Source organism: Streptomyces sp. NPDC027962 (assembly GCF_055566095.1).
Genome location: NZ_JBVHTA010000020.1, coordinates 57,014 through 113,183, shown reverse-complemented (window position 1 = coordinate 113,183; position 56,170 = coordinate 57,014). Strand labels below are relative to the sequence as shown.

Annotated in this window: 51 protein-coding genes, 1 tRNA gene and 1 pseudogene (2 of these 53 cut by a window edge); 35 read left to right on the top strand and 18 right to left on the bottom strand. The window is 70.7% G+C overall.

Annotated elements, in window-relative coordinates; translation table 11 throughout:
• Nucleotides 1–1,309: the 3' portion of an MFS transporter gene (locus ACZ4SA_RS20265; protein WP_468276278.1), read on the top strand. It extends 245 nt beyond the left edge of the window; only the last 1,309 of its 1,554 coding nucleotides appear in the window; the start codon falls outside the window, past its left edge; it ends in the stop codon at nt 1,307–1,309.
• A gap of 120 nt (nt 1,310–1,429) precedes the next feature.
• On the opposite strand, the gene ACZ4SA_RS20260 is transcribed toward ACZ4SA_RS20265, so the two are convergent.
• The gene (locus ACZ4SA_RS20260) at nt 1,430–2,209 is read right to left on the bottom strand and encodes a DUF6227 family protein (protein ID WP_468276276.1); all 780 of its coding nucleotides are present in this window, start codon (nt 2,207–2,209) and stop codon (nt 1,430–1,432) included.
• Between the two features lie 145 nt (nt 2,210–2,354).
• Nucleotides 2,355–3,407 carry a P1 family peptidase gene (locus ACZ4SA_RS20255; protein ID WP_468276353.1) on the bottom strand — a complete coding sequence of 351 codons (1,053 nt, stop codon included), beginning with the start codon at nt 3,405–3,407 and terminating at the stop codon, nt 2,355–2,357.
• A 189-nt stretch (nt 3,408–3,596) separates the two neighbouring features.
• On the opposite strand from ACZ4SA_RS20255, the gene ACZ4SA_RS20250 reads away from it, so the two are divergent.
• Nucleotides 3,597–3,800, top strand: a complete 204-nt coding sequence (locus tag ACZ4SA_RS20250) for a hypothetical protein (protein ID WP_468276274.1) — start codon at nt 3,597–3,599, stop codon at nt 3,798–3,800.
• A 49-nt stretch (nt 3,801–3,849) separates the two neighbouring features.
• Here the strand turns inward: ACZ4SA_RS20250 and ACZ4SA_RS20245 are convergent, their stop codons facing one another.
• From ACZ4SA_RS20245 to ACZ4SA_RS20220, 6 genes are all read right to left on the bottom strand, one after another.
• Nucleotides 3,850–4,365, bottom strand: a complete 516-nt coding sequence (locus tag ACZ4SA_RS20245; RefSeq protein WP_468276272.1) for a large conductance mechanosensitive channel protein MscL — start codon at nt 4,363–4,365, stop codon at nt 3,850–3,852.
• A gap of 123 nt (nt 4,366–4,488) precedes the next feature.
• A complete protein-coding gene (locus ACZ4SA_RS20240) occupies nt 4,489–5,052 on the bottom strand; it encodes an RcpC/CpaB family pilus assembly protein (RefSeq protein ID WP_468276271.1) in 564 nt (187 codons plus the stop codon).
• A 225-nt stretch (nt 5,053–5,277) separates the two neighbouring features.
• Nucleotides 5,278–6,141 carry an S-methyl-5'-thioadenosine phosphorylase gene (locus tag ACZ4SA_RS20235; protein WP_468276269.1) on the bottom strand — a complete coding sequence of 288 codons (864 nt, stop codon included), beginning with the start codon at nt 6,139–6,141 and terminating at the stop codon, nt 5,278–5,280.
• 81 nt (nt 6,142–6,222) lie between these two features.
• Nucleotides 6,223–6,564 (bottom strand): FmdB family zinc ribbon protein, encoded by a 342-nt coding sequence (locus ACZ4SA_RS20230; protein WP_468276266.1) that lies wholly within the window; start codon nt 6,562–6,564, stop codon nt 6,223–6,225.
• A gap of 67 nt (nt 6,565–6,631) precedes the next feature.
• Nucleotides 6,632–7,903 (bottom strand): MFS transporter, encoded by a 1,272-nt coding sequence (locus ACZ4SA_RS20225; protein ID WP_468276264.1) that lies wholly within the window; start codon nt 7,901–7,903, stop codon nt 6,632–6,634.
• Nucleotides 7,904–8,177: 274 nt separating this feature from the next.
• Nucleotides 8,178–9,689, bottom strand: a complete 1,512-nt coding sequence (locus ACZ4SA_RS20220) for a potassium/proton antiporter (protein WP_468276352.1) — start codon at nt 9,687–9,689, stop codon at nt 8,178–8,180.
• Nucleotides 9,690–9,906: 217 nt separating this feature from the next.
• Between ACZ4SA_RS20220 and ACZ4SA_RS20215 the strand changes: the two genes are divergently transcribed.
• Complete coding sequence (locus ACZ4SA_RS20215; protein ID WP_468276262.1) at nt 9,907–12,720, top strand: penicillin acylase family protein; 2,814 nt, start codon at nt 9,907–9,909, stop codon at nt 12,718–12,720.
• On the opposite strand, the gene ACZ4SA_RS20210 is transcribed toward ACZ4SA_RS20215, so the two are convergent.
• The gene (locus tag ACZ4SA_RS20210; protein WP_468276260.1) at nt 12,686–13,303 is read right to left on the bottom strand and encodes a 5-formyltetrahydrofolate cyclo-ligase; all 618 of its coding nucleotides are present in this window, start codon (nt 13,301–13,303) and stop codon (nt 12,686–12,688) included. The two genes, ACZ4SA_RS20215 and ACZ4SA_RS20210, sit on opposite strands and share 35 nt — an antisense overlap.
• A gap of 94 nt (nt 13,304–13,397) precedes the next feature.
• Between ACZ4SA_RS20210 and galU the strand changes: the two genes are divergently transcribed.
• The 7 genes from galU to ACZ4SA_RS20175 all read left to right on the top strand — a co-directional run bounded on the left by galU (nt 13,398) and on the right by ACZ4SA_RS20175 (nt 18,739).
• Nucleotides 13,398–14,309 (top strand): UTP--glucose-1-phosphate uridylyltransferase GalU, encoded by a 912-nt coding sequence (gene galU, locus ACZ4SA_RS20205; protein WP_468276258.1) that lies wholly within the window; start codon nt 13,398–13,400, stop codon nt 14,307–14,309.
• Nucleotides 14,306–15,607, top strand: a complete 1,302-nt coding sequence (gene glp, locus ACZ4SA_RS20200) for a molybdotransferase-like divisome protein Glp (RefSeq protein WP_468276255.1) — start codon at nt 14,306–14,308, stop codon at nt 15,605–15,607. The genes galU and glp overlap by 4 nt, the downstream gene beginning before the upstream one ends.
• A gap of 72 nt (nt 15,608–15,679) precedes the next feature.
• On the top strand, nt 15,680–16,189 hold the full coding sequence (gene moaC, locus ACZ4SA_RS20195; RefSeq protein WP_468276252.1) for a cyclic pyranopterin monophosphate synthase MoaC: 510 nt from the start codon (nt 15,680–15,682) through the stop codon (nt 16,187–16,189).
• On the top strand, nt 16,186–16,692 hold the full coding sequence (locus ACZ4SA_RS20190) for a MogA/MoaB family molybdenum cofactor biosynthesis protein (protein WP_468276249.1): 507 nt from the start codon (nt 16,186–16,188) through the stop codon (nt 16,690–16,692). Before moaC ends, ACZ4SA_RS20190 begins: the two co-directional genes overlap by 4 nt.
• On the top strand, nt 16,689–17,318 hold the full coding sequence (locus ACZ4SA_RS20185; RefSeq protein WP_468276247.1) for a GNAT family N-acetyltransferase: 630 nt from the start codon (nt 16,689–16,691) through the stop codon (nt 17,316–17,318). Before ACZ4SA_RS20190 ends, ACZ4SA_RS20185 begins: the two co-directional genes overlap by 4 nt.
• A 135-nt stretch (nt 17,319–17,453) precedes the next feature.
• Nucleotides 17,454–18,551 (top strand): divisome protein SepX/GlpR, encoded by a 1,098-nt coding sequence (gene sepX, locus ACZ4SA_RS20180; RefSeq protein ID WP_468276244.1) that lies wholly within the window; start codon nt 17,454–17,456, stop codon nt 18,549–18,551.
• A 114-nt stretch (nt 18,552–18,665) separates the two neighbouring features.
• A tRNA-Ala gene (locus ACZ4SA_RS20175) sits at nt 18,666–18,739 on the top strand.
• Between the two features lie 164 nt (nt 18,740–18,903).
• Here ACZ4SA_RS20175 and ACZ4SA_RS20170 read toward each other — a convergent pair.
• A complete protein-coding gene (locus ACZ4SA_RS20170; protein WP_468276242.1) occupies nt 18,904–19,839 on the bottom strand; it encodes a trypsin-like serine peptidase in 936 nt (311 codons plus the stop codon).
• A 111-nt stretch (nt 19,840–19,950) separates the two neighbouring features.
• On the bottom strand, nt 19,951–20,439 hold the full coding sequence (locus tag ACZ4SA_RS20165) for a GNAT family N-acetyltransferase (protein ID WP_468276239.1): 489 nt from the start codon (nt 20,437–20,439) through the stop codon (nt 19,951–19,953).
• Between the two features lie 50 nt (nt 20,440–20,489).
• Here ACZ4SA_RS20165 and ACZ4SA_RS20160 point away from each other — a divergent pair, with 50 nt between their 5' ends.
• Nucleotides 20,490–21,287, top strand: coding sequence for an exodeoxyribonuclease III (locus ACZ4SA_RS20160; protein WP_468276237.1), 798 nt, complete (start codon nt 20,490–20,492; stop codon nt 21,285–21,287).
• Nucleotides 21,288–21,524: 237 nt separating this feature from the next.
• Here ACZ4SA_RS20160 and ACZ4SA_RS20155 read toward each other — a convergent pair whose 3' ends face one another.
• The 4 genes from ACZ4SA_RS20155 to ACZ4SA_RS20140 form a co-directional block, all read right to left on the bottom strand.
• Nucleotides 21,525–21,755, bottom strand: coding sequence for a hypothetical protein (locus ACZ4SA_RS20155; protein WP_468276235.1), 231 nt, complete (start codon nt 21,753–21,755; stop codon nt 21,525–21,527).
• Between the two features lie 104 nt (nt 21,756–21,859).
• On the bottom strand, nt 21,860–22,741 hold the full coding sequence (locus ACZ4SA_RS20150; RefSeq protein ID WP_468276232.1) for an SDR family oxidoreductase: 882 nt from the start codon (nt 22,739–22,741) through the stop codon (nt 21,860–21,862).
• A complete protein-coding gene (locus tag ACZ4SA_RS20145) occupies nt 22,738–23,676 on the bottom strand; it encodes an alpha/beta fold hydrolase (RefSeq protein WP_468276230.1) in 939 nt (312 codons plus the stop codon). Before ACZ4SA_RS20145 ends, ACZ4SA_RS20150 begins: the two co-directional genes overlap by 4 nt.
• Nucleotides 23,673–25,277 (bottom strand): flavin-containing monooxygenase, encoded by a 1,605-nt coding sequence (locus ACZ4SA_RS20140; protein WP_468276228.1) that lies wholly within the window; start codon nt 25,275–25,277, stop codon nt 23,673–23,675. Before ACZ4SA_RS20140 ends, ACZ4SA_RS20145 begins: the two co-directional genes overlap by 4 nt.
• Nucleotides 25,278–25,480: 203 nt before the next feature.
• Here ACZ4SA_RS20140 and ACZ4SA_RS20135 point away from each other — a divergent pair, with 203 nt between their 5' ends.
• The gene (locus ACZ4SA_RS20135; protein ID WP_468276350.1) at nt 25,481–26,107 is read left to right on the top strand and encodes a MerR family transcriptional regulator; all 627 of its coding nucleotides are present in this window, start codon (nt 25,481–25,483) and stop codon (nt 26,105–26,107) included.
• A gap of 113 nt (nt 26,108–26,220) precedes the next feature.
• Here the strand turns inward: ACZ4SA_RS20135 and ACZ4SA_RS20130 are convergent, their stop codons facing one another.
• The gene (locus tag ACZ4SA_RS20130) at nt 26,221–29,529 is read right to left on the bottom strand and encodes a S41 family peptidase (RefSeq protein ID WP_468276225.1); all 3,309 of its coding nucleotides are present in this window, start codon (nt 29,527–29,529) and stop codon (nt 26,221–26,223) included.
• 202 nt (nt 29,530–29,731) lie between these two features.
• Between ACZ4SA_RS20130 and ACZ4SA_RS20125 the strand changes: the two genes are divergently transcribed.
• Both ACZ4SA_RS20125 and ACZ4SA_RS20120 read left to right on the top strand, forming a co-directional pair.
• Nucleotides 29,732–30,304, top strand: a complete 573-nt coding sequence (locus ACZ4SA_RS20125; RefSeq protein ID WP_468276223.1) for a TetR/AcrR family transcriptional regulator — start codon at nt 29,732–29,734, stop codon at nt 30,302–30,304.
• A 122-nt stretch (nt 30,305–30,426) separates the two neighbouring features.
• Nucleotides 30,427–32,589, top strand: a complete 2,163-nt coding sequence (locus tag ACZ4SA_RS20120) for an MMPL family transporter (protein ID WP_468276220.1) — start codon at nt 30,427–30,429, stop codon at nt 32,587–32,589.
• 164 nt (nt 32,590–32,753) lie between these two features.
• Here the strand turns inward: ACZ4SA_RS20120 and ACZ4SA_RS20115 are convergent, their stop codons facing one another.
• Nucleotides 32,754–33,098 carry an SsgA family sporulation/cell division regulator gene (locus ACZ4SA_RS20115; protein ID WP_468276218.1) on the bottom strand — a complete coding sequence of 115 codons (345 nt, stop codon included), beginning with the start codon at nt 33,096–33,098 and terminating at the stop codon, nt 32,754–32,756.
• Nucleotides 33,099–33,260: 162 nt separating this feature from the next.
• On the opposite strand from ACZ4SA_RS20115, the gene ACZ4SA_RS20110 reads away from it, so the two are divergent.
• From ACZ4SA_RS20110 to ACZ4SA_RS20050, 13 genes and pseudogenes are all read left to right on the top strand, one after another.
• Nucleotides 33,261–34,337 (top strand): energy-coupling factor ABC transporter permease, encoded by a 1,077-nt coding sequence (locus ACZ4SA_RS20110; RefSeq protein WP_468276216.1) that lies wholly within the window; start codon nt 33,261–33,263, stop codon nt 34,335–34,337.
• Between the two features lies 1 nt (nt 34,338).
• Nucleotides 34,339–35,100: a cobalt ECF transporter T component CbiQ gene (gene cbiQ, locus ACZ4SA_RS20105; RefSeq protein WP_468276214.1), complete on the top strand. Its 762-nt coding sequence runs from the start codon at nt 34,339–34,341 to the stop codon at nt 35,098–35,100.
• Nucleotides 35,088–35,864 (top strand): energy-coupling factor ABC transporter ATP-binding protein, encoded by a 777-nt coding sequence (locus ACZ4SA_RS20100; RefSeq protein WP_468276212.1) that lies wholly within the window; start codon nt 35,088–35,090, stop codon nt 35,862–35,864. The genes cbiQ and ACZ4SA_RS20100 overlap by 13 nt, the downstream gene beginning before the upstream one ends.
• Before the next feature lie 2 nt (nt 35,865–35,866).
• Complete coding sequence (locus tag ACZ4SA_RS20095; protein ID WP_468276347.1) at nt 35,867–36,343, top strand: MarR family winged helix-turn-helix transcriptional regulator; 477 nt, start codon at nt 35,867–35,869, stop codon at nt 36,341–36,343.
• Between the two features lie 91 nt (nt 36,344–36,434).
• On the top strand, nt 36,435–36,884 hold the full coding sequence (locus tag ACZ4SA_RS20090) for an organic hydroperoxide resistance protein (RefSeq protein ID WP_468276209.1): 450 nt from the start codon (nt 36,435–36,437) through the stop codon (nt 36,882–36,884).
• A 93-nt stretch (nt 36,885–36,977) separates the two neighbouring features.
• Complete coding sequence (locus tag ACZ4SA_RS20085) at nt 36,978–38,165, top strand: serine hydrolase domain-containing protein (RefSeq protein WP_468276345.1); 1,188 nt, start codon at nt 36,978–36,980, stop codon at nt 38,163–38,165.
• Complete coding sequence (locus ACZ4SA_RS20080; RefSeq protein WP_468276207.1) at nt 38,162–38,953, top strand: SDR family NAD(P)-dependent oxidoreductase; 792 nt, start codon at nt 38,162–38,164, stop codon at nt 38,951–38,953. The genes ACZ4SA_RS20085 and ACZ4SA_RS20080 overlap by 4 nt, the downstream gene beginning before the upstream one ends.
• Nucleotides 38,954–39,129: 176 nt before the next feature.
• Nucleotides 39,130–40,773, top strand: coding sequence for a penicillin-binding transpeptidase domain-containing protein (locus tag ACZ4SA_RS20075; protein WP_468276204.1), 1,644 nt, complete (start codon nt 39,130–39,132; stop codon nt 40,771–40,773).
• A 67-nt stretch (nt 40,774–40,840) separates the two neighbouring features.
• Nucleotides 40,841–41,206: pseudogene (locus ACZ4SA_RS20070) on the top strand (YbaK/EbsC family protein); the annotation flags it as partial.
• A 661-nt stretch (nt 41,207–41,867) separates the two neighbouring features.
• Nucleotides 41,868–43,166 carry an ice-binding family protein gene (locus ACZ4SA_RS20065; protein ID WP_468276201.1) on the top strand — a complete coding sequence of 433 codons (1,299 nt, stop codon included), beginning with the start codon at nt 41,868–41,870 and terminating at the stop codon, nt 43,164–43,166.
• Between the two features lie 357 nt (nt 43,167–43,523).
• Nucleotides 43,524–44,108 carry a DUF5819 family protein gene (locus ACZ4SA_RS20060; RefSeq protein WP_468276198.1) on the top strand — a complete coding sequence of 195 codons (585 nt, stop codon included), beginning with the start codon at nt 43,524–43,526 and terminating at the stop codon, nt 44,106–44,108.
• Nucleotides 44,109–44,169: 61 nt separating this feature from the next.
• Nucleotides 44,170–45,282, top strand: coding sequence for an HTTM domain-containing protein (locus ACZ4SA_RS20055; RefSeq protein WP_468276343.1), 1,113 nt, complete (start codon nt 44,170–44,172; stop codon nt 45,280–45,282).
• 156 nt (nt 45,283–45,438) lie between these two features.
• Nucleotides 45,439–45,888, top strand: a complete 450-nt coding sequence (locus tag ACZ4SA_RS20050) for a hypothetical protein (protein ID WP_468276195.1) — start codon at nt 45,439–45,441, stop codon at nt 45,886–45,888.
• Nucleotides 45,889–45,894: 6 nt separating this feature from the next.
• On the opposite strand, the gene ACZ4SA_RS20045 is transcribed toward ACZ4SA_RS20050, so the two are convergent.
• Nucleotides 45,895–47,625 carry a dolichyl-phosphate-mannose--protein mannosyltransferase gene (locus tag ACZ4SA_RS20045; protein WP_468276192.1) on the bottom strand — a complete coding sequence of 577 codons (1,731 nt, stop codon included), beginning with the start codon at nt 47,623–47,625 and terminating at the stop codon, nt 45,895–45,897.
• Between the two features lie 53 nt (nt 47,626–47,678).
• On the opposite strand from ACZ4SA_RS20045, the gene rsmI reads away from it, so the two are divergent.
• The 8 genes from rsmI to ACZ4SA_RS20005 all read left to right on the top strand — a co-directional run.
• The gene (gene rsmI, locus ACZ4SA_RS20040) at nt 47,679–48,566 is read left to right on the top strand and encodes a 16S rRNA (cytidine(1402)-2'-O)-methyltransferase (protein ID WP_468276190.1); all 888 of its coding nucleotides are present in this window, start codon (nt 47,679–47,681) and stop codon (nt 48,564–48,566) included.
• Nucleotides 48,567–48,687: 121 nt separating this feature from the next.
• Nucleotides 48,688–49,149 carry a hypothetical protein gene (locus tag ACZ4SA_RS20035; protein ID WP_468276188.1) on the top strand — a complete coding sequence of 154 codons (462 nt, stop codon included), beginning with the start codon at nt 48,688–48,690 and terminating at the stop codon, nt 49,147–49,149.
• Between the two features lie 59 nt (nt 49,150–49,208).
• Entirely contained in the window at nt 49,209–50,072 is an 864-nt protein-coding gene (locus tag ACZ4SA_RS20030) for a TatD family hydrolase (RefSeq protein ID WP_468276186.1), read from the top strand.
• A 401-nt stretch (nt 50,073–50,473) separates the two neighbouring features.
• On the top strand, nt 50,474–51,718 hold the full coding sequence (locus ACZ4SA_RS20025; RefSeq protein ID WP_468276341.1) for a ubiquitin-like domain-containing protein: 1,245 nt from the start codon (nt 50,474–50,476) through the stop codon (nt 51,716–51,718).
• Nucleotides 51,715–52,575: a 16S rRNA (adenine(1518)-N(6)/adenine(1519)-N(6))-dimethyltransferase RsmA gene (rsmA, locus tag ACZ4SA_RS20020; protein ID WP_468276183.1), complete on the top strand. Its 861-nt coding sequence runs from the start codon at nt 51,715–51,717 to the stop codon at nt 52,573–52,575. Before ACZ4SA_RS20025 ends, rsmA begins: the two co-directional genes overlap by 4 nt.
• Complete coding sequence (locus tag ACZ4SA_RS20015) at nt 52,572–53,504, top strand: 4-(cytidine 5'-diphospho)-2-C-methyl-D-erythritol kinase (protein ID WP_468276180.1); 933 nt, start codon at nt 52,572–52,574, stop codon at nt 53,502–53,504. Before rsmA ends, ACZ4SA_RS20015 begins: the two co-directional genes overlap by 4 nt.
• 111 nt (nt 53,505–53,615) lie before the next feature.
• A complete protein-coding gene (locus ACZ4SA_RS20010; RefSeq protein ID WP_468276177.1) occupies nt 53,616–54,929 on the top strand; it encodes an acyltransferase family protein in 1,314 nt (437 codons plus the stop codon).
• Between the two features lie 43 nt (nt 54,930–54,972).
• Nucleotides 54,973–56,170: the 5' portion of an ABC-F family ATP-binding cassette domain-containing protein gene (locus ACZ4SA_RS20005; RefSeq protein ID WP_468276174.1), read on the top strand. It continues 608 nt past the right edge of the window; 1,198 of the gene's 1,806 nt are visible here — the first part of the coding sequence; it begins with the start codon at nt 54,973–54,975; the stop codon falls past the right edge of the window.

Here is a 56,170-nt window from a genome sequence, read left to right as displayed (position 1 = left end):
GCTCGGAGACATCTACGGCCGTAAGCGGCTGTTCCTCATGGGCATCACCGGCTTCACGCTCGCCTCCGCGCTGTGCGGATTCGCCGCCAACGAGGAGATGCTCGTCGCTTCCCGGCTGCTGCAGGGCTCGACGGCCGCCATGATGGTGCCGCAGGTGCTGGCCATCGTCCATGTCACCTTCCCCGCCCACGAGCGCGGCAAGGTCTTCGGTCTGTTCGGCGCCGTCGTCGGACTCGGCGCGGTCTCCGGTCCGCTGCTCGGCGCGCTGCTCACCCAGTGGAACCTGTTCGGTCTCGAGTGGCGGCCGATCTTCCTGATCAACCTGCCGGTCGGCATCGCCGGGCTTCTTCTGGGCCGCAAGTACATCATCGAGTCCCGCGCCCCCAAGGCGCTCAGGCTCGACCTCGTCGGCGTCCTGATGGTCACGCTCGCCCTGCTGATGCTGATCTACCCGCTCACCCGCGGCCGCGAACTGAACTGGCCGCTCTGGGGCCACCTGTGCATGGTCGGCAGCCTCGTCGTCTTCGCCGCCTTCGTCGCCTACGAGAAGCACAAGACGCGCAAGGACGGCTCGCCGCTCGTCGAACTGTCGCTGTTCAGGGTGAAGAGCTTTGCCGCCGGTATCGCCGTGCAGCTCACCTTCGGCATCGTGATGGGCATCTTCTTCCTTGTCTGGACCCTCTACATGCAGATCGGGCTCGGCTGGAGCCCGCTGAAGGCCGGCCTGACCGGTGTGCCGTTCTCGATCGCCGTCTCGGCGGCGGCCGGAATGTCCGTGCAGCTGCTGGTGCCGCGCTTCGGCCGCAAGGTCCTCCAGGCGGGTGCAGCCACCATGGCCGCCGGACTGCTCATCTACATCTGGGAGGCCGACCGGTACGGCACGGCCATCCACTCGTGGCAGATGATCCTGCCGCTGGTCGTCATGGGGCTGGGCATGGGACTCATCGTCGCGCCGCTGACGGACGCGGTGCTCTCCGAAGTGCCGCGCGAGCACGCCGGTTCCGCGTCCGGCCTGATCAACACGACCGGGCAGATGGGCACCGCGCTCGGACTCGGGCTCGTGTCGCTGGTCTTCTTCGGCTCGATCGACGAGGAACGGCTCGAACCGAGCGCCATGGGCAACGCCTTCGTGGAGGCCTTCGAGAACTCGCTGTGGTGGGTGGCGGCCGTCCTGGGCGCGATCTTCGTGGTGATGTTCGCCCTGCCGGCGCGGCCGAAGCAGCATGTGGAGGGCGGCGCTTCGGCGGACGCCGAGGCGGAGCCGCTGGTGAAGCAGGCGCCGGAGCCGGAGCCGGTGCTCTCGCACTGACCGGAGTCATTCGATGCCCGCGCCACCCGCGCCACCCGCGCCACCTCGGGTGGCGCGGGCACCGTCGTATTCGGGTGCGGCGGCACGCAGCCGGGCGGGGGGCGCGGAGTCCTGGGGTGGCTACCGCACTCGGGCGCGGAACTCCATCGCCTGGCGCGCGGCACACTCGGCCTCGTAGACCTCGCACATGTGGCGGCCGTCCGGGGTCGCTGTGTGCTCGACCTCCCAGAGGCTGGTCTCCGTCCCGTCGAGCAGCAGGAACGCGTGCTCGTAGAGCGTGAAGCCCGCGTCCTTGCCGTCCACGCGGAACTGGCGGCCGAAGACCTGCGTGATGTGGTGGGCGAAAGCGGCCCGCAGCAGACGGGCGGTCTCCTCGCCGGGGCGGTCGGCGTTCTCCGCGCGGCGCAGTACCCGGCGGGCGTGGTCCGCGGAATCGTCGGGGGCGTACATCGGCGGCAGCTGGGGCGGGGGCGGTGTCATCAGGGCGGACAGCAGCTCCAGATCGGCGTCCAGATCGATGCCCAGACTCTGCTCGAGGCTGCTTTCCGTGCCGGTGAGGCCCTCGGTGATCGCGAAGCCGGGGAAGCCGGCGGGCAGCCGGGACGCGGCGAGTCGGGCTTCGGATTCCTCCGCGTAGATCTCGTGCTGCTCCGCGCCCCCGCGCCCGGTGTTGTGGACCAACTCCCACAGGACCAGCGAACTGCCGTCATTGAGCAGGTAGGCGTGGCGGTACGTGGCCCTGTGCAGCGATGCGCTGTGGTGCGAGGAGTGCAGCGAACTGGCGTGCGCCAGCGCGGTGCCGAGCCGCTCGACCGTCGCATCGGGCAGGTCGAAGGAGTTGAGCGCCCGACCCAGGAGTCGCTCGAGGTGCATCTCGGTTGTCTCGTACGGATCGTTCAAGAGGGGTCTCCAGGCCGTCGCCACAAGTCACTTGGTGATTGCTAAAAGTAGCGCTTCGGTCGGACAGTGTGCTTCTGGGTTGGGTAAAACGAAGGGGCGCGTGGAAGAAGTTCCCCGCGCGCCCCCAACTCGTACGCCCTGTACCTCAGTCTGTGCAGTACAACTCCGTGTACGAGGGGAAGCTGCCGCCTGGTCCGGTGACGCCTTCCGCCGACCGTACCGCCTTCACGATCGCCCGGGTCACCATGTCCGCGCCCGCGGCCAGCACATCGTTGAGCGCGAGCGGATTGCCGGCGTCCAGCGCGGTCGCGCCTGTGGCCAGGGCGAATACCGTGTCGCCGTCGTTGAGGAGATGCACGGGCCGCACGGCGCGCGCGATGCCGTCGTGCGCCGTCCCCGCGAGCTTGTGCGCCTGCGCGCGGGTGAGGTCGGCGTCGGTGGCGACGACGGCGAGCGTGGTGTTCAGCGGCGGCAGCCCGTTCTTCTCCCTCGCCTCGGCCAGCCGCAGCTGGGCGGCCGCGTGGACCGCGGGGGAGGGACGCGTCGCGCGGGCCACCCCCTCGGTGACCAATTCGCCGTACAGCGTGCCCGTTTCCGGGTCGAATGGGGATCCCACCGCGTTCGCCACGACCAGTGCGGCGACGGTGACACCCGAGTCGAGCACGATGCTCGCCGTGCCGATCCCGCCCTTGCAGTGTCCGATCACCGCACCGGTCCCCGCGCCGACAGCTCCCTGCTCGACCGGTGCGCCCTCCTCGGTGGCGGCCGCCGCCTCCACCGCCGCACGACCGGTCGAGGCGTCCGGCCGGGCATGCCAGTCGCCGCCGCGCCCGAGGTCGAAGATGCACGCCGCCGGTACGACCGGCACGACCTGGGAGGGGTCCGGGCCGACCTGCACACCCCGGCCTTGCTCCTCCAGCCACGCCATCACCCCGGCGGCCGACTCGAGCCCGTACGCGCTGCCTCCGGTCAGCACGACCGCCTCGATGCGCTGGACGACATTGCGCGGATCCAGCGCGTCGGTCTCCCGGGTACCGGGACCTCCGCCCCTGACGTCCACGGCGGCGGCCACTCCGCCCTTGGGCGCGAGGACCACGGTGGTGCCGCTGAGCGCGCCGTCCCCGTCGACCTGCGCATGGCCGACCCGCAGGCCCGCCACATCCGTGAGCCCGTCGGCCGGCCCCTCAACCCTCTTCATAACGACCATGTCCGTCAGGGTAGTTGGGCCGACCGAACGCAAGGGCGGATCGGCGCGGTCCGCGGCGTACCGGCGTCAGCGGGCCTGCGCCGTTCCCGCGTGGGCGGGGCTTGCGGCGTAGTCGCGGCGGCGGAGTCTGCGCCGTACCGGCCGATGCGCCCGCGCCCGCCGCCGCCGTACCCTGGAGGTATGAGCACCGCCCCCGCCCCCGGACCGCGAGATTCGAAGCAGCCCGGACAGAGCCCCAAGCCGAAGCTGATCTTCGACGATCCGCTGGATCAGCAGTCCGCGGACGATACGGACCGTGGGTGGGGTGAGCGGGCTCCTGCGAGTGGAGAAAGCGCCGCCGATCTTGCGCGTTTCCTCGACGAGAAGCCGCCCCACCACATCTGAGCTCCGCGGGCCGGAGCTGCGCTCCAGCTGCATGGGACCGGTGGCCGCCTCAGCGACCGTCGCCGGGGCCGGGTGTGCCCGACGTGCCTGCGCCCCCCGAACCCGCCGCGCCAGTGCCACGCTGCGCCACGAGGGCGTCGCGGATCTCCTTCAGCACCTCCAGCTCGGTCACCTCGAGCGTCTCCCGCACGCCCTCCTTCGCCTTCTGCGCCGCGGCGCGTCGGGCCAGGTACTTCGACATCGGCAGCACCATGAGGAAGTAGACGACGGCCGCCGTGATCAGGAACTGGAGGGTCGCACCGAGCACGGACCCCCACATGATCTGGATGCCCTGGATCTCGCCGTCGGGGCCGGGCGTGCACGGGGCCTTCAGGCAGGAGCTGTAGGCGTCCAGGTCCTTCGTTCCGAACGCTCCGACCAGGGGGTTGATCATGCCCTTCACCACCGCGTTCACGATGTTGGTGAAGGCCGCGCCGATGACCACCGCGACCGCGAGGTCGATCACGTTGCCCCGGAGCAGGAACGCCTTGAAACCTTCGAGCACGCTCGGCTTCTTCTCGCTCACGAATGAGCCTCTTTTCATACATGCGGTAGGGGAGGGGGACTGTGGCGCAACCTACGGCAGCGCCCGCCCACCCTGTCCAATCCCCCCTCGCCGAGAGGCGACGTGACGGCACTCCAGTGCGAGTCAGCACACCGTCACCGCCAGCCGGGACGTCGCGCCCGCGCCGGCCAACTCGGCCGCCGTCGCGCGCGGCACGGACAGAACCACCAGAGCCCCGTCGTCGGGAGAAGTCCCACGTGGGTCCGGAACTTCCGCCACCCGGACCCCGGAGGCCACGACCTTCGCCTCCGGGCCTTCACCAGCGGGCGAGTTGCCCGCCGCGATGACATCGACACGGTCTCCCGGTTGCAGCAGTCGGACGGTGGCGGCGTCGGCGATTCGTACGGGAGCGGACACCAACTCGGCCGCCGGCCGCCGCTCGTGCGCCGGAGCCGCGGCTGACAACGTTCCCGGCCCGCCGTGTGACTCCGGACCCGCGGGCGCACCCGGAGCGTCCGCCCCGCGGGCGGTCGATGCGGCCAGTGCCGCGGCCGTCACGGCCAGCCCCGCCGCCAGTGTGCGTCGCTGCCGCCAGACGGCACGCCTCAGCCGCTGTGCCCCGCCGCGGACCCGCAACGGGGCGAACGGTGGTACGCCCAGAGGCTCCGGCGCGGGAAAAGGGGGAGGGGTCGGAGGAAGAAGGGACATGCCGCACCGCCTGTCAGGAGGAGTGGCCCGGGCCTGTGCCCGTGACCGACCGCTCCTCACGATCCACGTTTCGTCGACGAGCCGCAGAGCCCTGTGGACAGACCGCCACATGTGGACAACTCGCTCACCGCTGTGGGTGATCACGCGGCCTTGCGGCGGGTCCTACCGTCCGGCCATGCTGCCCGGCCACTGCCCGGCTCTACGGCCCCGCCCCGCGCCGCGGGCCTACGGAAGCTCGATGCCCGGATCGACGCCCGCCAGGGCACGGCCGCACGAGCAGTCGCGGTCCTCGTCAGCCGGCAGCCCGGCCACCGCGTCGAACAGCACGCCCCGCAGCCGGTCGACGTTGGCCGCGAACACCTTGAGCACCTCTTCGTGCGAGACGCCCTCGCCGGCTTCCGCTCCCGCGTCCAGATCCGTGACCAGCGTGATCGACGTGTAGCAGAGCTCCAGCTCACGGGCGAGGACAGCCTCCGGATGTCCGGTCATGCCGACCACCGACCAGCCCATCGCGGCGTGCCACCGGGATTCGGCACGTGTCGAGAACCGGGGCCCTTCGACGACCACCAGCGTCCCGCCGTCGACCGGCTCCCACTCGCGTGCACGCGCCGCCGCGAGCACGGTCCTGCGCCCCCGCGGACAGTACGGATCGGCCGGCGACACGTGCACCACGTTGGGCACCGTCCGGTCCGGCAGCGGCAGGCCGTCGAAGTACGTCTGCACGCGCGCCTTCGTACGGTCGACGAACTGGTCGGGCACGAGCAGCGTGCCGGGCCCGTATTCCGGCCGCAGGCCCCCGACCGCGCACGGCGCCAGGACCTGCCGGGCGCCGACGGACCGCAGTGCCCACAGGTTGGCGCGGTAGTTGATGCGGTGCGGCGGCAGATGGTGGCCACGCCCGTGCCGCGGCAGGAAGGCGACCCGTCGGCCCGCGACCTCACCGAGGAACAGCGAGTCGCTGGGCGGGCCGTACGGGGTCTCGACCTGGAGCTCGGTGACGTCCTCCAGGAAGGAGTAGAGACCCGAGCCGCCGATCACGCCGATCTCCGCCGGTCCGGCCGCTTCGCTTGCGTTCGAGTTGGTCGCCATGGCGATCACAGTAGCCGCAGCCGGACATGCCAAGGACCCCGCCGTCGGTGCTGCTGCGGCGGGGTCCTTGGAACGTAAGAATCAGGCGGCGGAGCCGGACGCGCTCGACGCGCTCGACGCGCTCGACGACGACGACGAGGAGGACGACGACGAGGTGGAGGCGGAGGCCGCCGGCGCCTTGGAGTCCGACGACGACTTCGTGTTCGTCGTCGAGGACGTCGATGCGGGCGAGCTGGTCGACGAGGAGCCGCGGCTGTCGTTGCGGTAGAAGCCGGAGCCCTTGAAGACGATGCCGACCGCGGAGAACACCTTCTTCAGGCGTCCGTCGCAGCCGGGGCATACGGTCAGGGCGTCATCGGTGAACTTCTGCACCGCCTCGAGGCCCTCGCCGCATTCGGTGCACTGGTACTGGTAGGTCGGCACTGTCTTCCTCCTGGCACTCTCACTCGATGAGTGCTAACGACGCTCCATACTGACGTATTCCGCTGGATCAGTCCACCGTCACAGGCACTCGGTGACCGATCCCACGTGCGGCGACCCGTCCCGGGACGCTCGGCGACAGCCGCGAACGCAGCGCCACGAGAGTGGCCAGGGCGAGCGCGGTGCCCACCAGCGGCACGGCGAATCCGGCGCTCGCGCCGTAGCCGTCGGCCAGTCGCCCGGCCACGGTCACGGCCGCCGCCTGGCCCAGCGCCACCGCGCCGGTCAGCCAGGTGAAGGCTTCGGTGCGCGCCGATGCGGGTACCAGCGACTCGACGAGCGTGTAGCCCGTGATCAGGGCGGGCGCGATGAACAGGCCGACAAGAAGGCCGAGCGCACCGAGCAGCACGACGGAGTGGGCCGTCCACAGCAGGGACGCGGCGAGGGCCAGGCCCGCGTAGCCGATCAGCAGCCGGCGGCGCGGTCCGCTCTTCCACGAGATGGCGCCGACCGCGAGGCCGGCGAGCATGTTGCCGGCGGCGAAGAGCCCGTACAGCAGACCGTTCATGCCGGGCTGCCCGATCTCCTCGGTGAAGGCCGTCAGTGACACCTGCATGCCGCCGAAGACCGCGCCGATGCCGAGGAAGGCCACCGCCAGGACCCGCACGCCCGGCAGGGGCAGCGCGGAGGTGCGCTTCGCGCCCGGGTCGGCGAGGGTCCGGCCGTAGGCGGGCTGGGTGCGGTGCTGGGCGGCGAAGAGCAGTCCGCCGAACAGGGTCAGTGCGGACTCCGCGATCAGGCCGGCGGCCGGGTGGACGCCGGTGCACAGGGCGGTGGCCAGGACCGGACCGACGACGAACGTGAACTCGTCCGTCACGGACTCGAAGGCGGCGGCGGTCGACATCAGGGGCGAGCCCTGCAGCCGCGCCGCCCAGCGGGCTCGTACCATCGGGCCGACCTGCGGCACGGAAGCACCCGTCGGCACGGCCGCCGCGAACAGCGCCCACAAGGGCGCGCCGGCGAGTGCCAGGGTGGTGAGTGCGGCGCCCGAGGCCGTGTGCACGAGAACGCCGGGGATCAGCACCGCGCGCTGGCCGAAGCGGTCGGCGAGCTTGCCGCTCTGCGGCGCGAACAACGCCATGGACACGCCGGTCACGGCGGCGACGGAGCCTGCGCTTCCGTACGAGCCGGTGGTGTGCTGGACGAGCAGGACGATGCCGATGGTGAGCATCGCGAAGGGCTGCCGGGCGGCGAACCCGGGAAGCAGGAATGTCCAAGCGCCGGCGGTACGGAGCAGCTGCCCGTAACCAGGTCGCTTGCCAGAGGTGACCGTGGACACCACGGTCCTTGCCTTTCTGCCGCCTGGTAGCGCTCCCCTGGGTGTACGGGAGCCGCCGAGAGCTGTCCTCTTGCGCTGAACTGCGGTAGATACCGGGGTCCACTGCGGGGGACTCCGCGGCCGCCATACGGTCGCGCCAGCTCTGCGTCAGGCAGAGTTGGTCGATCAGTGTGCCTTCATGCTACAGGAATATCGCTGCCTACTCCTGGGAAAGGGCAGGTGGCGCCCCATCTGTTCCTGGGATCACATGGAGCAGTGCATCCGTCTGTTCCTGGGATCACATGGATCGGCGTCGCATGGTGCCTCCGGTACCCAGCCATCCCGCGAGCTTTCCGCCCTGGGCGACCGCCCGCAGCCGCTGCTCCGCCGCGTCCCGCACGGGGTCGGTCGCCACCACGAGCAGCTCGTCGCCGTGGCGCAGCACCGTCGCGGGCAGCGGCACGAAACTCTTGCCGTCCCGTACGACGAGGGTGACCGCGGAACCAGGCGGAAGCCGTAGCTCCGCCACCTCCACGCCGTGCATCCGCGATCCCTTGGGGACGGCGACCGACAGCAGGTGCCCGCGGAGCCGCTCCAGCGGCGCCGACTCGATGCCGAGGTCGGCCGCCTCCGTCGGGCCCCCGAGTCGCAGCCTTTTCGCCAGCCAGGGCAGCGTCGGCCCTTGGACCAGGGTGTAGACGACGACCAGGACGAAGACGATGTTGAAGATCCGGTCGTTGCCCTCGACGCCGGAGACCATGGGGATCGTCGCGAAAATGATGGGCACCGCGCCGCGCAGGCCCGCCCACGACATCAGGACCTGCTCCTGCCACGGAATCCTGAAAGGGAGCAGGCTGATGAACACACCGACCGGCCTCGCCACCACGGTAAGCATCAGGCCGACCACCACGGCGGGCCAGAAGTCGCGCAGTAGCTCGTGGGGGGTCACGAGCAGACCGAGCAGGACGAACATGCCGATCTGGGCGAGCCAGCCGAGACCCTCCGCGAAACCGCGGTTGGCCGGTGCGTGCGGCAGCTTGGAGTTCCCCAGCACCATCGAGGCGAGGTAGACGGCGAGGAAGCCGCTGCCGTGTGCCATGGCACCGGCGGCGTACGCCATGACCGCGATCGCCATGACCGCGATCGGGTAGAGGCCGGAGGCGGGCAGTGCCACCCGGCGCAGACCGAAGGCGCCGAGCCAGCCGGTCGCCAGTCCGACGGCCGCGCCGATCGCCAGTTCCAGCACGATCTCGCCGACCAGCACGTACCACGACTCGATCGGCCCGGTCGTCGAGAACGCCACCACCAGGATCACCACGGGGGCGTCGTTGAAGCCGGACTCCGCCTCCAGCGCTCCCGTCACCCGGGACGGCAGCGGCACCTTGCGCAGCACGGAGAAGACCGCCGCGGCGTCGGTGGAGGAGACCACCGCGCCGACGATCAGGGCGGGCTGCCACGCGAGCCCCACCAGATAGTGGGCGGCGGCAGCCGTGACGCCCACGCTCACCGCGACGCCGACCGTTGCCAGGGCGGCTGCCGCCGGCAGCGCGGGTTTGACCTCTTTCCACTTAGTGCCCAGTCCGCCTTCGGCAAGGATCACCACGAGCGCGGCGTAGCCGATCACCTGCGTCAGTTCGGCGTTGTCCCACTTGACGTCGAGCAGGCCGTCCTGACCCATCGCGATCCCGATGCCGAGATACAGCAGCAGGCTGGGGAGACCGCTGCGCGACGAGATGCGCACGGCCGCCACGGCGACGAGCAGAACGAGCGAGCAGACGAGCAGGAGTTCGTTGAGCTGGTGGACAGTCAGTGGCCGATCCTTCCCCTCGCGCCTTGCAGCCGGATCCTCGTACCGGCGGGCGACACTTCGTTACCTTACCTAATCTTTAACGTTTCCTTGACGGTCTGATGATCTGCTTGTCTGTGGGCGGGTGGTGCCTTGTGGATACCGCGTCAGGGCCGGTCGGGAGCTGCGCCTAGAGTTGCCTCTGCATTCCCAGGACCACCCTGCCCCTCGAAGGACAGCGATGCCCGCCAACACAACCGCCTCTTCCCCCAAGAAGAAGAAGGGGCGACGCGCCCGCCTGCTCGTGCTCGTCCTGGTGCTGGCGCTCGTCGCGGGCGTCGGCTACGGGGCGTACTGGAGCATCAGTACGGTGCGCGCCTCCTTCCCGCAGACCACCGGGTCGATCCAACTCGCAGGGCTGAGCGGCCGGGTCGAGGTCACACGCGACGACCACGGCATCCCGCAGATCTACGCGGACAGCGACGAGGACCTGTTCCGCGCCCAGGGCTTCGTCCAGGCGCAGGACCGCTTCTGGGAGATGGACGTCCGCCGGCACATGACGTCCGGCCGGCTCTCCGAGATGTTCGGCTCGGGACAGGTCGGGACAGACGCCTTCCTCCGTACGCTCGGCTGGCGCCGCGTTGCCCAGCAGGAGTACGACACCAAGCTCTCGCCCGAGACGAAGAAGTTCCTGAAGGCGTACGCGGACGGCGTCAACGCGTATCTCAAGGGCCGCTCCGCCGAGGAGATCTCGGTCGAGTACGCGGCGCTGTCCTTCAGTGTCGACTACAAGCCTGAGCCCTGGACGCCGGTCGACTCGGTGGCCTGGCTCAAGGCGATGGCCTGGGACCTGCGCGGGAACATCGAGGACGAGATCGACCGCTCCCTGCTCACCAGCAGGCTGAGCGAGAAGCAGATCAAGGACCTCTACCCGTCGTATCCGTTCGACCGCAACAAGCCGATCGTGCAGGAGGGCGGCATCAGCCAGGTCACCGGCAGGTTCGACCCGGCGGCCAAGCCCTCCGACCTCGAGGACGGCTCAACCGGCACGGGCGACGGTTCGAACACCGGCGACGGCACCGGCGACGGCCTCAGCACGGGCAACGGCTCCAGTGACAGCGCGGGCGGCGCGGCCTCCGGGCTGAACTCGCAACTGTCGGCGCTCTCCGACACCGTCGACTCGATCCCGGCGCTCCTGGGCCCCAGCGGGAACGGCATCGGCTCCAACTCCTGGGTCGTCGCCGGTGAGAACACGACCACCGGCAAGCCCCTGCTGGCGAACGACCCGCACCTCGCCCCGCAGCTGCCCTCGCTCTGGTACCAGATGGGCCTGCACTGCCGTAAGGCCTCCCCGGCCTGCCAGTACGACGTCGCGGGCTACACCTTCTCCGGCATGCCTGGCGTGATAATCGGCCACAACCAGGACATCGCCTGGGGCTTCACCAACCTTGGCGCCGACGTCACCGACCTGTACCTCGAGAAGCTCACCGGCGACAGCTACCTGGTCGGCGACGAGGAGAAGAAGCTGACCACCCGCGAGGAGGTCATCAAGGTCGCGGGCGGCGCCAGCAAGACGATCAGGGTCCGCTCCACCGAACACGGCCCCCTGGTCTCCGACCGCAGCGAGGAGCTGGAGAAGGTCGGTGAGAAGGCCCCCGTCTCCAATGCGGCACCCGACCGCGGCGCCGGCTACGGAGTCGCCCTGCAGTGGACAGCCCTGCAGCCCGGCAACACCATGGACGCCGTCTTCGAGCTCAATCGGGCCAAGGACTTCCAGAGCTTCCGCAAGGCCTCAAGGAAGTTCGAGGTGCCCTCCCAGAACCTCGTCTACGCCGACACCAAGGGCAACATCGGCTACCAGGCCCCCGGCAGGATCCCGGTCCGCGCCGAGGGGGACGGCTCGACGCCCGCGCCCGGCTGGGACCCGAAGTACAAGTGGACAGGCTACGTCCCCTTCGACGAGCTGCCGTACGAGTACAACCCGGAGCGCGGCTACATCATCGCCGCCAACCAGGCCGTCATAGACGCCGAGAAGTACCCGTATCTGATCACCAAGGACTACGGATACGGTGCCCGCAGCCAGCGGATCAACGACCTCGTCGAGTCGAAGATCCAGGGCGGCGGCAGGATCTCGACCGAAGACATGCGCACCATGCAGATGGACAACAGCAGCGAGATCGCCAAGCTGCTCACGCCCTACCTGCTGAAGATCGACATCTCCGACCCGCACGTCCGTGAGGCGCAGAAGCTGCTCGAGGGCTGGGACTACACGCAAGAGCCGGACTCCGGCGCCGCCGCATACTTCAACGCCGTGTGGCGCAACGTCCTCAAGCTGGCGTTCGGTAACAAGCTGCCCAAGGAGCTGCGCGTCGAGGGCGAGTGCCTCAGCGTCCGGCCGGCCGACAGCACGGGCCCGGACGACGACCTCGAGGAGCGGGTGCGCGAGTGCGGCCAGCGGGACGGCGACTCGGCGCAGCCGGACGGCGGCGACCGCTGGTTCGAGGTGGTCCGCCGGCTGCTGAAGGACGAGGACAACGCCTGGTGGCAGGCGCCCAGGACCCGCACGGAGAAGGCGACCGACACCCGTGACGAACTCCTTGGCCGCGCGATGGACGACGCCCGCTGGGAGCTGACCGCAAAGCTCGGCAAGGACGTCTCCAGCTGGAGCTGGGGCCGTCTGCACCAGCTCACGCTGAAGAACCAGACACTGGGCACCGAGGGACCGGGCTTCCTGCAGTTCATGCTCAACCGCGGCCCGTGGAACGTCGGCGGCGGCGAGGCCGCGGTCAACGCCACCGGGTGGAACGCGGCGGGCGGCTACGAGGTCGTGTGGGTCCCGTCGATGCGGATGGTCGTCAACGTCGGCGAGTGGGACGAGTCGCGGTGGATCAACCTCACCGGGGCGTCGGGCCACGCCTACAGCGCGCACTACACCGACCAGACCGACAAGTGGGCGAACGGCGAGCTGCTGGACTGGGCCTACAGCCCGGCCGCCGTGTCGGCGAAGGCAGTCGACACCCTCACGCTCGTGCCCGAGGGGCAGTCGGTTCCGTAAAGCGCCTGACGCCTTGGGGCGTGACGACTGCGTGCACGGGGTGGTCGTGCGGTTCCACGGGGACCCGTGCGACAACCTCGTTCGCATAGAGGAGCACCACCAGGGCGGGGTCCGCCCCGGCGGCCGAGAGGCGGGCCAGGACCCGGTCGTACGAGCCGCCGCCGCGGCCGAGCCGCATGCCGCGGGCGTCCACCGCGAGCCCCGGCAGCAGTACGGCGTCCGCCGTGACGACGGCGTCCGGGCCGAGCCGCTCGCCGCCGGGCTCGAGCAGGCCGCGAGGGGCGCGCTCGAGGTGGTCCGGGCCCCGGTAGACGCCCCAGTCCAGGTCGTTGTCGGCCAGCAGCACCGGGAGCAGGACGCGCACGCCCCTGGCGCGCAGCGCGTCGAGCAGCGCGCGCGTTCCGGGCTCAGTCCCGACGGACACGTAGGCCGCGACGGTGCCGGCGTCGGCCAACTCGGGAAGGTCCAGAGCGTGGCGCGCGAGAACCGCGGCGGTGTCCTGGACGTCCAGGGAGGACAGAAGCCGCCGAGCGCCGAGGAGTTCGGCGCGAAGCTCACCTTTTTCCGACATGTCGCTGCTCATTGCCCGCCAGTAAACCTCTCGTACACGTCGTTATGCGGATGAAGTTAACCGGAGCATCATCTTCCGCCCATACTCAGCGGATAAAGTGCTGCGCATGACTCAGTCGCACTCCAGGATCAGCAAGGCTGTCATCCCTGCCGCAGGCCTCGGTACCCGGTTCCTGCCTGCCACGAAAGCCACTCCCAAAGAGATGCTGCCTGTGGTCGACAAGCCCGCCATCCAGTACGTCGTCGAGGAGGCCGTCTCGGCCGGCCTCTCCGACGTGCTCATGATCACGGGCCGGAACAAGCGCCCTCTCGAAGACCACTTCGACCGCAACTACGAGCTCGAGGAGGCGCTCTCCCGCAAGGGCGACGCCGGACGGCTCGCCAAGGTCCAGGAGTCCAGCGACCTCGCCACCATGCACTACGTGCGCCAGGGCGACCCGCGCGGCCTCGGTCACGCCGTGCTGTGCGCGGCACCGCACGTCGGCGACCAGCCCTTCGCGGTCCTCCTCGGCGACGACCTGATCGACCCCCGCGACCCCCTGCTCGCGCGCATGGTCGAGGTCCAGGAGCGTGAGGGCGGCAGCGTCATCGCGCTGATGGAGGTCGACCCGGCCCAGATCCACCTCTACGGCTGTGCCGCTGTGAAACCCACCGCCGAGAGCGACATCGTCAAGATCACCGACCTGGTGGAGAAGCCCGACCCGGCAGACGCGCCCAGCAACCTGGCGATCATCGGCCGCTACGTCCTGGACCCGGCGGTCTTCGGCATACTGCGCGAGACCGAGCCGGGCCGCGGCGGCGAGATCCAGCTCACCGACGCCCTCCAGAAGCTCGCGGAGAACGAGCGGGCCGGCGGCCCGGTGCACGGCGTGGTCTTCAAGGGCCGCCGCTATGACACCGGCGACCGCGGCGACTATCTGCGTGCCATTGTCCGACTCGCATGCGAACGTGAAGACCTGGGCCCGGAGTTCCGGGACTGGCTTCGCAGTTTCGTGACCGAGGAGATGCAGGACAAGTGAGCAGTGCGACCTGGTCGGTGGACGACCACCTGGACGACATCCTCGGCGCGATCCGGCCGCTCGACCCCATCGAGATGCAGCTGCCCGACGCGCAGGGCTGTGTCCTCATGGAGGATGTCACCGTCCCGGTCGCGCTGCCGCCGTTCGACAACAGCTCCATGGACGGTTACGCGGTCCGGGTCGCCGATGTCGCGGGCGCCACGGAGAAGTCCCCCGCCGTCCTCACCGTCATCGGCGACGTCGCCGCCGGCAGCGAGGGGCTGCCCACGGTCGAACTTGGCCAGGCCGCGCGCATCATGACCGGAGCCCCTCTGCCGCCCGGTGCCGAGGCCGTGGTCCCCGTCGAGTGGACCGACGGCGGCGGCGGCGGGGAAGCGGCGCAGACGATGCGCCCCGCCGGGGAGGCGCCGGAGGGCGCGAGCGGCGAGGTCCGTGTCCACCGGCCGGTCGCGGAGCGCGCCCATGTGCGCGCCCGCGGCAGCGACGTGCAGGCGGGCGACCTGGCACTGGCCGCGGGCACGGTTCTCGGGCCGCCGCAGATCGGCCTGCTCGCCGCGATCGGCCGCGGCACGGTCCGGGTCCGCCCCCGCCCGCGCGTGGTCGTCCTGTCCACCGGCAGCGAACTGGTCCAGCCCGGTGAGGAGTTGACCGAGGGCCGGATCTACGACTCCAACAGCTTCGCGCTCGCCGCCGCCGCACGGGACGCCGGTGCGCTGGCCTACCGGGTCGGCGCCGTCACCGACGACGCGGAGACCCTGCGCGCCACCATCGAGGACCAGCTCATCCGCGCCGATCTGCTGGTCACCACGGGCGGCGTGAGCGTCGGCGCGTACGACGTGGTCAAGGAGGCGCTCTCGTCGGTCGGCGACGACGACGAGCCGGGCAGCGGGATCGACTTCCGCAAGCTCGCCATGCAGCCGGGCAAGCCCCAGGGCTTCGGCTCCATCGGACCGGAGCGCACACCGCTGCTGGCCCTGCCCGGCAACCCGGTCTCGTCGTACGTCTCCTTCGAGCTGTTCGTCCGCCCGGCGATCCGGGCGCTGATGGGCCTGCCGGACGTGCACCGGCCCACGGCCCGCGCCGTGCTCAAGGCCGACGGGGCGCTGACTTCCCCGGCCGGCAAGCGCCAGTTCCTCCGCGGCAAGTACGACGCGCAGTCCGGCAGCGTCACCCCCGTGGGCGGCTCCGGATCCCACCTCGTCGCCGCGCTCGCCCACGCCGACTGCCTCATCGTCGTCCCGGAGGCCGACACGTCGGTGGAGCCCGGTGCGGAGGTCGCAGTGGTCCTCCTGGGCTGACCGGCCCCCTGTGGCGGTAGCGTGTCTGACCACACAGGCCCTGACGGGACCGGATCGGGAGCACAGGCGCACATGAGCACGCACGGCAGGCTGACGCACATCGACGAGGCCGGGGCGGCCCGCATGGTCGACGTATCCGGGAAGGACGTCACCGCCCGCACCGCGTGCGCCACCGGCCGCGTCCTGGTCTCGGCGCACGTGGTGGAACTGCTCCGCGGCGAGGGCGTCCCCAAGGGCGACGCGCTCGCCACGGCGCGGATCGCCGGGATCATGGGCGCGAAGCGCACGCCCGACCTCATCCCGCTCTGTCATCCCCTCGCGGTCTCCGGAGTGAAGCTCGACCTGTCGGTCGCCGACGACGCCGTCGAGATCGCCGCCACGGTGAAGACGACCGACCGCACGGGCGTGGAGATGGAAGCCCTGACGGCGGTCTCGGTCGCCGCCCTCACCGTCGTGGACATGGTGAAGGCCGTCGACAAGGCGGCGGTCATCACCGACATCCGCGTCGAGGCGAAGACGGGCGGCAAGTCCGGCGACTGGACACGCGAGGGACGCGAGGGAGCAGAAGGAGCGCACGCATGACCGCCGCCCACGCCACGGCCCCGTACCGCGCGCTCGTGGTCACGGCCTCCAACCGCGCCTCGGCCGGGGTGTACGAGGACAAGGGCGGTCCGGTCGTCGCCGAAAAGCTCACCGCACTCGGTTTCGCCGTCGACGGCCCGCGGATCGTCCCCGACGGCGACCCGGTCGGCGAGGCGCTGCGCGAGGGTGTCGCGGCGCGGTACGACGTGATCGTCACCACCGGTGGCACCGGCGTCTCGCCCACCGACCGCACCCCCGACGTCACCCGCGCTCTGCTGGACCACGAGGTCCCCGGCATTCCCGAGGCGATCCGTGCGTACGGGCGCGAGAAGGTCCCCACCGCCGTGCTGTCGCGAGGCGTCGCAGGAGTCGCCGGGCGGACCCTGATCGTCAATCTCCCGGGCTCCACCGGGGGTGTACGGGACGGGCTCGCGGTGCTGGAGCAGATCCTTCGCCACGCCGTCGACCAGCTGCGCGGCGGCGACCATCCCAGACCGTCATGAGTGCCACCTGGCCGGTCGTCCTGGTGGACGGTGATGTCACCCTCCGCCCGATAAAACTGCGCGACCAGCGGAACTGGCGAGAGGTCAACCGGCGCAACCGCGACTGGCTGCGCCCCTGGGAGGCGACGATCCCGCCGCCCACGCCCGGAGGGCCGGTCATCCAGCGTCCGACCTACCGGCAGATGGTCCGCCACCTGCGCGCGGAGGCGAGCGCGGGCCGGATGCTGCCGTTCGTGATCGAGTACCAGGGCAGGCTCGTGGGCCAGCTGACCGTGGCAGGAATCACCTGGGGCTCGATGTGCTCGGGCCATGTCGGCTACTGGGTCGACCGGAGCGTCGCGGGCCGCGGCGTCATGCCGACGGCTGTCGCCCTCGCCGTGGACCATTGCTTCCGTGCCGTCGGACTGCACCGGATCGAGGTCTGCATTCGGCCCGAGAACGGGCCCAGCCGCCGGGTCGTCGAGAAACTCGGATTCCGGGAAGAGGGGATGCGGCCCCGCTATCTCCACATCGACGGCGCCTGGCGCGACCATCTCGTCTTTGCGCTCACCGCCGAGGAGGTGCCGGAGGGGTTGCTCCGCCGCTGGCACCAGGCACGACCCGGAACGACCAAAGAAATAAAATAAGTGTTCGAAATTGATCGCCACGAGCCTCAAGCGGTCTGAACAATCACAAAAAAAGTCCGTGATATCAGCCAGATCGTGCGACACACCGGGCCAATTGGCGGATGCCCTTGTGTAAATCCCTCTACGGTGTGTTGCGTGAGCAGCAGCGGCCTCATCTACGCAGTCATCGTCGGGGCCTGGGCCGCCTACTTGGTGCCGATGTGGCTCCGCAGGCAGGACGAGCTGAACGAAGCCCGTCCGACGGAACGCTTCTCCACCGCCATCCGGCTGCTGTCCGGACGAGCGGCAATGGAGCGCCGGTACGCCAGGGAGCTGCGGGAACGCACCGCTGAGCAGCCCGAGCACGACGTGGACCCGGATGCCGGCACGGATCGATTGAGTTCCGTGGACGTCCGGGCCTTCGCCGCGCCCCGAACCGAAGTCCGGCAGGACGCGCCCGAAGGTGCCGAGGCGAAGGACCGGCCCGCCGGCCGGATCCCGGCCCGGCGCCCCGCACCGCGTCAGCGGCCCGACCGGGCCGCCGCGGAGCGCGCCCGGCGCAGCAGGGTCCTCGCCCGGCGCAGACGGACGACCACGGTCCTCTTCCTCGCCTTCAGCCTTGGCGCGGTCGCCGCGGCGGTCGGCGGGCTCGGCTTCCTGTGGGCACCGGCCGTTCCGGCGGCGCTCCTCAGCGCCTACATCATGCAGATGCGTGCCCAGGAGCGGCGGCGCTTCGCCTTCACGATGGACCGGCGGCGCGCGGAAGTCGCGGCGCAGCGGCTTCGTGAGAACCGTCCTCGCCACCACCAGGCGGCGGCGACGGCCGAGTCGGCCGAGGAGCCGACGGCACACGCCGAGCCCGGGCTCGAACCGAAGCTCTCCCCGCAGGAGGCGGGCCGCCGGGCGCTGGTCGAGCAGACGGACCACGCGGAGTGGGTGGACCAGCAGCGTCAGCGAGGCCCGGCGACCGGCGACAGCTGGGAACCGGTTCCGGTCCCGCTGCCGACGTACGTCACCGCTCCGGTGGCGCCGCGCGCCTCAAGCAGCGTGGACGTCAGCGACCCGGAGACCTGGAGCGCGGCCCGTTCCTCGACGGCCGAGCCGGTTCCGCCGCAGCGAGAGACGCCCGGCCCCCCTGCCGACGCCCCTTCGGGCCGCCGCACACCACAGCAGCGTCGCACCCGCGACCGCGGCCGTACGCCGCTCTTCGACCAGTACGCGGACGAGGACCGTCCGCGCGCGGCCAACGAGTGACATCGGCCAAGGAGTGACGCCGCCTCCGGGCGGTGTCCGTGACCTGCGCAGAGACCTGCGGGGAACGGATTTCCAAGCACCCCGATCGGGATGCTAGAGTTTCACTCGTTGCAAGGGCCTGTGGCGCAGTCTGGTAGCGCACCTCGTTCGCATCGAGGGGGTCTGGGGTTCAAATCCCCACAGGTCCACCGCAGCTGAGAGCCCCGGTCGGATTGATCCGACCGGGGCTCTCGCCGTTGCCGGAGTTCTCACCTCCGACGGAGCAGTCGAGCGCTGCAACTGGAGCCGAGACGGTGAACGTTGCCCGGGCCCTCCTGCTCGACCGGTGGTACGACGGCGGTGTCTCACCGCATCAGGACACCTGGGCCTTGTCGTAGACCGCCTTCGCCTCGTTGCCGAAGTACGGGCCGAACATGCGGTTCGGCAGGAACGTGTAGCCGAAGCTGTTCACCGACGTCTGCAGGCCCGTGCCGGTGGCCTCGTCGAAGGACTCGAACCAGGGGCCGCCGCTGGAGCCGCCGGTCATGTTGCAGCCGAGGCTGTGGTCCTTGGAGAAGAGGAAGTCCTTGGAGCTGTTGCCGCTGCAGTGGATCAGTTTGCTGCCGTCGTACGGGTCGGCCGCCGGGAAGCCGAAGGCGTACATCGGCTTGTTGTAGCCGCCGTTGAACTTCAGGCCCTGTGCTCCGACCGTCTCGGCGAGTGTCCGGCCGTTCAGAGGGGCGACGACGGCGGCGCCGACGTCGTGGTTGATGTCTTCGTTCGAGGCCCACTGGTCCGTGGCGAGGATCTTCGTCGCGCTCCACTGGCCGTACGGGGCCTGGCCGTTGTCGTAGCCGGGTACGAAGACCCAGTTGGTGTGCCAGGAGCCCTGGTACTTCACGCAGTGGCCGGCGGTCATGACCGTGCTGCCGTTCTGGCTGGTGACCGAATTGCCGGAGCAGGAGGCCGTACGGCCCTGGAAGGTGAAGAAGACCCGGCCGGACGTCTTCACCACCGCGCCGCCCCCCGTCCACGGGCCGCCTGCCTGGGGGAAGGAAGTGGGCCCCACGACGGTCTCCTCGCCGCCCGGGACGGGTGCCCTGAAGGAGCCGGGGGTGGCGCGGACCAGGTCGAGCGGTTCGGCGCCGCGCATCCGTTCGGCGGTCCAGAAGCCCTTGGCCGCCGCATTCGGGGCGAAGGACGGGGGTGCGGGGGAGGGGGCGGCGTCCGCGGAAGTGGCGGACAGTGCCCCGGCGAGCAGGGCGCCGACGGCGGTGAGGACCGAGGCGGCAAAGCGGTGGCGTCTCACGCATGTCTCCTTCTGCCGTGCCCGCCCGTGAGATGACCCGGGCGGGTTGGGGGGACAGGACGGTGCGGATCGACGTGCGTGAGGCAGAGTGCCACGAAACCCGTGACTATGTCAGGGGCGCGTCAAAGACTTGGCCATGCAGAGGCTGCTCTCGTACTCGCGGTAGTGGCCGAATTTGGCGCACGGCAGATAGCTGCTGGAGGTGTAGAGCGCGATCGCCTCCGGCTGCATGTCCCCGGTCTCCAGGACCATGCGGGTCCGGCCCGCGGCGATGGCGTCGTCCTCGAGGGCGGCGAGGATGCGGCGGGCGAGGCCCAGACCGCGCGCCTCGGGGATCACATACATGCGCTTCAGCTCGGCGTCCCCGTCCGAATACCCCTCCGGGTTCGCGTCCTGGGCGCGCCAGCCGCCGGACGCGACGGGACGGTCCATGGCGTCGTACGCGATGAGATACAGGCCACTCGGCGGGACGAACATCGAGGCGTCGAGCGGCGTGGCGTCGCCGTCTCCGTCGCCGTAACGCTCCACGTATTCGAGCTGGACCTGGTCGTTGAGCTTCACAGCATCGGGGTGGTCGAAGCCCACAGTTCTGACATGCATGCCCAGAAGCGTACGTGTATGCGAATGCTCCCGGCCGGTAAGGTGCCGGGATGCTCACTGTGACCTCCGTGAATGTGAACGGTCTCCGGGCCGCCGCGAAGAAGGGCTTCGTCGAGTGGCTGGCCACGACCACCGCCGACGCGATCTGCCTCCAGGAAGTACGCGCCACCGCCGACCAGCTCCCGGCCGAGGTGCGCGACCCCGACGGCTGGTTCACGGTGCATGCCCCGGCCGCGGCGAAGGGCCGCGCCGGCGTCTCCCTCTACACGCGGCGCGAACCGGACGCGGTGCGGATCGGATTCGGCTCGAGCGAGTTCGACGGCAGCGGCCGGTACGTCGAGGCCGACCTGCCGGGCGTCACGGTCGCGAGCCTCTATCTGCCGTCCGGCGAGGTGGGCACGGACAAGCAGGACGAGAAGATGCGCTTCATGGGCGAGTTCCTGCCGTACCTGAAGGAACTGCGGGACCGCGCGGCGGCGGACGGCCGCGAGGTCGTCGTCTGCGGCGACTGGAACATCGCGCACCGCGAGGCCGACCTCAAGAACTGGAAGGGCAACAAGAAGAACTCCGGCTTCCTGCCGGAGGAACGGGAGTGGCTCGGCCGCGTCTTCGGCGAGGCGCAGTACGTGGACGTGGTCCGCGCCCTGCATCCCGATCAGGAGGGCCCGTACACCTGGTGGTCCTACCGCGGACGCGCCTTCGACAACGACACGGGATGGCGCATCGACTACCAGGTGGCGACGGCCGGTCTGGCGAAGCGCGCGGTGAAGGCGTGGGTGGAGCGGGCGGCGACGCACGGCGAGCGCTGGTCGGACCATGCGCCGGTGACGGCGGTCTACGAGAGCTGAGTTCGGCACGGAGGACTGAGCCCCGCACACCAGCGGGCGGTCGGGCGCAGGCGCGCGTAAGGCACAGGAAGCGTAAGGCTCCGAAGCGGCGTAAGAACGCCGCGTCGTTGGGGCCGGTTCGGCGCCGTCGCGCGGAAGTCCCCGCACGCGGGCGGCCCGCCGCCCCGACCCACGGAAAGGGCGCACCCGCCGTGTTGCGAGTGCGCCCCTCGTCCGCAGCCCTGCTACGGCGCCTCGTCAGGCGTCGTAGTCCTCGAGCCTGTCGCGACGCTCGCGCGTGGCGTCCTGGCCGCGCTCGCGCACGGTCTCCTCGGGGCGGCCGCCCTGCTCACGGCCCTGACGGCCGCGCTCGCCGGCCTCTTCGCGGCCGCGCTGCCCGCGCTGCGGCGGGTCGCCCTTGCCGGCCTTCTGCTTCGCCTGGTCCGCGAGGTCCTGCGCCTTGTCCTTGAACTGGTCCGAAATGCCCATGAGATGTCACTCCTATGAGGGGTGTGGAGGTCGGGGGCGACTGCCCCCGGGGCTGCGACCAGCGTTGCACGCAGGGAGAAAGCACGCATTTTGATCAGTGACGCTCAGTTGCTCTCCGTGCGAACTGCCTCGTCAGCGGCCCCTCCGGCCCCCACGAGGCCCGTCGAGACGTTACCCAGACGCGGCTCGAAGCGGCGCATCTCGCGCTGCCCCACCGTGCCGATGACAGCGGGGAGACAGCCGCGGACCGACTGCATGCCCCGCAGCCACCACTGCGCGTACACATGCGAGGAACGGCGCTCGATGCCGGCGACGATCCGGTCCACGGCGGGCCCGAGCGGATACGTGCGGTTCGACGGCCACGGAAGCCGCTGCCTCAACTCCCGCATGACGTCGTCCTGGTCGGCGCCGCGCACCATGTCGGTGTCCGTCCACGACAGGTATCCGACGCCGACCCGCACGCCCCGGTAGCCGACTTCGGCGCGCAGGCTGTGCGCGAACGCCTCCACGCCCGACTTCGACGCGCAGTACGCCGTCATCATCGGCGCCGGAGTGATCGCGGCGAGCGACGCGATCTGCAGGAAGTACCCACGGCTCTCCAGCAGTACGGGCAGGAACGCCCGTCCCGTCACTGCGCTTCCGATCAGATTGACCTCGATCACCCGCCGCCAGGCGGCCGGATCCGAGTGCAGGAACGGCCCGCCGGACGCCACGCCCGCGTTGGCGACGACGACGTCGACCTTGCCGAAGCGCTCCTTCACCTCCTGTGCGACCCGCGTCATCGCCTCGTGGTCGGTGACGTCGGCATGCCAGTGGTCGCATTCGGTGTGCAGCCGCGCCGCGACCTTCTTCAGTTCGTCGGGCTCGAGGCCGACCAGCGCCACCTTCGCGCCCCGCGCGGACAGTTTGCGCGCCAGCAGTTCGCCGACGCCGCGCGCCGCGCCAGTGACGACCGCGACCTGTCCCTCCAGGCTCACCCTGCTCATGCGGCCTTCTCCTTGGCGTTCAGGTACGTGTCGACCAGCTCACGGATCCTGCCGGTGACGGTCTCGGGGGCCTCCACCGGGGTCATGTGCCCGATCCCCGCGAGCTCCACCAGTTCGAGGCACTGGGGCAGTTCGGCGGCCAGCCGCCTGGCGTGCACGAACGGCGTGAGCCGGTCGGCGGTGCCGCCGATCACGATCGCGGGCGCGTCCAGCGCCCGCACGCCCTTGTCCAGGTCGAGTTCACCGAGGACGTGCGACCATGCCACCCGCGCGGCGCGTGGGCAGGCGTGGACGATACGGGCGCATGCGTCGACCCGCTCCGGTGCGGAACCGGGGCCCATGGTGGCGTACTTGAGGATGCTGCGGGACACGGGTGTGACCGGACCGAGCGGGGCGCGGGCGCCGAGGATCAGATGTGTGAGCCTGGTGCGCAGGCGCCCCGGCCGCATCGGCAGGACGAGCGACTCGTCGACCAGGCGCGCGCTGCCCGTGCTGCACAGCAGGACGGCGGCCGCGTGGTCCCGGAAGGCGGGCCGGCCGGACGCGGCCATCAGCGTCATGCCGCCCATGGAGTGCCCGGCGAGCACGGCCTTCTCGCCCGGCGCCAGTACCGCTTCGAGCACGGCCTCCAGGTCGTCGGCCAGCTTCTCCGTGCCGACCTCCCCCGCCGGCGTGCGGCCGTGGCCGCGCTGGTCGTAGACGACGACGCGGTGGTCGGCCGCGAGGTCCCGTATCTGCGCGGCCCAGAAGAGGGTGGAGCAGGTCCAGCCGTGTGCGAGTACGACCGTGGGGGCTCCCCCAGAGCCTCCGGCCTGGGAGGTACCCCCGTCGGGACCGTGCACCTCTACGTGGATGCGCGCCCCGTCGGCGGAGACGGCGGTCAGTTCGCGGTCGGCGACGGGCGCGGCGTCGGCGCGGTGCAGGAGCCGGCTCATGCGACGGCCTCCGTGTTCTTGGTGGTCGGGGCAGGCGGTGTGTTCTTCGAGGCCTTCGCGGCCCCGGTGCCGGCGACGGCGGGCGCCGGCTTCGTACGGTCGGCCCGGACGACCTCGTACTCGGCGAGGTCCACATGCCGCGTCGCGCTGCGGAACTCGGTCGTCGTGCCCGGCCAGATGGTGGTGTTGCGGCCGTTCGCGTCCAGATACCAGCTGGTGCAGCCGCCGGTGTTCCACACGGTCCGCTTCATCCGTTCCTGCACGCGGCGGTTCCAGGCGTGGACCGATGAGGGGCGGGCCACGAGGGCCGAGCCTTCACCGAGCAGGTTCAACTGCCGCATGTAGTCGGCCATGTAGTTCAGCTGGGACTCGATCATCAGGATCATCGAGGAGTTGCCGAGCCCGGTGTTGGGTCCGATGATCGTCATCCAGTTGGGGAAGCCGGCCGCGGTCGCGCCGCGCAGCGACTCCATGCCGTCCTTCCACGCCTCCGCCAGTGTGATCCCGTCCGCCCCGACCACCCGATCGGCGATCGGCATGTCGGTGACATGGAATCCCGTGCCGAAGATGATCGCGTCGACCTCGGTCTCCGTGCCTCCCCCAGAGCCTCCGGCCCGGGAGGTGCCCCCGGCGGCGACGACCGTCGAGCCACGCACCTCGGTCAGACCGGAGGCGACGACATCCACATTGGGCTGGGCGAGCGCCGGGTAGTACGTGCTGGAGAGCAGGATGCGCTTGCAGCCGATGCGGTACGAGGGCGTGAGCTTGGCCCGCAGCGCCGGGTCCTTGATCGCCTTGGCCATGTTGGCCTTGGCGAGCCGCTCGATCAGGCCCAGTTCACCGGGGCGCTTGGTGAACGCCTGGACCTGCAGCTCCCGGATGCCCCACAGCAGGCCGCGCCGTGCGGCGCTGGTGAACGGCAGCTGCCGGTGCATCCAGCGTTCGGCACCGGAGATCTTGCGGTCCATGCGCGGCATGACCCACGGCGGCGTGCGCTGGAACAGGGTGAGCCTGCCGACCTCCGGCTGGATCGAGGGCACGATCTGGATCGCGGACGCTCCGGTGCCGATCATCGCGACGCGCTTGCCGCGGAGGTCGTAGTCGTGGTCCCAGCGCGCGGAGTGGAAGACCTTGCCGGGGAAGTCGGAGAGCCCCGGGATGTCGGGCATCTTCGGGTCGGACAGCGGTCCGGTCGCGGAGACGACGACATCGGCGGTGAGTGTGCCCTGCGACGTCTCGATCTCCCAGCGCACGCTCTCGGTGTCCCAGCGCATCATCAGCACTTCGTGGTTGAGGCGCAGATGGGAGCGGAGCCGGAACGTGTCGGCGACGTGCTCGAGGTAGGCACGGATGTGTTCCTGGCCGGAGAAGGTGCGGGGCCAGTCCGGGTTGGGCGCGAAGGAGAACGAGTACAGGTGCGACGGTACGTCGCAGGCGCATCCCGGGTAGTTGTTGTCCCGCCAGGTGCCGCCGACGGAGTCCGCGCGCTCCAGGACGACGAAGTCGGTGATCCCCTCGCGGCGCAGCCGGACGGCAGCTCCGAGGCCGCCGAATCCGGATCCGATCACCGCCACTCGTACATGCTCGTGCTGCCGGCCCATGCCGCGCCTCCCGATGAACATCCGGACGTCCCGAACCGAACACAGAAATGTTGCCAGCAATCACTGGCATGGTTGGGAGGGTAGAGCAGCTCCCTACCGAGCGGTAGGGGTAGGACGCGACAAGTTACCGGTGGTACAGGACAGGCTTCCGGTGTGGCGGTACAACATAGGCTTCCGGTGTGAAGGAAGCGCGCGAGTACCGCATGGCGGAATTGGCCGAGAAGGCCGGGATCACGGTGCGCACCCTGCGCTTCTACCGCGAGCGCGGGCTGATACCGCCACCCCGCCGCGAGGGCAGGATCGCCTGGTACAGCGAACACCACCTGGCCAGGCTGCGTACGATCGCCGCCCTGCTGGAGCGCGGCCACACCCTCAACGGCATCGCCGACCTCGCCACCGCCTTCGAGAGCGGACGGGACGTCGGCGAGGTGCTGGGCCTCGGCGAACCGACGGAGGAGACGCCGGTGCGGCTCTCGCCGGAGGTACTCGCCGACTACTTCGAGGGCGAGGTCACACCCGAGAACCTCGCCACCGCACTCGAGCTCGGCTATCTGGCGACCGACGGCGAGGAGATCGTCCACATCAGCCGCCGGCTGCTGGACGTCTCGGCCGCGCTGGTGCGGGAAGGGGTGCCGCTCGCGGCCGTCCTGGAGGCGGGCCGCCGGGTCCGTACCCACGCGGATGCCCTGGCCGAGCTCTTCATCGACATGCTGACCGAGCACAGTGCCGACGACCGGCTGGAGAAGCTCCGCCCGCTCGCGAAGAGCGTCGTGGAGGCCGAGCTCTCCATGGCGATGGACCGCCGGCTGCGCGAACCACCGCCGGCCTGAACGACCGCTGGACGCAAAGGCGCTCCGGAGCCCGTCGCGTCCCCGGGGACCTCAAGGCCGGTCCTGGGACCTGAAGCTCTGGGCCCGACGCCCGACGCCCGCCCCTGGAACCGTCAGCGCGGCGGGAGTGGCGGCCGGCGGAGGTCGGGAGCCTCCGAGTAGTCCGGCGGCACTGCCGCCGGCGCCGACTTCAGCAGGTCCAGGGCCAGCTGGATGGCGTCGTCGAGACCGACATGGCGTCCCTCCGCCCAGTCCAGCGGCGCGCGCAGTGCGTCCAGGTCGGGTTCCACGCCGTGGTTCTCGATCGACCAGCCGTACGCGTCGAACCAGGCCGCGTTCATCGGGACCGTGATCACCGTGCCGTCGCCGAGCCGGTGCCGCCCGGTCATGCCGACCACGCCGCCCCACGTGCGGGTGCCGACCACCGGGCCCAGGCCGAGCAGCTTGAACGCCGCCGTGATCATGTCCCCGTCCGACGACGTCGCCTCGTCGGCGATCGCGACGACCGGCCCGCGCGGCGCGTTGGAGGTGTACGAGACCGGCTGTGCGTTGCGGGTGAGGTCCCAGCCGAGGATCTTGCGGGTGAGCTTCTCGATGACGAGCTCGCTGATGTGGCCGCCCGCGTTGCCGCGTACGTCCACGATGAGCGCGGGGCGCGAGACCTCCATGCGCAGATCGCGGTTGAACTGCGCCCAGCCGGAGCCGCCCATGTCGGGGATGTGCAGATAGCCGCACTTGCCGTCGCTCGCCTCCCGTACCACCGCCCGCCGTTTGGCGACCCAGTCCTGGTAGCGCAGCGGCCGTTCGTCGATCAGGGGGACGACCGCGACCCGGCGGGGGCGCGCCTCGCCCTCCCCGGGGAGGAACGTCAGCTCGACCGTCGTACCGCCTGCCGCGGCGAGCATCGGGAACGGACCGGCCGCCGGGTCCACCGGCCGGCCGTCGACGTGTGTGAGGACCGCGCCCTCCCTGATGCCGGTGCCGGCGAGCGGGGAGCGGGCCTTGGAGTCGGAGGAGTCGCCCGGGAGGATCCGGTTGACCACCCATTTCCCGTCCCGGCACACCAGGTTCGCGCCGAGCAGGCCCATGGCGCGCTGGTAGTGCGGCGGTCCTTCATTGCGGCGCGCCGCGGTGACGTACGCGTGCGAGGTGCCCAGCTCGCCGAGGACTTCGCGCAGCAGGTCGGCGAACTCGTCGGGGGAGGCGACCCGTTCGACCAGCGGGCGGTACTGCTCCAGCACCCCGTCCCAGTCGATGCCGCACATGTCGGGCTCCCAGAAATACGCCCGGACGATGCGGCCCGCCTCCTCGAAGGCCTGTCGCCATTCGGACGCCGGGTCCACCTCGTGCTGGATGCGGCGGAGGTCGAGGTAGACGGTGGAGTCCCCGTCGCCGGACTCGGTGGCCGGTACGGCACGCAGGTCGCCTTCGTCGACGACGACCAGTCGGCTGCCGTCGCCGCTCACCGCGAAGTTGTCGAGGTGGTCGACGAGTTCGGTCTTGCGCGCCTTGGAGATGTCGAAGTGCTCCAGGGTGGGCCTGCCGGAGGTGTCGGCCGGGTTGACGAACGTCTCGCCCAGTGCGCCCGAGATGGGCCAGCGCAGCCAGACGAGACCGCCGCCGGCGACCGGGTGCAGCGCGGAGTACTTGGAGGCGGCGACCGGGAACGGCGTCACCCGGTTCTCCAGGCCCTCGATCTCGACGAGGACCGCGCTGTCCGGCGACTCCTCCAGCGGGTCGAGGCCGCCTGCGGCCGGCCGGCCCTCCGGCGTGAGCGCGAACGGCGAGGGCGTCGCGGAGGACAGCGGCACCAGGTAGGGGCGGCAGCCCAGCGGGAAGGACAGGTCGCCGGTGTGCACGTCGTAGACAGGGTCGAAACCGCGCCACGAGAGGAAGGCGAGATACCGCCCGTCGCGCGTGAAGACCGGATTCTCGTCCTCGAAGCGCCCGTTGGTGACATCGACGATCGTACGGTCGGCGATACGGGCCATCCTGATCTGGCGAAGCGACCGGCCGATGCCGGGATGGGACCAGGTCAGCCAGTGCCCGTTGGGGGAGAAGGCCAGGTCCCGTACGGGCCCGTTGGCGGAGCGGACCAGCTCCGTCACCTCGCCGGTGGACTCGTCCGTGGTGTCGAGGAGGAGCAGCCGGCCGTCGTGCGAGGCGATCGCGATCCGCTCTCCCTCGCTGTCGGAGATCAGCTCCAGTACGCGTCCCAGCTCTCCCGAGGCGAGCCGGCGCGGTTCGCGGTCGCCGGAGGCCCGCGGCAGGTACGCGATCTCGACGGCGTCCTCGCCCTCCGCGTCCGTGACGTAGGCGACCTGACCGCCGCTGCCGAGCATCTCCGGCAGCCGGATCCTGACGCCGGGGGTGTCCGCGATCGTGCGGGCGGGGCCGTCGCGGTGGGTGAGCCAGTAGAGGCTGCCGCGTACGTTGACGGCGCTGGCCCGGCCGGTCTCGTCGACGGAGATCGCGTCCACGTGGTTGGCGGCCGGGACCTGGTAGGTGCGGCGTCCCGCGCGCGGCCCGCCGAGCCGTACGTCCAGCTTCCGCGGCCGGGAGTCCGGCGAGAACAGGTCGTCGACGATCCAGAGGTTGCCCGCGCACTGGTAGACGACCCGGCGGCCGTCGCTCGAGGCGTGCCGGGCGTAGAAGGCGTCGTGGTCGGTGTGGCGCAGCAGGCCGGTACCGTCGGGCCGGCAGGAGTAGAGGTTGCCGACCCCCTCGTGGTCGGAGAGGAACGCGATCCGTCCGTCGTCCTCCGACCACCTCGCGGAGTCGTCGCCGCGGATGAACATCGGGCAGTCCAGGTGTCCGTCCAGGTCGGGCAGCAGCCGTTCGCCGTGCAGCCACAGCCGCCCGGTCGCCCCGCCGCGGTAGCGCTTCCAGGCAGCCGGCTCGTGGGGCGGTTTGCCGGTGAGCAGCAGCGTCCGGCGTTCGCAGCCGGTGCCGCCGGCCTGGGAGGGGCCCTCCGACTCGTCGGTGACGGCGATGTCGGAGACCGGGCCCCAGGGGAGCCTGCCGCCGGGGGAGCCGTCGGTCGGGACGCTGTAGGCCCAGGAGAAGTAGGAGAACGGCTGGCCGTGCGAGGAGACGGCGAGGATCTGGCCGTCGGGGGTCCAGCCGCAGACCCGGGTGTCGGTGGAGCCCCAGTAGCTGAGCCTGCGCGCGGGTCCGCCGTCGACGGGCGCGAGATGGATCTCGGGGTCGAGACTGCGCCAGTTCGTGTACGCGATGTGTTGCCCGTCGGGCGAGAAGCGCGGGTGGCCGACTCTGGTGCGGTCGACGGTGATCCGCCAGGCCCGGCCGGGCCGGTGCCCCTCGGGCACCAGGGGCGCGACCCACAGGTCGTCCTCGGCGGCGAAGCACAGCAAGTCGTCGTGCAGATGCGGGAACCGGAGATACGCCACGTCGTCACTCACCCCCCAATGCTTTCCGCGTGGCAGGGGCGCGGCAACTCGTGGGCCCGGGTGAATCGGGGCGGATCTTGTGTACGACCGCCGCCACGGGCCTGTAGCCGTGACCGAGACCACAAGCGAAACGGTTTCGTTTCGCCGGCGATGGGGGTAGCGTCGAGGTGTACGAAACAGTTTCGTTCGTTTGTCTGCGACCGGGAGGGCCGACATGACACGCGGCCGGCTCACCCCCGAGCGCGAGGCAGAGCTGTACGAAGCAGTGCTCGACCTGTTGCGCGAAGTCGGCTACGACGCCCTGACCATGGACGCCGTGGCGAACCGTACGCGGTCCAGCAAGGCCACGCTCTACCGCCAGTGGCGGAGCAAGCCCCAGCTGGTCGCCACGGCGCTGAGGAACAACAAGCCGGTGCATGTCGGCGACATCGACACCGGCAGCCTCCGCGGCGACTTCCACACCATGATCGGGCGCACGGACGACTGTCAGATGGAGAAGGACTCCGCGCTGATGCGGGGGCTGGCCCAGGCCGTGCACGCCGACTCCGATCTGCACGCGGCCCTGCGCGAGCTGCTGATCGAGCCCGAGATCACCGGGCTCGACACGGTGCTGCGGCGGGCCGTGGACCGGGGCGAGGTCGCCGCGGACAACCCCGCGCTGGGGTACGTACCGCACATGCTGGTCGGCGCGTTCGTAGCCCGGCAACTGATCGAGAACCGCACACCCGACCAAGCCTTCCTCACCCACTATCTCGACGCCGTGGTCCTCCCCGCCCTGGGCGTCTGACCTCCCCGGGTCACGGCACATCCCTCCCCGCCGCACCACAGCACAGCACCTGACGCGCGCCGCTCTCGTCGTCGGGCCGGCTCCCCTTGCCCTGTTCACCCTCATTCACGGGAGTAGCCCTCGTGGCCACGTTTCTCTACAAGCTGGGACGGTCCGCCTTCCGGCGCCGCCGTCTCGTCGCCCTGCTGTGGGTGGCGCTGCTGGCCCTCGCCGGGGTCGGCGCCGCCACCGCGTCGACCGCCACGTCGTCGTCCTTCTCCATCCCGGGGACGGAGGCCCAGAAGGCCTTCGACCTGCTCGAGGAGCGCTTCCCGGGCGGCAGCGCCGACGGCGCCACCGCCCGGGTCGTCTTCAGGGCCCCCGAGGGCGAGAAGATGACCGACGCGGGCCCCAAGGCGGAGGTGGGCAAGGCCGTTTCCGAGCTGAAGGCCGGCTCCACGCAGATCGCCTCCGTCAACGACCCGTACACGACGAAGGCCGTGTCCCGGGACGGCTCCACGGCCTATGTGTCGGTCACCTACAAGGTCAACTCGATGGAGCTGACCGAGGCCACCCGCGAGGCGCTGGAGGAGACCGGCACCGAGGCGCGCGAAGCGGGCCTCGCGGTGGAGATCGGCGGTGACGCGCTGCAGGCGGTCCCCGAGACCGGTACGGGCGAGATCATCGGAGTGGTCGTCGCCGGGATCGTCCTGGTGATCACCTTCGGTTCGATGGTGGCCGCCGGGCTGCCGCTGCTCACGGCGATCATCGGTGTCGGCATCGGCATCTCCACGATCACCGCGCTGGCGAACGTCCTCGACCTCGGCTCCACCACCGCGACGCTCGCGACGATGATCGGCCTCGCGGTCGGCATCGACTACGCGCTCTTCATCGTCTCCCGCTACCGCGCGGAGCTTGCAGAGGGCCGGGAGCACGAGGACGCGGCCGGCCGCGCGGTCGGCACCGCCGGCTCCGCGGTGGTCTTTGCCGGTCTGACCGTCGTCATCGCCCTCGTCGGGCTCGCCGTCGTCAACATCCCGATGCTCACCAAGATGGGCTTCGCCGCGGCGGGCACGGTCGTCATCGCCGTCCTGATCGCCCTCACCCTCATACCGGCGCTCCTCGGCTTCGCGGGCAAGCGCGTCCTCGGCCGCAAGGTCCGCAAGGGCAAGCCGGTCTCCGACAAGCCGAACGCGGGCACCCGCTGGGCCCGCTTCGTGCTGCGCCGCCCGGTCGCGGTGCTGCTCGTAGGCGTCGTGGGCCTCGGCGCGATCGCCGTGCCGGCCGCCTCGCTGGAGGTGGGCCTTCCCGACGACGGTTCCCAGCCCACCAGCACAACGCAGCGCAAGGCGTACGACCTGCTGTCGGACGGCTTCGGTCCCGGCTTCAACGGCCCGCTGCTGGTCGTCGTCGACGGGGACAAGGCCGCCGCGGACCGTACGGTCGAGACGGTCAAGGGCCTCGACGGCGCCGTCGCCGTCACCCCGCCGACCTTCAACAAGGCCGGCGACACCGCGATGATCACTGTCATCCCGAAGGACCGTCCGTCCTCGGGGGCGACCGAGGAGCTGGTCCACGACATCCGCGACAAGAGCGGCGACGAGGTCCTGGTCACCGGCGCGACCGCGATGAACATCGACTTCTCACAGAAGATGAACGACGCGCTGCTGCCCTACCTGGCGCTCGTCGTCGGCCTCGCCTTCCTGCTGCTGATGGTCGTCTTCCGCTCGGTGCTCGTGCCCCTCAAGGCCGCTCTCGGCTTCCTGCTCTCGGTCGTCGCCGCGCTCGGCGCGGTCGTGGCCGTCTTCCAGTGGGGCTGGCTGGGTTCGCTGTTCGGCGTGGAGCAGACCGGTCCGATCATGTCGATGATGCCGATCTTCATGGTCGGCGTGGTCTTCGGTCTGGCCATGGACTACGAGGTCTTCCTGGTCACGCGTATGCGGGAGGCCTACGTCCACGGCGAACGGCCGGGCGAGGCGATCGTCACCGGCTTCCGTCACGGGGCCCGTGTGGTCGCCGCCGCGGCCGTCATCATGATCGCCGTGTTCTCCGGTTTCATCGGTTCGAGCGAACAGATGATCAAGATGATCGGCTTCGGTCTCGCGATCGCCGTCTTCTTCGACGCCTTTGTGGTCCGTATGGCCATCGTCCCCGCGGTACTGGCCCTGCTGGGCCACAAGGCCTGGTGGCTGCCGCGCTGGCTCGACCGGGCGCTGCCCAACGTCGACGTGGAGGGCGAGAAGCTGCACAAGGAACTCGGCGCCTCCGCCGACCCGGACGAGGAGCGTGAGCTGGTCCGCGTCTGATACTCGGGGGCCCCGCGGTCGCCGGGCGCCGCGGGAAGAGCGACCCCCGGACGGCGCGACGGCACCGTGGGGACGGGGGCCGTCGCGCGACAGAGGCCGTATCCACCGGACATGGGGCCGGCGGATACGGCCGCTGTGCGTGCCTGAGGCTTTCAGCCGGACTGTCAGCCCGTCGGGGCACCGGCCACGGCGTAGGTGTGGCGCAGGAACCGGATCAGCGTCGTCGAGTCGAACTGGACCACCGCGACGCCGTCGGTGGTGTGGAACTCGAGGATGGCCTGGACCCGGCCGCACGGCCAGATGCCGATGTCGCCCGCCCGGGCGGGGGAACGCAGCCCCGACTCGAGGAGCTCGCGGGGGAAGGTCCACTCCTGGCCGCTGGGGAACGCGAAGCGGACGGCCCCGGGATCCTCCGCGGGGTCGTAGCTCAGGAACACGCGGACTGGTCGGTGCTGAGGCGCATCGGTGACGATCCTGCCTCTGGCTTGCTCTTTGACGGCGTGGGTCATCGGCCGCTCCTCACACTCAACCGCTTTGTCTCTAATGTCCCATATTTTGAGATTTTGGGCGGGCTGCTCCGTGTTCAGTTGTGACTCATGCGCTCTTGCAAGTCATGTGCAGCAGGCCATTATCATTGAACGGTTATTCATCTGTCCGAAGCGGAGCTCTCCATGCATGTCCCCGACGGATTCATCAACGCGCCCGTCTCGGTCGCCGCCGGAGTCGTCGCCGCCGGCGCCGTCGCCGTCAGCCTGCGCGGCGCCCGCCGTGAGCTGGGCGGATCGCCGGCCGCCCTGGCGGGAGCGGACCGGACGGCACCGCTCGCGGGGCTGGTCGCCGCGTTCGTCTTCGCCGTGCAGATGCTCAACTTCCCGGTCGCGGCCGGCACCAGCGGTCATCTGCTCGGCGGTGCGCTGGCGGCCATCCTCGTCGGGCCGTTCACCGGCGTGCTCTGCATCGCGGTCGTCCTGCTGATGCAGGCCATCCTCTTCGCCGACGGCGGGCTCACCGCGCTCGGAGTCAACATCACCGTCATGGGCGTCGTCGGCGTCCTCGTCGCATATGGGCTCTTCCGCGCACTGGTCAAGGTGCTGCCGCGCACCCGCCGCTCGGTGACCGCCGCGTCCTTCGTCGCCGCGCTGGTCTCGGTGCCCGCGGCGGCCGCCGCCTTCACCCTCCTCTACGCGGTCGGCGGCCTCACCGACGTCCCGGTCGGCTCCGTGCTGACGGCGATGGTCGGCGTCCACACGCTGATCGGCATCGGCGAGGCAGCGATCACCATGCTGACCGTCGGCGCCGTCATCGCCGTGCGGCCCGACCTCGTGTACGGCGCCCGCGGCCTGTCCACGCCGCTGAAGCTGCGCGTCGGCGGCGAACTCGTCGACGCCCCGGCAGCCGAACCGGCGCCGGTCGCCGCGCGCTCGCCGCGCACGTTCTGGCTCGTGGGCCTCGCGGCCAGCCTCGTCCTCGCCGGCTTCGTCTCCTTCTACGCTTCGGCGAACCCCGACGGCCTGGAGAAGGTCGCCGCTGACAAGGGCATCGACAAGACCGTCGAGGAGCACGCCGCGGCCGACTCGCCGCTCGCCGACTACGGCATCGAGAGCATCACCGACACCCGGCTCTCCGGCGGTCTCGCCGGAGTGATCGGCGTCGGCGCGACGGTCGTCGCCGGCACCGGTGTGTTCTACGTGGTGCGCCGCCGCCGCAGCGAGGACGCCCGGCCCGAATCCGTGCAGAGCCCGGTCTGACATGGGTGCGGGCCACAGTCACAAGCTCTACCGGCACGGGCACTCGCCCGTCCACGAGCTGCCCGCGCACTGCAAGCTGCTCGCCGTCCTCGGCTTCGTGCTGGTCGTGGTGTCCACGCCGCGTGAGGCCGTCTGGGCCTTCGCCCTGTACGCGGTGCTGCTCTGCGCGGTCGCGGCGGTGGCCCGCGTTCCGGCGGGCTTCCTCCTGAAGCGGCTGCTGATCGAGATCCCGTTCGTGGCCTTCGCGCTGCTGATGCCCTTCGTGGTGCCCGGCGAGCGGACCGAGCTCCTCGGGGTTTCGCTGAGCGTCCCGGGCCTGTGGGGCGCGTGGAACATCCTGGCCAAGGGGACGCTCGGTGTCGCGGCGTCCGTGATCCTCGCCTCGACGACCGAGCTGCGCTCCGTCCTGAACGGCCTGCAGCGTCTGCGTCTGCCGCAGCTGCTGGTCCAGATCGCCTCGTTCATGATCCGGTACGGCGACGTCATCACCGACGAGATGCGCCGGATGTCGATCGCCCGGCGCTCCCGGGGCTTCGAGGCGCGCGGTGTGCGCCACTGGGGAGTTCTGGCCACGTCGGCCGGCGCCCTGTTCATCCGCTCCTACGAGCGCGGCGAGCGGGTCCACCTCGCGATGGTCAGCCGAGGCTACACCGGCACGATGCCGGTCCTCGACGAGGTGCGTGCGACGCGGGCCCAGTGGTCGTTCGCCGCCGCCCTGCCCGTGACCGCGCTCGCGGTCTGTCTGCTGGGATGGACGCTGTGACCCCGAACCAGGACCTGCCTCCCTCCCTCGACGTGCGCGGGCTCGCGTACGCCTACCCCGACGGACACCAGGCCCTGTTCGGCGTCGATCTGACGGTCGGGCGCGGCGAGCGGGTCGCCCTGCTCGGGCCCAACGGCGCGGGCAAGACCACGCTCGTCCTCCATCTCAACGGCATCCTGGCCGGCGGGGTCGGCTCGGTCGCCGTCGCCGGACTGCCCGTCGACAAGAAGAACCTGGCGGAGATCCGCCGGCGCGTCGGCATCGTCTTCCAGGACCCGGACGACCAGCTGTTCATGCCGACGGTCCGGGAGGACGTGGCCTTCGGCCCGGCGTCCGCGGGTCTGCGCGGCGCCGAACTGGAGGCGCGGGTCACGGCGGCCCTGACCCGGGTCGGCATGGCGGACTTCGCCGACCGGCCGCCGCACCACCTCTCCTTCGGACAGCGCCGGCGGGTGGCGGTCGCCACCGTGCTCGCGATGGAGCCGGAGATCCTGGTGCTCGACGAGCCCTCGTCCAACCTGGACCCGGCCTCGCGCCGCGAACTGGCCGACATCCTGCGCTCGTTGGACGTCACGGTCCTGATGGTGACGCACGACCTGCCGTACGCGCTGGAGCTGTGCCCGCGGTCGGTGGTCCTCAGCGACGGAGTGATCGCCGCGGACGGCGTCACGCAGGAGCTGCTGGGCGACGACGAGCTGATGCGCGCGCACCGCCTGGAGCTGCCCTTCGGCTTCGACCCGCGGTCGGTGACAATAGGCGCGTGAACATGCGGCGCGGGAACGAGGACCGGAGCGGGGCGGCGGCGTCACTGCTCCTCGACGACCAGCTGTGCTTCGCGCTGTACGCGGCCCAGCGGGCGGTCACGGCCGCCTACCGGCCGCTGCTCGCCGAGCTGGGCCTGACCTATCCGCAGTATCTGACGATGCTGGTGCTCTGGGAGCGCGGCGAGATCCCCGTCAAGGAGCTCGGCTCCGCGCTGCGGCTCGACTACGGCACGGTCTCGCCGCTGCTCAAGCGGCTGGAGGCGGCGGGCCTGGTGCGGCGGGAGCGTTCGGCTGCCGACGAGCGTTCGGTGCGGCTGGTGCTCACGCACGAGGGCGAGGCGATGCGCGAGCGAGCGGAGAAGGTGCCCGCCCAACTGCTGCTCAGCACCGGCCTGGAGGGTGCCGAGATCGCCCGGCTCCGCGCGGACCTGCACCGGCTGGCCGACACCGCGAACGGCGCTGCCCCGCCCCCGCAGTGACGAGCGCTACCCCGCAGTAACGAGGACCGGGCCCGCTCCGATACATTGTGCGCGATGTAAATCCATCGGCGCACGCACCTCGGGACGCAGCATGAGCGAACAGGTCGACACGGTCGACACCCGCCCGAAGAAGATCATGTACATGGCGGAGGCCACCGCCCACGGCGGTCGCGACGGCTATGTGACCAGTCATGACGGCCAGATCGAGCTCCGCCTCGCCATGCCGCCCGCGCTCGGCGGCGACGGCCGCGGCACCAACCCGGAGCAGCTCTTCGCAGCCGGCTACAGCTCCTGCTTCCACAACGCCCTCGTCCTCGTCGGGCGCCGCGCCGGACTGGACCTCACCGGCTCGACGGTCGCCGCCAAGGTCGGCATCGGCCCCAACGGGTCCGGGGGATACGGGCTCGCGGTCGCGCTCAACGTCTCGTTGCCGCTCGTCGACCAGGACCTCGCCACGCGGCTCGTGTCCGCCGCCCACCAGGTCTGCCCGTACTCGAACGCCACCCGCGACAACATCGACGTGTCCATCGTGCTGAGTTGAGCTGAGCCCGCCTGCCCCGGCCGCCCCGCGGTCCTGGCTGTCCGCACCACGTTGCACCATGGGGGGATGGACGGCAGCGAAGGAGCAGACGTGATGGACGTCCGGGGCACGGTGGCGGACGGTTTCGAAGCGGTCGAGGACGCCTTCGTACGCAACTTCGAGCAGCGCGGCGAGCGCGGTGCCGCCGTCGCCGTCTACCGGCACGGGCGCAAGGTCGTCGACCTGTGGGCCGGCACGCGCGACGTCGACGGGCGCGAGCCCTGGGCCGTCGACACCGCGCAGGTCGTGCGCTCGGCGACCAAGGGCGTCGCCGCCGCCGTCGTCCTCGTGCTCCACCAGCGTGGCCAGATCGACCTGGACGCACCGGTCGGCACCTACTGGCCCGAGTTCAAGGCGGCGGGCAAGGAGCGCGTACTCGTACGCCACCTGCTGTCGCACCGCGCGGGGCTGCCCGTGCTCGACCGTCCGCTCACCCCCGCGGAGGCCGAGGACGGTGCGAGCGGACCGGCCGCGCTGGCCGCGCAGGCACCGGCCTGGGGACCGGGCACCGCCCACGGCTACCACGCGCAGACCTACAGCTGGCTCCTCGGCGAACTGGTCCACCGGGTCACCGGACGCACCATCGGGCGCTGGGTCGCCGAGGAGATCGCCCGCCCGCTCGGCCTCGACCTGTGGATAGGGCTGCCCGGCGACGAGGCCCACCGCGTCGGCCGGCTCGGCCCGGTGGCGGAGCCGGAGACCGCGCAGGGCGGTGGCCTCAAGCTGCGGCCCAAGCGCCGTGTGGCCGAGGCCTACCGCGACCCCGAGTCGCTCACCCGCCGCGCCTTCGAGGCCATCGACCCTTCCCCTGCCTTGCGGCGGGGAGACCCCATGCCCGAGAACGACGCCGCCTACCGCGCCGCCGAACTGCCCGCCTCCAACGGCATATCCACCGCCCGTGCGCTCGCCCGCTTCTACGCCGCGACCATCGGCGAGGTCGACGGCGGCCCCCGGCTGTTCGCCCCGGCCACCCTCACCCTCGCCCGCACGGAGGAGTCCGCAGGACCGGACCGAGTCCTGATCGTCTCCACCCGCTTCGGACTCGGTTTCATGCTCCACGGCCCCGCGTCGCCGCTGCTGGGCCCCGGCTCGTTCGGCCACCCCGGACGCGGCGGCTCCCTCGGCTTCGCCGATCCCGAGTCGGGCGTCGCGTTCGGCTACACGACCAACGGCATGCGCAAGGGCGTCACCGCCGATCCACGCTCCCAGGCACTGATCAGAGCGGTACGTTCGGCGCTATGAGACGTTTCGAGGGCTACGGCGTACTGATCACGGGCGCCGCGCGCGGCATCGGCCGGGCGACGGCACGCAGGCTGGCGTCCGAGGGCGCGCGGGTCCTGGTGACGGACATCGACGCGGATGCCGCCGAGCGGACCGCGGCCACCATCGAGGACGCTGCCGCCTTCCGCTGCGATGTCGGTGACCGGGCGTCGGTCGAGGCTGCCGTCGCATACGCCGTGGAGCGCTTCGGCACCCTGGACGTCCTCGTGAACAACGCGTTCTCGTGCAGCCCGGACACTCCGCTCATCGAGGACCAGCCCGACGACGCCTGGAGCCGGGACCTGGACATCTCGCTGACGGGCGCGTTCCGCTGCGCCCGTGCGGCGATGCCGCATCTGGCCGCGCACGGCCGTGGCGCGATCGTCAACATCGGCTCGGTCAACGGCGAACAGGACTTCGGCAACCACGCCTACAGCGCGGCCAAGGCCGGTCTGGCGTCCCTCACCCGCACCCTGGCGGGCGACGCGGCGGCCCGCGGCGTCCGCGTCAACCAGGTCACGCCCGGCACGATCCGCACCCCGTCGTGGGACGGCAGACAGGACAGCCTCGAGGTCCTGAGCGGCGTCTATCCCCTCGGCCGCGTCGGCGAGCCCGAGGACGTCGCGGCGGCGGTCGCGTTCCTCGCCTCCCGTGACGCCTCCTGGGTCACGGGCACGACCCTGCGGGTGGACGGTGGGCTGCTCGCGGTGAACACGGCCTTTCAGCGGGTGCTGGCGGATGAGGCGGAGCAGGGCGTACTGGACGTGTGAGCCGTTGGCGCGCCCGCGTTCGGCCAACGACAGCGCCGCCTTCGGCCAAAGGCGCGCGCCCACCGTCGCGTTCGTATAACGACCGACGCACCTGTCACACCCGTCCCGTAGAGTGCCAGACGACCTGCGCCTTGAACGTGTTCAAGGCGTGCACTCTGGGGAGGGGGGCTGCAGTCATGCGCAGTGGAGCGAAGGTCGCCATCGTCGGCGGCGTGTTCGCCGTGGTCGCCGGTGGCGTCGGCTACGGAGGCTACAACCTGTACAACGGGCTGACCGGATCGGGCGGGGGCACGAACGCGAGCACCAAGTCCGAGTCAGGGCCCAGGAAGACCGGCCCGCCGAGCGCGGACGAGATCGAGGAGACCGCCAAGGACTTCCTCGCCGCCTGGGCCGAGGGCAGGGGCCTCGAAGCGGCCCAGCTGACCAACAACGCCGCCGAGGCGGAGCCGCTGCTGAGCGGATACGGCGAGCAGGCGCACGTCACCAAGGCCGAGATCAAGCCCGGCGCGGCGGTGGGCGCGAAGGTGCCGTTCACGGTCGAGGCGACGGTGTCGTACGAGGGGACCAGCAAGCCCTGGTCCTACGCCTCCGAGCTGACCGTGGTGCGCGGGCTGACGACCGGGAAGGCGCTGGTGGACTGGCAGCCTTCCGTCGTCCACCCGCAGCTCACCAAGGGCACGTCGCTGGTGACGGCGGAGGCCGCCGCCCCGCCGGTCAAAGCGGTCGACAAGGACGGCGTGGAGCTGACGGCGGAGAAATACCCCTCGCTCGGGCCCGTCCTCGGCACGCTGCGTGAGAAGTACGGTGACAAGTCCGGCGGCACCCCGGGCATCGAGCTGGCGATCACCTCGACCGACGCGAACGTCCCGGACAAGACCCTGCTCGCGCTCACCAAGGGCAAGGAGGGCACGCTCCAGACATATCTGGACGCGGGGGCCCAGGCGGCCGCCGAGAAGGCGGTGAAGAACTACAGCAAGGCCTCCGTGGTCGCGATCGAGCCCAGCACCGGCCGGATCAGAGCGGTGGCCAACAACCCGGTGACCGAGTTCAACACGGCGCTCCAGGGTGCCCAGGCGCCCGGCTCCACGATGAAGATCGTGACCACGGCGATGATGCTCGACAAGGGGCTGGTGAACGGGCCGAGCTCGCCCGTCGAGTGCCCGGCGACCGTCGTCTGGGAGCGCAAGTTCCACAACCTCAAGGACTTCTCGCTCGGCGGCACGACGCTTCAGCGGGCGTTCGCGCGCTCCTGCAACACCACCTTCATCAAGCCGGTCAAGCCGCTCGGCACAGGCGCGGGCGACGCCCTGGGCGACACCGCGCGGAAGTACTTCGGCATCGGCGAGGAGTGGCAGGCCGGGGTCGTCACCCGGGACGGCTCGGTGCCCGCCTCGACGGGGTCGGAGACCGCCGCCTCCTACATCGGCCAGGGCAGGATCCAGATGAACGCCCTCAACGTCGCCTCCATCGCCGCGACCGTGAAGGGCGGCGCCTTCCGCCAGCCGTTGATCGTGCCGCAGTCCCTGGACGGCCGCCAACTGGCCCGCGCCACACCGCTTCCCGGCTCGATGGCGGGCACCCTGCGCCAGTTGATGAGCGCCGCGGCGACGGGCGAGGGTACGGCTGCCCGCGCGATGGCCTCGGTCGGCGGGACCAAGGGCGCCAAGACCGGCTCCGCCGAGGTCGACGGGCAGGGCGACTCCAACAGCTGGTTCACCGGGTACGCCGACGACCTCGCCGCCGCGGCGGTCGTGGACTCCGGCGGCCACGGCGGCGACGCGGCCGGTCCGGTGGTGGCAGCGGTGCTGAACGCCCGCTGACGCCCAGAGAGGTTCCAGGGGGACGAAACGACGTCGCATGGCCCGTACAGCTACCGGCGTGCGGGCCATGAGCACTCACGACACCGCCGACACCCACCCCCGCTTCGCAGAGGCTCTGCACGAGCTCGGTCTCGACGTCCCGGTACGCCGCTTCCCGGACGCCACGCTCCCCCGTAGCCCCAAGGGCACGGGAGGTACCCCCATCGCCGCGCAGGCTGCCGCGGCGATCGGCTGCGACGTCGGCGAGATCGTCAAGTCGCTGATCTTCCGGGCGGACGGCATGCCGGTCCTGGTGCTCATGGACGGCGGTTCGCGGGTGGACGTCGAGCGGGTACGGCAGGAGCTCGGCGCCGAGTCGGTCGAGCGCGCCGATGCCGACCTGGTCCGGGAGACGACCGGATACGCGATCGGGGGCGTACCGCCCTTCGGCCACCGCGGATGCACTTGAGCTGATGCGTCACTGACAGCCAGCCGCCCTCGTAATCCAGCTGGTCTTCTGCGAGCCCGCACACCCCCCCTGCCGTAGAACGCACCCGCTGGCAACGTCCACGGTCGCGCGCAGATGCTCCGGGAGCTCCGCCCGTACGCCGAATACCTGCTTCGCTGTCCAGGGGACGACCCGCGAGCGGCTTGGCTTCGGTATCTGCACCGAGCGGGCCTTGCACGGGTGTTTCGGGATTAGGCCGTCGTCCATGGCAGCGCTGAACGCGGCGGACACGGTGCCGAAGATGATCCGGCGATGCGAGGCGGCCGGGACGTTGCTTTCCAGCTCCCTTATTGGGAGTTCGATCCCGGCACTGCACAGCGCGTCGGGAGCTTGGACGCAGGTTATTCCGCTGACGGGAGTAGGCCGACGATCGGCCTATCAGGAGGGATTGACTGCATCAACGATGAATCGCCGCACGGATGAGTGACGGCCAGCCAGCTTATTATTAGTCATACATTCTTGATGCGTATCGGTCGGTTCCGGCGACATCACCCAGATGAATCGCAACGGGGGTTGTGTGTCTGCTTAATATGCCGCCGACAGGCGAGGCGATTCCGTTCGACGAGGAACGTCGGACGTCACCACCCCCACAGGAGTTGGCTCCTCGATGACACTGAATATTCCCGATGCGCCGCATCGGCGCACAATGACGGCTTGGATCGCCGGGGTACTCACCCTGCTGGTCGCCTTTGCCGTAGTCGCAGTGACGCCTACACGGGCGAATGCAGCAACACCTGTAAATCTGGGTACCGCGGAAAGCTTCGCGGTACTGGCCGGCGCGGAGGTCACCAACACCGGGCCCTCAGTGGTCACTGGAGACGTCGGAGTGCATCCGGGGACGTCCATCTCCGGATTCCCGCCCGGTACGGTCGGGGGGACTTTGCACTCCGGGGACACTGTGGCCGAACAAGCCAAGACCGACCTGGTCGCGGCGTACAACGACGCTGCCGGACAGGCATCGAATGGCGCCCTTCCCCCGGATGCCGGTGGCTTGACGCTGGTTCCGGGCGTCTACACCGCCTCTTCCAGTCTCGGGCTCACTGGCACCCTCACCCTGGATGCCCAGGGCGACCCGAACGCAGTGTGGGTGTTTCAGGTCGGTTCGACGCTGACGACTGCGAGCAACAGCAGCGTGTCCCTCATTAACGGCGCATCGCCGTGCAATGTGTTCTGGCAGATCGGCAGCTCGGCCACACTCGGCACCGGCACCACCTTCGTGGGCACGATCATGGCCAAGGCAGCGATCACCGTAACGACGGAGGCGAGCATCGACGGCCGCGCGCTGGCCGAGGTTGAGGCCGTGACGCTGGACACCAACCGGATCACCAGGCCGGAGTGTGCGGGCACCACCACCACAACAACCACCGGTGACGCTGCGACCACCACGACGACGGGTGATGCTGCAACCGGTGACGCTGCGACCACCACGACGACGGGTGATGCTGCAACCGGTGACGCTGCGACCACCACGACGACGGGTGATGCTGCGACGGGTGATGCTGCGACGGGTGACGCTGCAACCGGTGACGCCGCGACCGGTGACGCTGCGACCACCACGACGACGGGTGATGCTGCGACGGGTGATGCCGCGACGGGTGATGCCGCGACGGGTGATGCCGCGACGGGTGATGCCGCGACCGGTGACGACGGCGGTTACCACGACGGCGGGTACCACGACGGCGGGTACCACGACGGCGGTTACCACGACGGCGGGTACCACGACGGCGGGTACCACGACGGCGGTTACCACGACGGCGGTTACCACGACGGCGGGTACCACTACGGCGGTTACGACTACGGCGGGTACTACTACGGCGGTTACGACTACGGCGATACGGCGAGAAGCCCGGAAATCCCGGCAGTGCGAGGGGAAGCGCAGGGTGCACAAATGCACGTTCAACGCTGAGCGAGTTGTTCCCCCGCCGATCGGCGCGATTAGTGGTTCGCGCGTGGGTCCTCTCGGCGGAGTGCGCGCACGGGTAGTCGACCCCACACGCGAGCGGGACGGATGGCGCGCGTCGGATCGTCGTCGATTCCGTCGCGCGCCACCCGCAGAAGCAGGAGAAGCAGGAGAAGCAGGTGCGAGCAGTCGGGATGGGAAGGGCCGGGTGGGGCCGTGCTGGGCGGCGTTGAGTCGACGAATGCGAAGGAATCGCGGCGGATCGACGCTGAGCCGGTAGCACAGGACGGTGGTGGGGGACTGCGTATGACTCGTGACACTTCAGGGCCCCCCCGCCTGCTGACTGCGGGAACGGGAGCCGCGGTGGCCCTCTGCCTTGCAGTGGCTCTGGCCCATGTGCTCCTGGTGTTTCTGCACGTGGCGCCTCCGAATGCCGTCTCGAAGGCGTACAGCCGACAGATCGACGCCTGGGTCCGGCCCGTGTTCGAGCAGAACTGGCGCCTCTTCGCCCCGAATCCGCAGTCGGTCAACCGGCAGATTTCTGCGAGGACCAAGCGGACAGCGCCGGATGGCACCACACGGGTGAGCGACTGGATCGATCTGACCGCCAGGGACAATTCCGCCGTCAAGCACAACGTCTTCCCGAGCCATACGGCACAGAACATGCTGCGCCAGGCTTGGAATTCCTACCTCAAGACGCACGGCGGCGACAACCAGCCGCGCTCCAACCGTGCTGTGATGATCGAGAAGTATCTGCGCAACATCGCAGCGGACCGTGTCGCCGACCAACGTGGCGGCACCTTCGACTCCATCCAACTGCGGGTCATCACGCAGCCCATTCCCGCGCCCCGCGCAGCGGGCGGTCTCCGGCCGGCCGCTGCGGCAACGGCGCGTGCTGAAACCCGGTTTCTGCCTTGGTGGAAGGTGTCCTCGCATGAAACGGACTGAGCAGGCACCGGTCGCAGCGCCCACAGCGCCCCCACGCAGCACCGAGCCGGCGGCCGTGCGGATGTCGCAGCGCGTACTCGACCGGGTCCATGCGTTCCTCGTCCTCCTGACCGAGCGGCCGGTCTCCTTGTACGCGGCGGCGATGCTGCGCATCGGGTACGGGCTGCTCTATCTCGTTTTTCTGCTTCGCGAGTTTCCACACCGCGACGAGATCTGGGGCCCCGGTTCACCATGGACGCCCGAGCTGGCCAGGCAGATGTTCGACCAGAGCGGGTGGGTCAGCGTCCTCACCCTGTCCGACAGCCGGGTGTACTTCGAGGTCTGCTATGCCGTGGCTCTCGTCACGTGTGCGCTATTCTTGTTGGGCTGGCGCACCCGGGCGATGTCCGTGCTGTTCGCGGTCGTGGTGGTGTCGTTCCACGCTAGGGCGATCTTCATGGCGGATGGCGGGGACAATCTCATGGTCCTCATGGCCGTCTACCTCGTCTTCACCGCGTGCGGCCGGCGTTGGTCCCTCGACGCGCGAAGGACCCGGCTCCAGGCGTCGGCGGGCAAGACGGCAGGCCGGCTCGGCGGCGGTCTCCGGCACCAGCTCGGTGACGCCCGCATCATCTTGATCACTGTGCTGCACAACTGCGGCATGTTCGTCATCGCCGCCCAGGTCTGCTTCCTCTACGGATGCGCGGGCCTGTACAAGGTGCAGGGCGTCAAGTGGGGCGATGGCACCGCCCTCCACTACGTCCTGAACATCGACCTGTTCCGGCCCTGGCCTGCGTTGTCCCAGATGATCGACGGCCATCACGTGCTGATTGCAGTCGTTGGCTATCTGACGGTGCTGGTGCAGGTCGCCTTTCCGTTTGTCCTGTTCGGCAGGCTCAAGTACCCCGTCCTGGTCCTGCTGCTGGGCATGCACGTGAATATTGCGGTGGTCATGGGACTGCCGATCTTCTCCGGCGCGATGATCGTCGCGGACGCCGTGTTTCTGCCGGACCGCTTCTATCGCTCCCTGGGGCGACTGCGGTGGTGCAACCTCCGGCCCACAGCTGTCACGGGAGCGGGAGCCTCACTCGGGCCGGTATCCGCCCTCGTACCACCGCAGCCGGACCGGCCGGCTGAGACCGACGCAGCGTTCCACCGCGCAGCGGTCGGAATTCCGCCCCCGGGAGTTGGGTGACGATCCCGTCGAGAGCGATACGCAGTGGCTGATGCAATCGCTCCCCGGTACCGGGCATGCCAGCACCGCCCGACGGCTCCCCCCCGGTTCGTCGCGGTATACCACAGCCGCGAGACCGGTTGGAGAATCGTCGCCGAAGGGCCCGCGCGAGAGCCCATGGAAGATGCCGTCAACGACATGATCGGAACGGTGCAGGGACGTGGGCAGGCTCCGCTGTTCGAAATCTGGGGGCCGTCGGGCGAGGGTGGCGAATGGCAGCACCTTGCCACGCTCGATCCCGGCCCCGGTGTGGCCGCGACAGCGCTGCCGGCAGAGCAACGGCAGCGCAGCGCCCATGAGGAGCGGCTCATTGACCGCCGTCATCAGGTACTGACTGCCGCTCCTGCCCGTGCAGGGCTCTCCGTCGCGCGGTCGGAAGATGCTGCTGCTGTGGCAAGCCTCGCTGAAGGGCTGAACGAGGACACGGTCCGGCGCCTGGCGCTTGTGGCTTTCGCAGGCCAATCGTTAGGGCGTCTGTGGGCCGTCAAAGGGCGACTCACGACAACCGGTTACCACCAACAACAACCAAGGCGGGCCCGACACCGAGAGGTGCCGGGCCCGCCTTGATCCCAGCTACACCCAGGTGTCCAGCCACATCCGGTTGCGCCATTCGTCCAGCGGGATCGGCGTGCCCGTGTAGATGGGCCAGAAGTAGATGAAGTTCCAGATGATCAGGAGCACCAGCACGCCCGCCCCGATGGCGCCGATCGCGCGGCGGCGTTCGTCGGAGCCCGGTGGGCCGAGGATCGCACCGATCATCATCGCGACCGCGAGACACAGGAACGGGACGAAGACGACCGCGTAGAAGAGGAAGATCGTCCGCTCCTGGTAGTGCAGCCACGGCACCCAGCCCGCCAGGATCGCGCACAGGATCGCACCGGCGCGCCAGTCGCGGCGGAACAGCCAGCGCCACGCGACGTAGCAGATGGCGAAGCAGGCGGCCCACCACAGGAGCGGCGTGCCGAGAGCCAGGACCTCGGCGGCGCACTTGTCGGCGGCGTCCTCCGGGCAGCCGGCGACGCCCGGCGCCGGGTCCTCGTAGTAGTACGAGACCGGGCGGCCCAGCACCAGCCAGCTCCAGGCGTTGGACTCGTAGGTGTGCCCGGAGGTCAGGTTGACGTGGAAGTCGTAGACCTGGTTCTCGTAGTGCCAGAGGCTGCGCCACCAGTCGGGGAAGAGCCAGCTCCAGTCGCTGTGCTTGCCGCCCCCGGAGGTGGCCCAGTCCCGGTAGTAGCCCTTGTCGGTGACGATCCAGCCGGTCCACGAGGCGATGTACGTGACGATCGCCACGGGGACGGTCGACATGAAGGCCGGCACCAGGTCCTTCTTCAGGACCGCGAGGTAGGGCCGCACCGCACCCGCCGTGCGCCGCGAGCCCACGTCCCACAGCACGCTCATCACGCAGAACGCGGCCATCACGAACAGCCCGTTCCACTTGGTGCCGGCCGCCAGCCCCAGCATCAGGCCGGCCGTCAGCCGCCACGGCCGCCAGCCGAGCCGCACCGTCTGCGCGACCCACGCGTCCGGCCGCAGTACCCCGTCGTCGTCCTCGGGGAGCGCCGCCGCGAGTCTGCGCCGTGACCAGTCGCGGTCGAGGACCAGCGCGCCGAACGCCGCCAGCACGAAGAACATCAGCACCAGGTCGAGCAGCGCCGTGCGGCTCATCACGAAGTGCAGGCCGTCCACCGCCAGCAGCAGGCCCGCGAGACAGCCGAGGAACGTCGAGCGGAACAGCCGGCGTCCGATGCGGCAGAGCATCAGCACCGACAGCGTGCCGAGTACGGCGACCATGAACCGCCAGCCGAAGGGCGAGAAGTCGATCATCTTCTCGCCGAGGCCGATGACCCACTTGCCGACCGGTGGATGCACCACGTAACCGGGGTCGGTGGGGACGGCGACGGCGGACGGGTCCTCGAGGATCGACTTGTCGACGTTCTTGGGCCAGCTGCCCTCGTACCCCTGGTTGACCAGGGCCCAGGCGTCCTTGGCGTAGTACGTCTCGTCGAATATCACCGCCTTCGGCTTGCCGAGGTTCCAGAACCGCAGCACCCCCGCGACCAGTGCGACCAGCAGCGGCCCGCCCCATGAGGCGATCTTCAGCAGCGGATCCACATCACCCCGGCGGATGCCGAACACGGGCCACAGCCGCTCCGACGGCCGCGTGTACGGCGGCACCAGGCGATCCCGCAAGCCGATCACGGGCCGGGGCGTGTAGCCGAAGCGGCGCAGCCGGTTCTCCCAACCCGGCGGCTGCTGTTCGGCGTCGTCCTTGCCCCGCAGGGGCTGTGGCGCGGTACTGGTCACCGCGCCATCGTAGGGAACACGGCTGTGCGATCGGTGCTCCCGGTGCTGGGAGGATGGCCACTGTGACTGGAACGCTGGTACTCGCAGGGACCCCCATCGGCGACGTGGCGGACGCGCCGCCCCGGCTCGCCGCCGAACTTCAGGGCGCCGACATCGTCGCCGCCGAGGACACGCGCCGGCTGCGCCGCCTCACCCAGGCGCTCGGTGTGCACACGAGCGGCCGGGTCGTCTCCTACTTCGAGGGCAACGAGGCCGCCCGGACACCGGAGCTGGTCGAGGCGCTGGCCGGCGGGGCGCGGGTGCTGCTGGTTACCGACGCGGGCATGCCGTCGGTCTCCGACCCCGGCTACCGGCTGGTCGCCGCCGCGGTGGAGAAGGACATCAAGGTCACGGCGGTGCCGGGACCGTCGGCCGTGCTGACCGCGCTCGCGCTGTCCGGCCTGCCCGTGGACCGGTTCTGCTTCGAGGGCTTCCTGCCGCGCAAGGCGGGGGAGCGGCTCGGCCGGCTCCGCGAGGTCGAGGGGGAGCGGCGCACCCTCGTCTACTTCGAGGCCCCGCACCGGCTCGACGACACGCTCGCCGCCATGGCCGAGGTCTTCGGCGCCGACCGCAGGGCGGCGGTGTGCCGCGAGCTGACCAAGACGTACGAGGAAGTGAAGCGCGGGGGCCTCGGGGAGCTGGCGGCCTGGGCGGCCGAGGGCGTGCGCGGCGAGATCACCGTCGTCGTGGAGGGCGCGCCGGAGCGCGGCGCCGAGGGGCTCGACGCGGACGAGCTGGTGCGCCGGGTGCGGGTGCGCGAGGAGGCGGGGGAGCGGCGCAAGGAGGCCATCGCCGCTGTTGCCGCGGAGGCGGGCCTTCCCAAACGGGAGGTGTTCGATGCCGTCGTGGCGGCAAAGAATGCGGCTCGACCGGCGTCGGGTGAGGGTAAAGGACTATCGTGAATAGGCAAAGCGCAGACCGTGTCCTGCCCCCTTCCGTATGGAAGGACCAAAGACTCGACAGGCGCTGATGCGCTCCCGCCGAAAAAGGCGTCCACTGGTTCGGTGGAGAGGAGCAGCCGGCATGAGTGAGACCACAGGCACCGCCAAGGTTCATGAGGCATATTCCTTCGCCTGCATGCGCTGCGGGCACGGGTGGGAGCAGTCCTACGAGATCGAACATCACGTCGACACGTCGGGTCAGGAATTCTTCGTCTACAAGACGGACGGTCGGCGTGTTCCGTCACCGCTGTCCAGTCCGGCATGCCTCAACTGCGGCGGACACGTCGTGCGGATCATGCGGGCGGGGCGAGTCTCCTCGGTGCAGAACATGATGGCGCAACTGGCAGGGGCGACAACGCCCTCCGGGGCGCCCGTCGCAGAGGGTGGGCCGGTGCCGGGCGAACGGCAGCAGCCCGACCGGGAGACGGCCGCGTCTCCTGCGCCGCCGGCCGCGGCAGACGCCCCGGGGAGTGAAGGCGACGCGGACGAACCGCGCCACTGGCACCTGTCCGACCTGCTGCACCCCTTCCAGCACCGCAAGTAGGTCACCACGGTCGAACCCAGGGGCGCGGGCCTCGGCGCGGGACTCGTAGGATCGCGCCCATGAGTTCGAAACCGCCGCCGCTGCCCGAACCGCTGGGTGTCGAGGTCGCCGACTCGCACACCCATCTGGACATGCAGGACGGCACCGTCGAGGAGGCCCTCGCCAGGGCCGCCGCGGTCGGTGTGACCAGCGTCGTCCAGGTCGGCTGCGACATCAAGGGCTCCCGGTGGGCCGCGGAGACGGCCGCCGCGCACCGGGAGGTGCACGCCGCGGTGGCCCTCCATCCGAACGAGGCCCCGCGGATCGTGCTCGGGGATCCCGAGGGCTGGTCGCGGCAGGGTGCGAGGGACGCGGGCGGGGACGCCGCCCTCGACGACGCCCTCGCGGAGATCGACCGGCTGGCCGCCCTCGACGAGGTCAAGGCCGTCGGCGAGACCGGTCTCGACTACTTCCGTACGGGCCCCGAGGGGATGGCGGCGCAGGAACGCTCTTTCCGGGCCCATATCGAGATCGCGAAACGGCACGGCAAGGCGCTCGTCATTCATGACCGTGAGGCGCATGCGGACGTGCTGCGGATTCTCGCCGAGGAAGGCGCACCGGAGCGCACGGTCTTCCACTGCTATTCCGGTGACGCGGCGATGGCGCAGGTGTGCGCGGCCGCGGGCTACTTCATGTCCTTCGCGGGAAACGTGACCTTCAAGAACGCGCAGCAGCTGCGTGACGCCCTCGCGGTGGCGCCCGCCGAGCTGGTGCTCGTCGAGACGGACGCGCCCTTTCTCACGCCGGCGCCGTACCGCGGACGGCCCAATGCGCCGTACCTGATTCCGGTGACGCTACGCGCGATGGCGGAGGTCAGAGGGGTGGATGAGGACACCATGGCGGCGGCAATCGCAGCCAATACCGCACGCGCGTTCGATTACTGACCGGATCGGGGCGACCCCTCCCTTCTGCCACCCAGAGTGTTCGAGTCGCTTTGGAGAGTGACGAATGCTCCGCTACTGTCCGATGCCACTTGGCTGACCGGACCTTACGGAGCGTCGTGAGCGTGGGTAATTCGCAGGGCAGTCACCGCGCGGCGCGCGGCGGGCATCGCGCGTCCACGCGACCGGCGCCGACCGTTCCCGACTGGGGCGCCCCGTCCGCGGCGCCCCAGTCGGGGTGGCCGCCGGTCGCTCCCGCTTACGGGGCTGCCGGCGAGCCCACGGTGGCGGACGCCCGGCTCGCGCCTGCGTACGCCCCGACCCTGCCGTACGTGGACCTGGGCGCGGACGCCGGCCGGGCGGGGGCGCAGCACCAACGGCAGGCCGTGGCCCAGGCGCCCACCGTGCCGTACGTGGACCTGCGCGCCACCGGCCTGAGCCGGCCGCCGCTGCCCAGGCAGGCTCCCGGCGCAGACACGGCCGCGGACACCCGCGCGGGCGCGGGCGGGCGGGGGCAGCGGCGGCGGGCCGCTCGGCGGCGGAAGGCCGCCGAGCGACCCGAGACGCTGCGGCGACTCGTGCCGCAGGCCCTCGTCGTCGCGTTCCTCGCCGGCGGGACGTCCGCCTTCGTCGCCTCCGACAAGGCGGTGCGCCTCACCGTCGACGGCGTACCGAGGACGATGCACACCTTCGCCGACGACGTACGCGAACTCCTCGACGACGAAGGGCTCGACATCGGTGCGCGCGATGTCGTCGCCCCCGGCCCGGACGCGGCCGTCGACAGCGGTGACGAGATCGTCGTCCGCCACGGCAGGCCGCTGACGCTCACCCTCGACGGCTGCCGCGACCGCGTCTGGACGACGGCCCGCACCGTCGAGGAAGCCCTGCGGGGCCTCGGGGTCCGTGCCGAGGGCGCGTATCTGTCCGTTCCGCGCTCCACCCCGATCCCCCGCACCGGGCTGGTCCTGGACGTGTGGACGGAGCGGGCCGTGACCTTCATGGCCGACGGCCGCGAGCGCACCCTCCGCACCAACGCCGCCACGGTGCACGAGGCGCTCGGCGAGGCGGGGATCGTGCTGCGCGGCGACGACACCACCTCCGTGCCGCCCACCGGCATTCCGCGCGACGGCCAGACCATCACCGTCATGCGGATCAGCCGCGGCAGGGAAGTGCGCGAGGAGCCGATCGACTTCTCCGTGGAGAAGACCAGGGACGCGACGCTCTTCGCGGGCACCGAGGTGGTCGTACGGCAGGGAGCCCCCGGTGTGCGCCGGGTCGTCTACGCGCAGCGAACGGTCAACGGCGTCCGCCAGAAGCCGCGGTGGATCTCCGAGGAAGTGCTGCGCGAGCCCGTCACCGAGCGGGTGCGGGTGGGCACCCGGCAACCGCCGTCCTCGGTGCGCGGCGCCGACGGCCTCGACTGGGCCGCCCTCGCCCACTGCGAGTCCGGCGGGCGGCCCGGCGCCGTCGACCCATCGGGGAACTACGGCGGGCTCTACCAGTTCGACACCGGCACCTGGCGTGCGCTCGGCGGCACCGGACGCCCGCAGGACGCCCCCGCCGAGGAACAGACGTACCGGGCGAAGAAGCTCTATGTGCAGCGGGGGGCGAGTCCGTGGCCGCACTGCGGCCGTAGGCTGTATCGGTGAGCACCACTGATCCCGACGCACTCCTCGGCCCCGCCGACATCCGCGAGCTGGCCGCCGCGCTGGGCGTACGGCCCACCAAGCAGCGCGGCCAGAACTTCGTCATCGACGCCAACACGGTCCGCAGGATCGTCCGCACCGCAGAGGTGAAGCCGGACGACGTCGTCGTCGAGATCGGCCCCGGCCTCGGGTCGCTGACCCTCGGACTGCTCGAGGCGGCGGACGGTGTCGTCGCCGTCGAGATCGACGACGTGCTCGCCGCGGCCCTGCCCGCGACGGTCGCGGCCCGGCTGCCCGAGCGGGCCGCACGCTTCTCCCTGGTGCACTCCGACGCGATGCATGTGCAGGAACTGCCCGGACCGCCGCCGACCGCGCTCGTGGCGAACCTGCCGTACAACGTCGCCGTGCCCGTGCTGCTGCACATGCTCGACCGCTTCCCCACCATCGAGCGGACCCTCGTCATGGTCCAGGCCGAGGTCGCCGACCGGCTGGCGGCGAAGCCCGGCAACAAGGTGTACGGCGTCCCGTCCGTGAAGGCCAACTGGTACACCGAGGTCAAGCGGGCCGGCGCTATCGGCCGCAACGTCTTCTGGCCCGCGCCGAACGTGGACTCGGGGCTCGTGTCCCTGGTCCGGCGGGCGGAGCCGGTCGCGACGACGGCCTCCAAGGCGGAGGTCTTCGCGGTCGTCGACGCGGCCTTCGCACAGCGGCGCAAGACCCTGCGCGCGGCGCTCGCCGGATGGGCCGGGTCGCCGGCCGCGGCGGAGGAGGCGCTGGTCGCCGCAGGTGTGTCGCCGCAGGCGCGGGGCGAGTCGCTGACGGTGGAGGAGTTCGCACGGATCGCGGAGGCGAAGAAGTGAGTGCTGGGGAGGGCCGGGAGGTCGCGCGCGAGAGCGTGACCGTACGGGTGCCGGCGAAGGTGAATGTGCAGCTGGCGGTCGGCGGGGCGCGCCCCGACGGCTTCCACGACCTCGCCAACGTCTTCCTCGCGGTGGGGCTGTACGACGAGGTGACGGTGCGCCCCGCGCCGTCGCTGACGATCACCTGCTCCGGGCCGGACGCCGGACAGGTTCCCCTGGACCGTACGAACCTGGCCGCGCGAGCCGCCGAGCTGCTGGCGGCACGGCACGGCATCTCGCCCGACGTGCACATCCACATCGCCAAGGACATCCCGGTCGCCGGCGGCATGGCGGGCGGCAGCGCGGACGGCGCGGGCGCGCTGCTGGCGTGCGACACGCTGTGGGGCCTTCGCTCCCCGCGGGCCGAACTGCTCTCCCTCTGCGCCGAGTTGGGCAGCGATGTGCCGTTCAGTCTGGTGGGCGGGGCGGCGCTGGGCACGGGACGCGGCGAGCAACTGGACGAGTTGGCGGTCGGCGGGAGCTTCCACTGGGTGTTCGCGGTGGCGGACGGCGGGCTCTCGACCCCCGCGGTGTACGGGGAGTTCGACCGGTTGAACGAGGGCGTGCGCGTCCCGGAACCGGTGGCCTCCGCCCCGCTGCTGGAAGCGCTGCGCACGGGTGACGTCCTGGCGCTGGCCGACGCGCTGTCGAACGACCTCCAGCCTGCGGCCCTGTCCCTGCGCCCCTCGCTCGCGGACACGCTGTCCGTGGGTGTCGCGGCCGGGGCGCTCGCCTCCCTCGTCTCGGGCTCGGGCCCGACGACGGCGTTCCTGACGAAGGACGAGGAGTCGGCGCGGGCGGTCTCGGCGGCGCTGACCGCCTCGGGCACGTGCCGCACGGCGCGGGTCGCGCCGGCGCCGGCGGCGGGCGCGACGGTGGTTGCCGACTGAGCACGGCCGCCGGCGGTGGGTCGCGGGGCTGAGCACGGCCGCCGCGTACTCACCGCAGAGTTGAGTACGAACGCTCTCCCGCCCGGCCCGGTCGCGCGGGAGCGTACCCGCATGGGAACAAGCGCTCGTGAGCTCGCCGACCTCACACCCGATACCCGGGACCGGTACATCGATCTGTTGCGGGTCGTCTCGCTCGGGACCGTCGTCGCCGGGCACTGGCTGATGGCCGCCGTCACCGACGACGGCGTCGGGAACCTGCTCGCCGTCGTGCCCGAGCTGCAACTGCTCACCTGGGCGCTGCAGATCATGCCCGTGTTCTTCTTCGTCGGCGGGTTCTCGCACGCCCTCTCGTACCGTTCGCTGCGACGCAGGCACCCGGACCGGTCCGTGTACTCCGTGTTCCTGCGCGGCCGGCTGCAGCGGCTGCTGCGGCCCACCATCGCCTTCGTACTCGTATGGGGCGCGGCCGCGCTCGTGGTGCAGCTGCTCGGCGGGGGCGGCGGGATGACCGGCGTCGCCTTGCGGCTCGTCGCCCAGCCCCTGTGGTTCATCGGGATCTATCTCGCCATGGTCGCGTTCACGCCGCCGCTGCTGAAGCTGCACGAGCGCTACGGCTGGGCCGCCTTCGGCGCGCTTGCCGGCGCGGCCGTCGCGGTGGACGTGCTGCGCTTCGCCGTCGGCGTTCCCTTTGTGGAGTTCCTGAACTTCGCCTTCGTCTGGCTCGCCGTCCACCAGCTCGGTTTCCTGCGCGCCGACGGACGCATCCGGATGCCCGCCGTCCTCGCGGCCGCCGGTCTCGCCGCCGCCGCCGCGCTCGTCGCCCTCGGGCCGTATCCGCTGTCCATGGTCGGCATGCCCGGCCAGAAGGTCTCGAACATGGCCCCGCCGACCCTCGCCCTGCTGTGCCACGGGCTGTGGCTGGTCGGCGCCGTGGAGCTGCTCAAGGGGCGGGGCGCGGACCTGGTGAGTCGTCCGCGCGTCTGGCGGGGAGTCGTGGCCGCCAACGGGATCGCCATGACCGCGTTCCTGTGGCATCTGACGGCCATGCTCGGGGTCTACGGGGCCATGACCGCGACCGGTGCCGCCCTGCCGGAGCCCGCGACAGGCATCTGGTGGGCACAGACGCCGCTGCGTGTCGTCGCCGCGGCGGGGCTCACCGCACTGCTCGTCGCCGTCTTCCGCAGGTTCGAGCGGCCGGCGCTCCCCGCGGCCGCGCCCGTGCCGGGCACCGGGCCGATCGCCGCCGCCGGGATCACACTCTGCCTGTCCGGCATCCTCGGCCTGTCCATGGTCGGCTTTGGCGGGCTGCTCGAAGGCAGGACGGCGACGCTGATCGCCGTGCAGGTCAGCGCCCCCGCCGCGGTGGCCATGGCACTGGGCGGCTGGCTGCTGGTGGAACGGGCGGGCCGGGGCAGTCGTACCTGACAAGTAGGCTGGGAGGTCGATCGTTCCCCCTGTCAGGAGAGTAATGGCCGTCAACCTGGTCAATGTCGAGGCAGCCAGCAAGGTGTACGGAACACGCGCCCTGCTCGACGGCGTCTCCCTCGGCGTCTCCGAGGGGGACCGCGTCGGTGTCGTCGGGCGCAACGGCGACGGCAAGACCACCCTCATCCGGATGCTCGCCAAGCTGGAGGAGCCCGACACCGGGCGGGTCACCCAGAGCGGCGGGCTGCGGCTCGGTGTGCTCACGCAGCACGACTCCCTCGACCCCGAGGCGACCATCCGGCACGAGGTCATCGGGGACCTCGCGGACCACGAGTGGGCGGGCAACGCCAAGATCCGGGACGTGCTGACCGGGCTCTTCGACGGCCTCGACCTGTCCGGGTTCCCGCAGGGGCTCGACACCGTCATCGGGCCGCTGTCCGGTGGTGAGCGCCGCCGTATCGCACTCGCCAAGCTGCTGATCGCCGACCAGGACCTGCTCGTCCTCGACGAGCCCACCAACCACCTCGACGTCGAGGGCATCGCCTGGCTGGCGAAGCATCTTCAGGCCCGCCGCTCCGCACTCGTCTGCGTCACCCACGACCGCTGGTTCCTCGACCAGGTCTGCACTCGCATGTGGGACGTGCAGCGCGGAGCGGTGTACGAGTACGAGGGCGGCTACTCCGACTACGTGTTCGCCCGGGCCGAGCGTGAGCGGATCGCGGCCACCGAGGAGAGCAAGCGGCAGAACCTGATGCGCAAGGAGCTGGCCTGGCTGCGGCGCGGCGCCCCCGCCCGTACGTCCAAGCCCCGCTACCGCATCGAGGCGGCGAACGAGCTGATCGCCGACGTGCCGCCGCCGCGTGACACGTCCGAGCTGATGAAGTTCGCCTCCGCCCGCCTCGGCAAGACCGTCTTCGACCTCGAGGACGTGACGGTCCAGGCCGGACCCAAGGTGCTGCTGAAGCACCTGACCTGGCAGCTCGGCCCCGGCGACCGGGTCGGCCTGGTCGGCGTCAACGGCGCCGGCAAGACCTCGCTGCTGCGCACCCTCGCCACGGCCGCCGTCTCCCAGGGCGACGAGCAGCCCGTGGCGGGCCGGGTCGTCGTCGGCAGGACCGTACGGCTCGCGTACCTCTCGCAGGACGTCACCGAACTGCCGCCGACGCTGCGCGTGCTGGAGGCCGTCCAGCAGATCCGCGACCGGGTCGACCTCGGCAAGGGCCGGGAGATGACCGCGGGCC

What these genes read in the sequence shown, in the direction of transcription:
- ACZ4SA_RS20255 (WP_468276353.1), bottom strand. Translation starts at nt 3,407, where the DNA reads ATGAAGAGGGTTGAGGGGCCGGCCGACGGGCTCACGGATGTGGCGGGC.
- ACZ4SA_RS20250 (WP_468276274.1), top strand. Translation starts at nt 3,597, where the DNA reads ATGAGCACCGCCCCCGCCCCCGGACCGCGAGATTCGAAGCAGCCCGGA.
- ACZ4SA_RS20240 (WP_468276271.1), bottom strand. Translation starts at nt 5,052, where the DNA reads ATGTCCCTTCTTCCTCCGACCCCTCCCCCTTTTCCCGCGCCGGAGCCT.
- ACZ4SA_RS20235 (WP_468276269.1), bottom strand. Translation starts at nt 6,141, where the DNA reads ATGGCGACCAACTCGAACGCAAGCGAAGCGGCCGGACCGGCGGAGATC.
- ACZ4SA_RS20215 (WP_468276262.1), top strand. Translation starts at nt 9,907, where the DNA reads ATGCCCGCCAACACAACCGCCTCTTCCCCCAAGAAGAAGAAGGGGCGA.
- ACZ4SA_RS20210 (WP_468276260.1), bottom strand. Translation starts at nt 13,303, where the DNA reads ATGAGCAGCGACATGTCGGAAAAAGGTGAGCTTCGCGCCGAACTCCTC.
- galU (WP_468276258.1), top strand. Translation starts at nt 13,398, where the DNA reads ATGACTCAGTCGCACTCCAGGATCAGCAAGGCTGTCATCCCTGCCGCA.
- moaC (WP_468276252.1), top strand. Translation starts at nt 15,680, where the DNA reads ATGAGCACGCACGGCAGGCTGACGCACATCGACGAGGCCGGGGCGGCC.
- ACZ4SA_RS20190 (WP_468276249.1), top strand. Translation starts at nt 16,186, where the DNA reads ATGACCGCCGCCCACGCCACGGCCCCGTACCGCGCGCTCGTGGTCACG.
- ACZ4SA_RS20185 (WP_468276247.1), top strand. Translation starts at nt 16,689, where the DNA reads ATGAGTGCCACCTGGCCGGTCGTCCTGGTGGACGGTGATGTCACCCTC.
- ACZ4SA_RS20165 (WP_468276239.1), bottom strand. Translation starts at nt 20,439, where the DNA reads ATGCATGTCAGAACTGTGGGCTTCGACCACCCCGATGCTGTGAAGCTC.
- ACZ4SA_RS20160 (WP_468276237.1), top strand. Translation starts at nt 20,490, where the DNA reads ATGCTCACTGTGACCTCCGTGAATGTGAACGGTCTCCGGGCCGCCGCG.
- ACZ4SA_RS20155 (WP_468276235.1), bottom strand. Translation starts at nt 21,755, where the DNA reads ATGGGCATTTCGGACCAGTTCAAGGACAAGGCGCAGGACCTCGCGGAC.
- ACZ4SA_RS20150 (WP_468276232.1), bottom strand. Translation starts at nt 22,741, where the DNA reads ATGAGCAGGGTGAGCCTGGAGGGACAGGTCGCGGTCGTCACTGGCGCG.
- ACZ4SA_RS20145 (WP_468276230.1), bottom strand. Translation starts at nt 23,676, where the DNA reads ATGAGCCGGCTCCTGCACCGCGCCGACGCCGCGCCCGTCGCCGACCGC.
- ACZ4SA_RS20140 (WP_468276228.1), bottom strand. Translation starts at nt 25,277, where the DNA reads ATGGGCCGGCAGCACGAGCATGTACGAGTGGCGGTGATCGGATCCGGA.
- ACZ4SA_RS20135 (WP_468276350.1), top strand. Translation starts at nt 25,481, where the DNA reads ATGGCGGAATTGGCCGAGAAGGCCGGGATCACGGTGCGCACCCTGCGC.
- ACZ4SA_RS20125 (WP_468276223.1), top strand. Translation starts at nt 29,732, where the DNA reads ATGACACGCGGCCGGCTCACCCCCGAGCGCGAGGCAGAGCTGTACGAA.
- ACZ4SA_RS20115 (WP_468276218.1), bottom strand. Translation starts at nt 33,098, where the DNA reads ATGACCCACGCCGTCAAAGAGCAAGCCAGAGGCAGGATCGTCACCGAT.
- ACZ4SA_RS20110 (WP_468276216.1), top strand. Translation starts at nt 33,261, where the DNA reads ATGCATGTCCCCGACGGATTCATCAACGCGCCCGTCTCGGTCGCCGCC.
- cbiQ (WP_468276214.1), top strand. Translation starts at nt 34,339, where the DNA reads ATGGGTGCGGGCCACAGTCACAAGCTCTACCGGCACGGGCACTCGCCC.
- ACZ4SA_RS20100 (WP_468276212.1), top strand. Translation starts at nt 35,088, where the DNA reads ATGGACGCTGTGACCCCGAACCAGGACCTGCCTCCCTCCCTCGACGTG.
- ACZ4SA_RS20095 (WP_468276347.1), top strand. Translation starts at nt 35,867, where the DNA reads ATGCGGCGCGGGAACGAGGACCGGAGCGGGGCGGCGGCGTCACTGCTC.
- ACZ4SA_RS20090 (WP_468276209.1), top strand. Translation starts at nt 36,435, where the DNA reads ATGAGCGAACAGGTCGACACGGTCGACACCCGCCCGAAGAAGATCATG.
- ACZ4SA_RS20085 (WP_468276345.1), top strand. Translation starts at nt 36,978, where the DNA reads ATGGACGTCCGGGGCACGGTGGCGGACGGTTTCGAAGCGGTCGAGGAC.
- ACZ4SA_RS20080 (WP_468276207.1), top strand. Translation starts at nt 38,162, where the DNA reads ATGAGACGTTTCGAGGGCTACGGCGTACTGATCACGGGCGCCGCGCGC.
- ACZ4SA_RS20075 (WP_468276204.1), top strand. Translation starts at nt 39,130, where the DNA reads ATGCGCAGTGGAGCGAAGGTCGCCATCGTCGGCGGCGTGTTCGCCGTG.
- ACZ4SA_RS20065 (WP_468276201.1), top strand. Translation starts at nt 41,868, where the DNA reads ATGACACTGAATATTCCCGATGCGCCGCATCGGCGCACAATGACGGCT.
- ACZ4SA_RS20055 (WP_468276343.1), top strand. Translation starts at nt 44,170, where the DNA reads ATGTCGCAGCGCGTACTCGACCGGGTCCATGCGTTCCTCGTCCTCCTG.
- ACZ4SA_RS20050 (WP_468276195.1), top strand. Translation starts at nt 45,439, where the DNA reads ATGGAAGATGCCGTCAACGACATGATCGGAACGGTGCAGGGACGTGGG.
- rsmI (WP_468276190.1), top strand. Translation starts at nt 47,679, where the DNA reads ATGGCCACTGTGACTGGAACGCTGGTACTCGCAGGGACCCCCATCGGC.
- ACZ4SA_RS20035 (WP_468276188.1), top strand. Translation starts at nt 48,688, where the DNA reads ATGAGTGAGACCACAGGCACCGCCAAGGTTCATGAGGCATATTCCTTC.
- ACZ4SA_RS20030 (WP_468276186.1), top strand. Translation starts at nt 49,209, where the DNA reads ATGAGTTCGAAACCGCCGCCGCTGCCCGAACCGCTGGGTGTCGAGGTC.
- ACZ4SA_RS20010 (WP_468276177.1), top strand. Translation starts at nt 53,616, where the DNA reads ATGGGAACAAGCGCTCGTGAGCTCGCCGACCTCACACCCGATACCCGG.